The following is a 57,671-nucleotide window of genomic DNA, read 5'->3' as shown; positions in this document are numbered from 1 at the left end:
CGTGGACTGGATAATCGTCGGGCGCATGCCCTACAAAAACCTGCTCGGCTACGACATTCAGGGGATGATCAACTCCACGCAGACCGTGCTCAATGAGCCGGCGTTCGACCTCTTTATAGGCGGTCATGCCGACATGGGTAGCCGTGAAGATGTCGTCTTCTATCTCGGCTACCTGCAGGCGCTCTACGCTGCCGTGCGTGATGGCATGCTCCAAGGCAAAGACCTCGAAACACTGCAGACCGAAATTAAACTGCCCGACTACGCCAACCTTCGCATGTATGACGAATGGCTCCCAGATAACATTGCCGGCGTCTACACCACGCTGCGTGATGTATCATATTTCAACTTCCGCCCGGATATCGACGCAGCGTTTTAAATGACGACGAAGCTCAAGCACCCGCAGTCTTTAGTCGGGCAAGCGGTGCCTATGCCGGCTTCGTAATTGGCTTGAGGCCCGGCGCAAGCACCGCACCAGGATAGCTATTGATTATATTCAACTGCCATGTACCAAAATACCTGCCCATCTTCCCGCGGTAGAATGTACGTGTAGCGCGCGTAATTTTCATCCACGGAACTCGTGCTGAGCGGAGTGATTTCAGCCTCGGTAAAGCTGTCGAGGTCATACGAGATCATGAGCCGATACTCCAGCGAAGCAGTGTCCTCCCGCTGAATCACGACGGCGGTGTATTCCTGACCCCCAATGGGCGACATAAACGTGCCACTCACCGGCAGCCCGCTAGAATCAGCGCCCGTATCAGACAATGCGGCGGCATCGTGAACGCCAGGATTCAGGTTAAAGGCGAGTTCCCCAATGTTCGGCAGCCCGTCCCCATCCGGGTCCGCCATTGGCAGCAAGTCGCTGCCGCTCAAGCCGAAGGACGCTGCGTAAGCCTCAATATCAGAAATGGACACCAGTCGGCTCCAGACCGCACTGTTGCCCTTACCACTGACTTGGAAAATATCGTCCAATCCATCGTCATCGAAATCCGCCGCCACGAGAGCGGGCACCGCGCGTGCTTCGATGGTTTGGTCGAGCGAGTATGCGCCCGAGCCATCGTTGACGTAAATCCAATCTGCCTCGGGCTCTTGCGGGCCATTGCCGATCCAGATATCCGGCGCGCCGTCACCATTTTTGTCGATAAAGCGCACGGCTCTGGTGCCGCCATTCCCGAGGCTCGCGGCACTTTGACTGAAGATGCCGCTGCCGTCATTGAGCCACAAGACATTGGACTGATTCAAGTTCCCGCAGACGACATCCAAGTCGCCATCGTCATCGACGTCGGCGGCATCGGCCGCAAAGGTGCGATTACTGCCGAGCGATTGCCCTGAGTTGGTGAAGTTGCCATCACCATCATTGAGCCATAGCTGGTTACCTGCATTGGTGATGGTCAGGAAGATGTCCGGATCGTCGTCGCCATCGAAATCCTCGACGATAATCGCGGTGGTATAAGAGCTGCCCAGCGTGTCCACTCGGGAAAAGTTGCCCGAGCCGTCATTGAAGAAAATATGGTTCTGCCCGGCATACACCCCGTATGCCTGACTGCCGCAAACGATGTCCAGATCGTCATCACCATCCAGATCGGCCACGGCGACAGACTCGGTAGGGCTATCCGCAAACAGCGTGGCCTCCAGTGTGAAGTTGCCGCTGCCATCATTGAACCAAAGGCGGGTTTGGTAGTCGGTGCTGGCAGAGTGCTCGCTGTTCGTGACAACGAGGTCCTCATCGCCATCGTTATCAAAATCGCCGAAGGCAAGCGCCCCGTTGTTGTTGCCCGATCCATTCGCAAGCCCCTCGCCGTAAAATGAAAACTGGCCGGCGCCATCATTAAGTAAGATCCATGTGATGCCACCACTGCAACCGAGTGCGATGTCGATGTCTCCATCGTCATCGATATCGGCGGCAGCGGCAGAGCTGCCAGCGGCGCCACCGATTAGCTCGCCGCTGTCGATCAAGCCAGTCGATGAGGAACCGAACCAGACTTTACTGGGCCCCAGGTTACCGACGAAGAAAACATCGGGGTTGCTATCACCATTCAGGTTTCCGGCCGCCAAACCCGAGATTCGGGTATGGCCCAAGCCAAGGCCGCTGTCCGTAAAATTACCGCTGCCATCATTGTACAACAGGCGGGAAATCTCGCCGATGTTATTGCCTTCGATCGCGTCAAGATCGCCATCGTCATCGACATCACTTAAAACGACCGACAAGGTATAGTCAGTTCCGAGGCTCTGGCCGGAGTCGGTGAATACGCCCTCCCCGTCATTGAGCCACACCGTGTTGGTGTAGGTGAAGTTTACACTGCCGTTGGCAAAGAAAATATCCAAGTCGTCATCGCCATCCAGGTCCGCCATGGCCACCCCGTGCGTCGAACTGACGCCAAAGCTCTGGCTACTAGCCGTGAATACGCCACTGCCGTCGTTGAGCATCAGCTTGCTGCTGCCGATATTTGCGAGCAGAATGTCGACGTCGCCATCGCCATCCACGTCACCCACTGCCACATCACTGGTGGACGCCGAACCCAAAGTATGTGCACTCTCCGTGAATACGCCATCGCCATCGTTTAAAAAGATACGACTGGCATCCGCCGTTAAAACCGTACTTCCAGTGACAACGGCGTCCAAATCGTCGTCGTCATCGACATCCACCATCGCGAGCGCACTCCATTGCTGATCCAAGCCAATGCTCTGTCCGCTGTCGGTAAAGACGCCGGCGCCATCATTCAGCCACACTTGACATGGCTCGTTCAAGCAGGCCAAAAAGATGTCCAGGTCGCCATCGTCATCCAAGTCTGCGAGGGCAACACTCTTGCCTTGCGGTATTGCATCCGGGTTCGCTCCCAGCGACAAGTTTCCACTGCCGTCATTGAGGAGGATGGCCGTGTCCGAGTCCAACCCGCAAAGCAGGACGTCCACGTCTCCATCTCCGTCGATATCACCCATGGCAGCGTCTTGCCGACTGGTTCCGGCAAGCGGTTGCTCCCAGATCATTTCAAAATCAGATGCTTGGAGCGCACTGATCGCTCCAAAGAGTATAAAGCAGTGTAGTTTCATTCTTTTAGTCCCTAACGATAGATTCTAAAGTAGCTAACCATCATATGCCTTTGGGCCTTTTCGACAAACCCGAAAGCCTCCAATGGCGTTAACAATTCGTTAAAAAGCACAGTGCAAAGGGATGGCCTTAGCCCAGAGAACGGCAGACCCCTTAGATATGAGACGGGCGACAATTCCAAGCTCCCCCACTCGCCTCGCTTGGGGCGAGTGAGGTGCTGAAACAGGTGTTGCACGGAACTGAAAGGTCGGCGCGAGCCGGCCAATCCTATCAGGCCATTTGTAGCTGCCTGACCAATGGTGCGAGCCCCAGTGACTCCGCCCGGCTAAGCGGAGTGGTGTTCTCTTCGCAGGGCGCATTAGGCTGAGCTCCCGCCGAGAGAAGGCGTTCCGCAATCTGGCTTTTTACGGCGGCCGACGCAAAACCGCCCACCGCGAACCACAGAGGCGTGTTGCCAAATTGATTCGGGGCATCCGCAGGGCAACCAGCGGCCAGCAGCGCGTCGACTACTTCCAGTCGACCCGCAACGCAGGCGACGGACAACGGGCAAAGATCATCCACCGGAACACGCTGCTGTAAGAGCGCTGGTTGATCGGCGATCGCATCTTTCAATGCCTCCAGTGAGCTCGATCGAATCAGGCTAAAGATGCTTTCCTCGGCGCCTGCGGAGAGCAGCCGTTCACGGACCGCGAGGACGGCGGGGTCGTTGACAGGGCACGGGTCGTAGGCGTTGAGCAGCTCCAGCGGAGTCTCGCCCAGCGGGTTGCGTTGGTTGGGGTCGGCGCCCGCTTCGAGCAGGTAGTCGACGAGCTCCGTTGCACAATGATAGACGGCCAAGTGCATGGGCTTGCGCGGTGCAGTGCATTCATCCACCGAAAGACCGGCCTCCGTCAACAGCTTCGTAGATGCGAGGCTCTGCCCCTCAATAATCGCAGCCGGCCAGAGGTCGGCGCCGAGGCTTTCTGGATGGGCCGCCAGCAGCGCCTGCGCCGCAGCAGTATCGCCCTTGCGCAGAGCTTCTTTCAAGCGGGTTTTAACATCGAGTGGTTCGAGCAGCGCCATCACTTCTTTCTCATCCTTGAAGAGCTCCATAACGCTGACTGGGCCAACGACTTTGCCCTCCCGATTCACGGTAGCCCGGATCGATGTGTCCAGCCACTCCCCCACCCGCTTAGCCAGATAAGGCAACGCTTCGGTTTTCCAGAATGGATAGTTTTGCGCCGCGTGAAAAATGGGTGTGTGCCCGCCAACGCCGTCGATGACTTCCGCGCGGATGTTGATGTCGGCCCCCCGGTCGATCAGGACATCGAGGCACTCCATTTCGGCATACTCGGCAGCCATGTGGAGCAACGTGCCGCCCGCCAGACCAATGTTACCATAGTCCATTTGCGGGAAGGTGCGCGTCAACAGGCTACGGTCTTGATCAATGAGGCGGGCAAGCGCTTGGGCATCCCCTTTGTGAATGGCCCACATGGCAGGCGTCACCTGGTCGGCGGGCGGTATCCACGCGCTATGCTCCTCCAGCAGTTGGATACAGCGGTGCTTCTGCTCGTTGCGGGCGCGCATGTAAGTTTTCAAAACGCCCAGCATTGGGCTGGCTGGCCCGTATTTCGACGGCAACGGCGCGAAAGTGAGGTCGCAACCGTGATCTACCATAAACTGGAATCCGTCCGGCTCCTGGCATTCGCCAAAGACGAGAACGATGGGCCCGTAGTCACTGCCATACTGGCCGTCGACATCCGCGCCGTGCTCGATCATCAGTTCTGCCAAGTGAGGGGCCTTGATCACCGTTTGCACCAAGGCGAGATCCAGATCGTGCTGCGTGAACCCACCCGAAGCCAGGATGTCTCGAATGCGCGCTTCATCGCGTTCCTTGGCGGCCTTGGGCAGGGCTTCCCATTCATATTTCACGTTGGACAGCTGGTCGGAGCCCCGGAGCATGGTCTCGACCATGTGCATGAGCTGCGCCCAGCTTTTGCAGCCATATTCGTGGGCGAGCGCGTGCTGGTGCTCGGAGAGCGGTTTTTCGGGGGCCAGCTTGTGGCGGCGCTTGGCCTGCTTGCGCAGGTGTTCGGCGGAGGGCTTCACGGGAAGCCGCTTGCGTGGTGTGGACATAATAAACCCTTTCTGGTAGAACCCGGCGTCCGCTAAGACGGGCAGAAACGGTTTATGTAACTGTGTTTAAAATAAGGTGGGTTGAACCCTTCCCGCGGACAGGATGCGTCCTCAAACGCGGTTGCGATTCAGCGCGATCCATCCGGGTGGGTCAAGGGCAAAGCGGGCGTTTCGGCTCAACCGATTGCCAATCTACTCGCCCTCAATTGGCGCAATGACGGTGCGGATGCCGGCGTTGCGGTAGGCTTGGAGGTCGGCGTCACTGGCGCGGCTATCCGTTACGAGGACATGGAATTGGTTAACCTGCGCAAAGATGAACGGGCTCTTGCGGCCGAGCTTCGTCGAGTCGCAGACGATACAGACGTGCTCGGCGCGCGGGAGGAGACGCTCTTTGAGGACGGCTTGGCCGGGGTTGACCTCGCTCGCGCCGATTTCCGGATGCAGGCCATCGACGCCGAGGAACAGCCACTTGATCGCAAAGCGCTTCAGGGCATCCTCCGCCATAGCCCCCACGTAGGAACGCGAACGATCCTCGTAATTGCCGCCCGTACAAATGAGGTCGCACTGGCTGCGCCCGCCGAGCGCAACGACGACGTGGTGCGCGTTGGTCAGGACCGTTAGCGGAATCTCCGGCAGATACTCGGCGATCAGCAGCACCGTCGAGCTGGCGTCGAGGAAGATGGTGTCGTTGGGCTGGACGAGGGCCGCCGCCGCGCGCGCGACGATAATCTTCTCCTCGCGGTTGACCCATTGCCGCGCCGGCAGCGGCAAGTCGTGGTGGGCATCGGTGGCGCGAGTCGCCCCGCCGTGGGTGCGGATCACGCGGTTGGTCGACGCTAGGTGCTCCAGGTCCTTGCGAATCGTTTCCGGGGTCACATCGAGCGATTTCGCGAGGTCAAGGCTGCGGACCGATCCCTCGCGTTCGATCTGGCGAAGGATGGTTTCCTGGCGCTGTTGGGGGGACATTTTACGAAAAAAGTTTCTGTCCAACATTAGAGCCCAATTGGGAAACAAAAGCAAATCGTTTGGGCTTTCTTGGGAAATTCTACGTTTTCGCGTTTGGTCGATTCGTTTTGCAACGGATTGGCAACAGCAGGCAGGCGTCTCGTTGGGATTCGCAAGATCTACAATCACATAAGCAAATGAATATAAATGACTTGCAAAACTTATGGGTGCGTGTTTTATTGTTACTTGTTACCCTGCTTTAATCTCGAAAACCCAATCCATACCCTCATGAATGAATACCTCGCCGAATACATTGGAACGGCAATTTTGATTCTTTTCGGCAACGGCGTCGTTGCCAACGTCCTGCTCGCCAAGTCCAAGGGACAGAACGGCGGCTGGATTGTAATCACTGTCGGGTGGGCCTTTGCGGTCACCTGCGCAGTGTATGCGGTGGGCCGGATTTCCGGCGCTCATATTAACCCGGCCGTATCGGTCTCACTGGCCAGCATTGGCGCGTTTGAGTGGGCCAAAGTTCCGGGCTACATCGCTGCCCAAATCGCGGGCGGCTTCACCGGATCGGTCTTGGTTTACCTGACCTATTTCGCGCACTGGCGTGAAACCGAGGACGCCGGGCTCAAGCTGGCCTGCCACAGCACCTCGCCCGCCATTCGCAAGTTTGGCCCAGCCTTCATGACGGAGGTCATCGGCACGGCCATCCTGATGTTTGGCATCCTCTCGTTTGGCAAAATCGGCCTGGGCGGCGACGCCAGTGCGGACGCATGGGAAGCCGCCGTTGGCACCTGGTTTGGCCCCTTCCTCGTCGGCCTGCTGGTGCTTGGTATCGGCCTTTCGCTGGGCGGTCCGACGGGCTACGCGATCAACCCCGCGCGTGACCTCGGCCCCCGCATCGCCCACGCCGTCCTGCCGATCCATGGCAAGGGCAGCAGCGACTGGGCCTACTCCTGGGTGCCGATTGTGGCGCCGCTGATCGGCGGCGTGATCGGCGCACAGCTCTTTGTGGCGCTCGGCTTTTAATCATTAACCTAATCTCGACAACGCAACCCTATGAAGAACGAACAATTCATCCTCGCCTTCGACCAAGGCACGACCAGCTCACGCTCCATCATCTTCGACCAGTCTGGCACGATTCGCTCGGTGGCGCAGAAGGAGTTTCGCCAGATTTATCCCCAGTCCGGCTGGGTGGAGCACGACGCCATGGAAATCTGGTCCAGCCAAAGCGCGACCGCCGTGGAGGCGCTCTCACGCATGGACCTCACCGCCGATTCCATTGCCGCCATCGGCGTGACCAACCAACGCGAAACCACCATCGTCTGGAATCGCGAGACCGGCAAACCCGTTTACAACGCCATCGTTTGGCAGGACCGCCGCACTGCCGACTATTGTCGCGAGCTGCGCAACGCTGGCCACGAAGAGCGGGTGTCGCAACTCACCGGCCTGCGCATCGACCCGTATTTTTCCGGCACCAAGATCCGCTGGATTCTCGAAAATATTGATGGCGCACGCGACCTCGCTGAGCAGGGTAAACTGCTCTTTGGCACCGTCGACAGCTGGCTGATTTGGCAACTGACCGGCCACAAGGTCCACATGACCGATGTCACCAACGCCTGCCGCACCCTCCTCTACAATCTCGAAACCGGCGACTGGGACGACGAGCTCTTGGAGCTCTTTGACATCCCGCGTAACATGCTCCCCGAGGTGCGCTCGTGCTCCGAGGTCTATGGCAAGGTCGACGCGAAGCTTCCCCTCGGCGGCATCCCCATCGCGGGCGTCGCGGGTGACCAGCAAGCCGCGCTGTTCGGCCAGGCCTGCTTCACGCCCGGCATGGCAAAGAACACCTACGGCACGGGCTGCTTCCTGCTGATGAATACCGGCATGGAAATCCCACGTTCGAAGAACAACCTCCTCACCACCGTCGCCTGGAAAATCGGCGACCGTACCGAGTATGCGCTGGAGGGTTCAGTCTTCATCGGTGGCGCCGTGGTGCAGTGGATTCGCGACGAGTTGCAGATGGTTCGCACCGCACAAGAGCTGGATGAACTGGCGGCCACCGTGCCTGACGCCGGGGGACTGTTTCTCGTGCCCGCCTTTGCCGGCCTCGGCGCGCCACACTGGGACCCCTACGCCCGCGGCGCCGCGCTCGGCATCAGCCGTGGTACGAACCGCGCGCACATTTGCCGCGCTGCGCTGGAGGCCATTGCTTTCCAAAGCGCCGACCTGATCACCTGCATGGAGAAAGACTCCGGGCTCAACCTGAAGGAGCTCCGCGTCGATGGCGGCGCCTCCCGCAGCGACCCGCTCTTGCAGTTCCAAGCCGACCTCCTCGGCAAGCAAGTCGTTCGCCCGAAGAACACCGAAACCACCGCCATGGGCGCCGCGTATCTCGCCGGGCTCGCCGTTGGTTATTGGAAGAGCCGCGACGACATTACCAACAACTGGCTCGTGGACGAAAAATACGATTCGGAGCGCGACCCCCAAGACATGGACAGCCTGCGCCTCGGCTGGAACAAGGCCCTCGAACGCGCCAAAGCCTGGGAGGAATAAACCCGGCCCGCTTGTAACCCAACCCCCAACACCCCACCCATGAAAAAACAACTCATTACCATGGCCTGCCTGGCGACATTCGCCGGCAGCGCCTCCGCCGACGACCAGGACTTTTTCACCCGCGATCACATGCTGGGCGACTGGTATGGCGTGCGCACCGACCTCGAAGACGAAGGCGTCAGCTTCGACTTCAACAACACCTTCGATTACTACGACGACATCGCCGGAGCCCTCGCCAGTGGCGGCACGTATTTCGGCCGCGCCCGCGCCACGATCAACCTCGACCTCGACAAACTCGTGGGCTTACCGAACGCCAAAGTCTCCGTGGGCGGCGTCTCGCAATATGGCAAAAATTACAACCGCAGTCGCTTTGGTGTGTTGACAAATCCCAGCTCAATTGAAGGCGTCGACACCACGCGCTTTGCGAACATCTGGTTCGAGCAATCGCTGTTCGACAACTTCGTGACCTACCGTGTCGGCAAGGTCGACGGCGTGGGCAACTTCGGCTCGCAGCCCTACGGCGGCACCTTCATGAACGATGAGCTCGTTTACATTCCCAACCTGCTCTTCGCCGCCGGTTTGCCCTTTGACCCCGCGCAGCAACTCGGCGCCGTTGTCACGCTGCGTCCCTTCGAGGACACCAATGCCGCTGGTCTGTATTTCAAAGGTGGCGTGTTCAACACCAACAACTCCAACGCGATCATCTTCGACGACATCGGCACGGACTTTACCTGGGACGGCCCGGTCGCGATCGCTGGCGAAGTTGGCTACGATTTTGGCGACGAGTATCCGGGCTACGCCAAGGCTGGTATGCACCACAACTTCGGCACGTTTGACGAGGTCAACTCCGCCAACCGCAGCCGCGGCAACACCTTGTTTTACGCCAACGTTGGGCAAACGATTTGGAACCTCGACGAGTCGGGCGAACGTCATGTCGACGCCTCATTCTCGCTGAACTATGCGCCAAAGGAAGAGGTGAATGTTTACCACTTTGAAACGACGGCGATGATCCGCGCAATTGGCCCATTCGAAGCGCGACCGATTGACGAAGCAGGCGTGGGTCTCATCGCCGCTTGGCTCAGCGACGATTACTCAAACTCGCTCGCCGCGCCGGGCTATGATTCGTCCGGCAACGAGTTCACCGTCGAAGTCACTTACAAGGCGCGCGTCACACCGTGGTTCACCGTGCAGCCTGATTTCCAGGTGGTCGTGAACCCCAACGGCAATGCCGCGCGCGACCCCGTTTACCTCGTCGGCGTGCGCAACGTCATCGATTTCTAAGACTCGCCTCATACACGATCATTCAATCAACAACGAAAGATTCTCATGAATCGCAATAGCTCAATCAACCGCATCCGCAACGCCAGTGAGCCGTTCGATGTGGTCATCATCGGCGGCGGGGCATCCGGCCTCGGCGCCGCAGTCGACGCCGCCGCCCGCGGCCACAGCGTCGCGCTTTTTGAACAGGCCGACTTCGCCAAAGGCACGTCCAGCCGCTCGACCAAGCTCGTACACGGTGGCGTGCGTTACCTGCAACAGGGCAACGTCTCACTCGTGCTCGAAGCCTTGCGCGAACGCGGCCGCCTGACCCGCAATGCACCACACCTCGTGCACTCGCAGTCGTTCGTGATCCCGAACTACTCCTGGTGGGAGGGCCCGTTCTACGGCATCGGCATGAAAGTCTATGACCAACTGGCCGGCAAGCTGGGCCTCGCGCCATCACGCCACTTAAGCCGCGAAGAAACCATCAAGCAGATCCCGACCGTGGAGCAGAAAAATCTGATCGGCGGCGTCATTTACCACGATGGTCAGTTCGACGATTCGCGCCTGGCGGTCAACCTCGCGCAGACGGCTTCCGAGCTCGGCGCGGTCATGGCCAACTACTGTAAGTGCGTTGGCCTGATGAAGGAAAACGACGTCGTGTCCGGCGTCATCGTGAACGACATCGAAACCGGCGAACAACACGAAGTACGCGCCCGCAGTGTGATCAACGCGACCGGCGTTTTCGTCGACGACGTCCGCCGCATGGATGACGCCAAGGCATCGAACATCGTGGCTGTGAGCCAGGGCATTCACATCGTCTTGCCCAAGGAATTCCTACCCGGTAACGCCGCCATCATGATCCCGAAGACCGCCGATGGCCGTGTGCTCTTTGCCGTGCCGTGGCATGATCACGTCGTCGTCGGCACCACCGATACGCCGCTGGACAGTCACTCGCTCGAACCGCGCGCCCTGCAAGAAGAACGCGACTTCGTGATGAGCCATGCGCGCAAATACCTGGCCAAGGACCCAACGGATTCCGACGTGCTCAGCATCTTCGCTGGCCTGCGCCCGCTGGTCAAAGCTGGCGACGGTTCCGACACCGCCGCTCTGTCACGCGACCACACGATCATGGTCAGCGGCAGCGGTTTGATCACCCTGACCGGCGGCAAGTGGACGACCTACCGCAAGATGGCCGAGGACGTAATCGACCATGCTGAAACCTTAGGCGGCTTTGAAAGCAAGCCTTGCCAAACCAAGGAGCTGCAAATCCACGGCTGGACCCAAGCAACGATCAAGGAAAGCAACCTGAAACCCTATGGCGCCGATGCACAACCGATCCGCGAGCTGATGAATGCTGACGTTACTTTGCAGGACAAAGTTCACCCGGCGCTCAACGTCACCAAGGCCGAAGTCGTCTGGCACGCGCGGCACGAAATGGCGCGCACGGTGGAGGACGTCCTCGCCCGGCGTACGCGTTCGCTCCTGCTCAATGCCAAGGCCTCCATCGAAGCAGCGCCCGTCGTTGCCGAGATTCTGGCCGGGGAGTTGCACCAAACGCCCGAGTGGCAGGCGGCGCAAATCTCCGAATACCAGGAGCTAGCCAAGGGTTACGTATTTGCGAACTAACTGTTAGCAAGCGCGCAGTAATCAGGCACTCCAGCATGCATCGAGATGAATAAAAAAATGGCCGCAGTCCAAAGACTGCGGCCACAGCATCATGCTAAATTAGTGTCCGGTCATATTGGCTTCGATCTGCTTTTGGACCTTTTCCAGATTGAAGGCCCCCGGCGTCTGGCTCGGTGGATAGTCCACCATGCTGGTCAGGAATTTTGCGCCCATCCCCTGCATCGGCACCAACACATAAGCATGATCGAGCAACCAGTCGTAGTAGGTGTTCGCGTTGTGCTGCGCTTTCTCGAAGGGATCGCGGCGTAGGTTGAAAATCAGCGGCACGCGCAGTTCGACCCAAGGCTCCATCCAAACACCAAACTTCTCACCACGATTTTCGAGGAACACGGCCTTCCATGCATCGTAACGCATAGCCACGACAGCGCCGTCGTCATTCACGTAAATGAAGTCCTTGCGCGGCGACTCGTCCACCTGCCCTTCCAGGTAAGGCAGCATGTTATAGCCGTCGATGTGGTTACGGTAGTGACGGCCGTTGAGGTCAACGCCATCCAACAACTCCTGCTTGATGTCGGGGTTACCCGCAACTGCGGCAAAGGTCGGCAACCAGTCTTCATGAGAGACGATGCCATTGAGCCATTCACCGGCGGGAAACTTGCCCGGCCAACGCACAAAGCAAGGCACGCGGTAGGCGCCTTCCCAGTTCGAATTCTTCTCGCCACGAAACGGCGTGGTGCCAGCGTCAGGCCAAGTATTGTAGTGCGGACCGTTATCGGTGGAATACATGACAATGGTGTCGTCAGCAATGCCCAACTCATCGAGGACGGCCAGCAGTTCGCCCACGTTCAGGTCATGCTCGACCATGCCGTCGGAATACTCGTCCTGACCGGAAATGCCGCGATGCTCCTCCTTCACGTGCGTGCGGAAGTGCATGCGCGTGCCATTCCACCAGCAGAACCACGGCTCGCCAGCGGCGGTCTTCCGCTTGATGAATTCCTTGGCCAACGCGAGGGTTTCCTCGTCAATGGTCTCCATACGCTTCTTGGTCAGCGGGCCGGTGTCCTCAATAGTCTGGCCGCCCTTACCGTCGGCCTTGGACTTAATGACGCCGCGCGGCCCAAACTTTTCGATAAAGGTCTGACCGTCAGCCAGAACCATGTCCGCCGGATAGTCTTCATTTTCGGGCTCTTCCTCGGCGTTCAGGTGGTAAAGATTGCCGCAAAACTCGTCAAAGCCGTGCATCGTCGGCAGGTGCTCATCCAGGTCGCCCTGGTGATTTTTGCCAAACTGCCCCGTTGAGTAGCCTTGGCTTTTCAGGACGGTGGCCATGGTGCAATCGGTCTTCTGCCAGCCTTCTTTGGCGCCCGGCAGACCGACCTTGGTCATCCCGGTGCGCACGGGCACCGAGCCACTGATGAACGCCGCGCGACCGGCAGTGCAGGATTGCTGGCCATAATAATCAGTGAAGGCGATACCCTCGCTGGCGATGCGATCGATGTTTGGCGTCTGATAGCCCATCAGCCCGTGGCTGTTGTAGCTGATATTCGTGATGCCAATGTCGTCGCCCCAGATAACGAGAATGTTCGGTTTTTTCGCCTCTTGGGCGGATGCGCTGAGCGCAGTCAAACTGGCGCCAAGCGCCAGCAGCAGGGATTTCAGTTGTGTCATAAATAGGAGTGATTAGACAAACAGCGCCGTTGAGCAGCATTAAGAAACAATAATCAATGGCGTTGGTTTCGTCATAACATATATAGATAATCAGCAATTTGGCTATCCTTAATTCCAGTGCACATTGGCTGATTTTTTCCGTGTATTCCGCTGAAGAGCATAAAATTCGGCCAACGCCTTCCAACCGGCCATAGCAAGGAGAGACTGCCCATTCAACAACTACCGCGACGCATTTCATGTTGCATTTACCGAGGGGATTCGGCAGGGTTAAGTATTCAGCAAATGCCAGTTTCCCGGAACTTGCTTCGCGAACTGCATTCTAAGGAGCCATGCCGTCAAAAGTGCCAAATCGTCTGCGCCACGTCGCCATCATCATGGATGGCAACGGCCGCTGGGCGCGCCAACGCGGACTGCCGCGTATTGAGGGGCACCGTCGCGGCGTGGAAAATGTCCGCCAGATTATCCGCGTCGCAAAAGACCTCGAGCTTGAGCATTTGACCCTGTTTGCCTTCTCCGTGGAGAACTGGCAGCGCCCGCCGGACGAGATTGCCTCGCTGATGGACCTGCTAGAGCTCTTCTTGAAGCGCAACCTCAAGGATTTGCTGAAGAACGAAGTCCGCCTGAACGTCATTGGCCGCCCTGAGGAACTGCCCGAGCGCGTGCAAAAGCCGCTGCAGAAGGCGCTCGACGAGACCGCCCACTTCACCGAACGCCAGCTCAACGTGGCGCTCAACTACGGCTCCCGCACCGAGGTGCTCGACGCCGTGCGCGCCTACGCCGAAGCCGTCGTGGCGGGCAAAGAAGAGCCCGGCAACCTCGACTGGCCACACTTCGAGAAATATCTTTACACCTCTGGCGTGCCCGACCCCGACCTGCTGATCCGCACCTCGGGCGAAAGCCGCATTTCCAATTTTCTGCTCATGCAATGCGCCTACTCGGAACTCTACTTTAGCCCGGTTTTCTGGCCGGAATTCGGCCGCGAACACTTTATCGAGGCCGTCGAGTCTTATCAGCAACGCGAACGCCGCTTCGGCAAGACCGGCGAACAGGTGCAACAGCCCTCGGACCACGCAGTCGCTAATTCGTGAAAGCACGTATCCTGAGCACGGTTGGGCTGTGGCTGGGCATCATCCTGGTTCTGGTCATCTTCAAGAATTTCGGCGGGCTCATCCTGCTCGCCGCGATAACGGCCCTCGCCCAATACGAGCTCTACAATCTGCTCGAAGTCGGCGGCAAGGCCCGCCCCCTCAAGATTCTGGGCCTCGTGCTCGGCGCCTGCGTGATCCTCGCCTCGTATTTCCTGCCCGTCAGCGGAGCCATGGAAGCGCCAGCCATCGCGCTGATCATCCTGTCGCTCTCGCTCCTGTCGGCGCCCAAGATTGGGCAGACCTTCATGCCCACCCTCTTCGGCTTGGCCTTCCTGCCATTCCTGATGCAGTTCTACGGCTTGATGCTCGCCGAATGGGGCTCGCTGATCCTGCCCGTCTGGGTGATCGCGGTCGCGAAGTTCTCCGACGTCGGCGGCCTGCTGGTCGGCAAGAAGTTCGGCAAAAACAAGCTCGCTCCGTCCATTAGCCCCGGAAAGACCGTCGAGGGCGCCATCGGCGGCGTGCTGGCCTCGGCGCTGGTCGGCATCATCTTATCGATTGCCTTCAAGAGCATGATCCCGTTCGAGATGCCGATCTTCAAAACGATTTTCATCGGCGCAGCCATTGGCGCAGTGGCGATCATCAGCGACCTGCTGGAATCCCAGCTCAAGCGCTGGGCCGGCGTTAAGGACTCCGGCGCCGTGATCCCCGGCATCGGCGGCGCCTTCGACCTGATCGACAGCCTCGTCCTCTGCGGCCCACTGGCGTTTTTGCTGTTTAAATACGTGTATTAGAAAATGGGCACCGACCATCGAATGTCTTTCACCTTCGACCGCCTTATCGATCAAATTATCGAGGGTCGAAAAACGGCAACGACCGAAATCATTGAAGAACAAGGCTATCTGGACGAGTGGGACACCGGTTTAGGCATTGGCTACATATACACAGTCTATGATTCCCAACGAGTGCCCCGTTGCAAAATAAAGGTACTGAAGGCCGAACTCTGCCGCTGGAACGACATCCCTGAATGGCTATGGCGTGGTGAAACGAATGATAATGCTGAGGAATTTCATGAAGATCATTGGGAGTTCTTCAATGAGCCAGATGACGACTATGAATTCATTGGCGTTGAATTTGAATTGGTTGAAATTCTCGACCAAGCATAACCAGAAAAAACCGTTGCCACGGGGCGCTGACTACTGATCCTCTGAAATCGCATGTCTGCTAAGAATATCGTATTACTCGGGGCCACGGGGTCCATCGGCGAAAGCACGCGACGCGTTGTCGCCAAGCACCCGGACAAGCTGAACATCGTCGGTATCGCCGGCCGCAGCCGCTGGAAGGAGCTCGCCGCCATTGCCCACGAGTTCGACGTCAAGCACGTCGCGATATTCGATGAAGCCAACTGTCGCGCCGCCGAGCAAAGCGGGCTCTACCCCGCGGGCACGAAATTCTACCCGGGCCTCGACGGCCTGATCGAGCTCTCCTGCCTCGCCGAGGCGGACATGCTTGTCACCGCGATCGTCGGCACGCTCTCGCTCAAGCCCACCTTAGCCGCCATCGAATGCGGCAAGGACATCGCCCTCGCCAGCAAGGAAATCCTCGTCATGGCGGGCAAGGTCGTGATGGCCGCCGCCCAGGCCAAAGGCGTCCGCATTCTGCCGATGGACAGCGAGCACAACGCCATTTTCCAATGCCTCCAGGGCGAGCGCGACATCGACGTCGCCAAGCTGATTTTGACCGCCTCGGGCGGGCCGTTCCGCAACTACACCGCCGAGCAAATGAAGTCGGTCACCAAGGCCGACGCCCTCAAGCACCCGAACTGGGACATGGGCCCGAAGATCACTATCGACTCCTCCACCATGGCCAACAAAGGCTTGGAAGTCATCGAGGCGCATTGGCTCTTCGGCAAGGGCCGCGACCAGATCCAGGTCGTCGTGCACCCGCAAAGCATTGTCCACTCGATGGTACAGTATGTCGACGGCTCGATCCTCGCGCACCTAAGCCCGCCGTCGATGACCTTTGCGATCCAGCACGTGCTGCTCTACCCAGAGCGCGCCGAAGGCGTCGAACCCGCGGTCGACTTCAGCAAGATGCTCACCCTCGATTTCCGCCCACCGAATTACGAGCTCTTCCCCTGCCTGCGCCTGGCCATGGAAGCCATGGACACCGAAGGCGTTGCCCCGGCAGTCTTCAATGCGAGCAACGAGATCGCGGTCGACGCCTTTCTAATGGACCAAATCGGCTACTGCGACATCCCGCGCATCATCGAACATACGTTGGCCGCCGTTCCTGGTTGCGACCCTCAGGGACTCGACGAAATCCTCCACGCCGACGCCGAAGCCCGTCGCATCGCCGCCAGCATCATTTCTGCCCGTTCCGCCATCGCAGCGCCGTAAGCAATCTGCGAAGCACGCTTTTACAACGCATCAGGCCGCGAGGGTGGCGCCAGCGAAGCTTGCTTCATGATTCCTCCTGCTTAAAGGGGAGCCTTATGCCTCTTTTTCCAAAAGCCTTGTGCTGTGTTAGCAAAGCATCCGCTCGGTTGTTGCTCCAACATAGCCTCGGTTGTTTTCACCAAGACGCCCAAGCCTTTTTAACGCTTGCCCCAAACAGGCTCCAGCAGACTCCGCCCACGACTCCGTGTTACCGCCGACGTGCGGCGGCTTGCTTTGCTCGGCATTCGAAGCAATGAGCGCCTAGCGCGCTAACGCTCGACCTCGAGGCGATAAAATACCGGCGCGGCTCCGGTCAACGCAGCCGTCGTGGATCGACCGGTGGCGTCATCACTGAAAGTGAGGTCTGTCACGGGCTGCCAGCTGTCGGGGTCGCTCAGGTCCGTGGTGCGCCAAAGGGTGAAATCGAGGGCCGCGCTGTGTGGCGCATAATGCAGTTGCAGAGTGTTGCCCGTTGAGTCGACGCGGAACTCCAGGTGGTCCGAATCCTTGAGGGGGTCGGTTCCCAGCGCCTGTTCAATCAGGTCCGGCCAGCCGTCTCCATCGGTGTCCTCCAACTCGAGCTCGACAGTTTTATAGTCATTCCACATGGGCGAGCTGAACCCCTCTGCGTCTTCATAATAGACGACCACCATGTCGGGATTTTGCAGGAGAAAATTGCCCTCGCCGAAAGTGGCGGGCAAGTCGCCTTCAAACACCCATTCGGTCAGCCAGGTCCCAATAAAGGCCGCATCTCTGATTATGTCCACGCTAGCTGGAACGACAAACCGGGTCATGTCATCACACAGCGCAAATGCCTGTAAGCCGATTTCGATGATCGTGTTTGGCAGGGTGATGCCGGTGATATAGCGTTGGACTTCGAAGGCGTGATCGCCGATGACAGTGACCGGAAACCCATCCAACTCAGAAGGGATTATGATCTCGCCTACCGCGTCGTCCGAGCAGTTTTTGATGATCACATGGGCCGGATCACCAGTGCGCAAATAACTAAGCGTGGCATTCGTCCCGGGGACTTCATATGCGCCCCAGTAATCCTCTTGTCGCTGCCGATAGCCCTTCCATAGTTGCGAGCCTTCATCCGTCTCAAACCCAGTGGCGCCAGTGTAATAATAAACTGCGAAAGAACTATTGCAGTCGGCAAAAACATCCACGCCAAAGCTAGCCGGAGCATTGCCCTCGAAAGTCACTGTGAGTAGCTCATCACTCCCTTGAAACGCGCTATCGCCGATCTCCACCACAGACCGGGGCAACGTAATCGTCTCCACCGCATCACAGTCGTAGAATGCGCGATAGCCGATGCTTTCCAGCCCCTCATTAAGCTCCACCTCCAGCAAGTAGTTGCAGTCGATAAATGTGTTGTCTTCGATTCGGGTCAGCCCCGACGGAAGGCGCAGCGACGTGATTGCATATCGATACCCGGCAAAGGCGTAGGACGTGATGCCAGTCACCGGGTAGCCGCCCAGGGTGTCCGGGATATGCAACGGGGTAAAATCCGTAAAGGTCGCCCCGGTGATTGTCGCCTCCTGAGCCGTGGCGTCCACCACGTAGTGCAACGTCACGTTTGAATCAGGGATCTTGTAGTTATCTGCGACCAAAGCTGCGGTAAAAACGCCGTTGATCCACAACAGCATTTGCGCAATCCGGTAACTTCTCTTCATGGCGAATTTGAGCATAGGTAAATTCAAGTTGTCTCTGTGATTTCTGGTGTCTGGCTGGCCCTCAAGAGAGCGGGATCAGTTAGTGTTCAGCGCCGGGCGCGATAAGCGCCATCGCGGCAAAGCGAAAAACTGCCTGGGTGATTCAGCGTTCCCAAAAAGCGCTAGCTGCGCTCTTTTTGCCATTGAGACACCCCTGACATCTCGTTCTCATATCATTCTGATTCGCGAACCGTGCGACCTATTCCCATAAAGGTCAATATGGCCATAAGCTTCGCATAAATAGAGTCTAACGTAGGTGAACAATCAACTTGCGCAACGATTAAATGCCCCTGCCTAAGTCAAGTCGCGAACTGTTCTCAACCTGCGCCTATCCTAAGCGCGGCTCGTCAACGACAGGGAGTTAGCGCTTGAGGCCGGTGCTTCGTCACCGCTGCCCATTGCCTCTCCAGCGTAGAAGCGGCTTCTAGCCGCTTTGACTATTCCAACTGAAACGAAAGCGGCAGGATGCCGCTTCTACGACGGGCGGCGACGACAGAGCGTCGCCCTCCTGCTTTGGACGAGGTTGTTATTTGCCCAATGGGCAAATCGATGGATGCAACGGCACGTTGCCTACTGCGCCTTGCGCAGCACCACCTCCCCCGCATCGGGGATGGCGTAGACCATCGCGTATTGCGCGCCTTCGTGCTCGATGATCCAAGCTTTCGTCGCCTGGCCGTTTTGTTGGGCGGCAGCGGCAGTCCAGCCGTCGACGCGGAACTTTACCGTTAGCGGAATATTGAAAATGCTGTCATCCATGTCGTCAGTTACGCTGAAGCGGATTTCGTTGGCGGCGGCGGAGGCAACGTCGAGCTCGGCGGTTTCGCGTTCCTGCGCGTAGCGAGCAACGACGGTGAACGGCGCGATCCAAAGCTCGTCTTCACGGTCCTTGATCATTTGCAGGCCGGCTTCGGCCGTTGCCCGCTTTTCGTCCTTGAGCAAGCCGTGGTAAAGCGCGACGCCCCAGCCGCGGTAGTAGCTGTATTTCCAGGGACGCTTGGGGTCGAACATTTGGTCGAAGCGCTTCTCGGTCGCCTCGGGCTGATGGAAACCGACGGCGCCAAAGCTGCGGGTGTTCAGGTAGTCGATCAGGTGTGGCGGCGTCGAGCCCCCCTGGGTGCCGCGCGCGGCGATCATGGTTTCACCAATGACTTCTTCGAAAATCAGCGGCTCGTCCTTCGTCCCAGTGGCGCCGCAGGGGTAGGCAAAGCTCAGGATGCGATGGCCGATGTTGTCCTCCAGATACTTTTTGGAGAGCCCAATGTGCTCACGGTAGGCGTCTTGGCTAAGGTCGTTGGTTTGCTGGCAGGAGCCGTGGAGCTCGATTTCGTGGCCCTGATCGTAGAGGACTTTCCATTGCTCGGGCGTGCCGTTGTAGCCGAGGTTGTTGCCGGGCTGCTGGTTGAAAATGTCATACATGCCGGGATAGACGATGAGGAACCAGGTAAATTTCCAGCCGAACTTTTCGCTCATTTGCTGCCAGAACTCGACGTCCGGGTAATTGTTGTCATCGATGGTGATGGACATCGCGCCAAGCTTGCCGTCGCCCCACAGGCAGACCACGCCCTCGCCGGGCTCAGCCGGCCACTGCGGCTGCGTTTCCTCGACCGAGGCGTAACGTACGCCACTTGCAGGCAGCGGCAGGTTCAATTTTTGTTCGGCGAGCAGGTGGACTGCCGTGGCAAGCAAAAGGGCAAATACAACGCTTGATAATCGCATTATGCGACTAAAATCCATACCATGTGGGAAATCAATCCAGATCGCATATACTCAGGCGATTCCTAAATGTATTTAAACTGATTCGTCTAGATGAAAAGTGCTCCAGTAAGATGCCGAAAACCTTGCCCCAACCAATCAGACCGCGCTAGCTAGTGGGCATGGTCATGAGACGCCTCCCCTCTATTTTCCTCACGCTCACCTGCCTGATGCCAGTATTGGCCAACGCAATGAAAACCCAACTCGTGCAAAATCTTAAAGCTGGAAAGCCGCAAGCCGTCGTTTGCTACGACGCCAGCCTCACCCACAAAGGGCAATGGGTGAAGGACCTCTACGCCGCACTGCAGCCTCGGTTTCCCGGGCAGGCCACCGCTCAAGGCTATACCGCCAACGTCACCCCGATCATCCTGGAAGGAATCGGCTTACCTGCCATCACCACGCCATGAAGACAATCGCGCCGGAAGTCGCAGCCGCCTTTGACGCATTCCCACAGGATGTGCGGTGTAAGCTGATGCAGCTACGCAGTTTGATACTCGAAACGGGCGAGAATCTCTCTGCAATTGGCACAGTAGACGAGTCCCTCAAATGGGGCGAGCCCAGCTACACAACGATTGCGGGAAGCACCGTAAGGCTCGGTTGGAAAAAGGCAAAGCCGGAGACGGTTTACGTTTACTTCCACTGCCAAACCAAGCTCGTTGCTACCTTCCGCGAGCTCTACCCAACGGCGCTCCAGTTTGAAGGAAACCGCGCAATCCCGTTGGGCCTCAAAGCTGAACTCCCCGAAACAGCGCTTCGACACTGCATCGAGCTCGCCCTCACCTATCATCAACGGAAACACCTGCCCATGCTAGGCGCCAGCCCAATGGTGTGAACTAGGAATCGGATTAACCGACTACCTGGTATACCTTAAAGCTTCGCCACGGCGGCGCGCATGAGCTTCTGAACTTCGGCCGGGTTGGCCTTGCCCCGGGTCGCTTTCATGACCGGGCCAATGAGCGAGTTCAGCGCCTTGTCGTTGCCGTCCTTAAACTGGCTGATCGCCTTCTCGTGCTTCGGATCGACTACGATTTCGGCAATGATCTTTTCCAGCTCGCCGCTATCGTTGTCGGCCTTGAGGCCTTTCTCTTCGACGATCACGGCGGGCATCTTGCCGCTGCTCATCATCTCCGGCCAAACTTCCTTGTTCGCGATCTGCTTGGTCAGCACGCCCTCTTCGGTCAGCACCACCAACTCCGCCACGTGGGCCGGGGTGATCGGCACCGCGCTGAGCGGTTGGCGGCCCTCGCCTTCGGCGGCGGAGAGGTCGCGGATCAGCTCATTGACGACGAGGTTGGCGACGGCCTTCGCTTCGCCCTTGCCCTTAGTCAGCGCGAGCGCTTCTTCAAAGAATTCCGCCAACTCGCGGTCCGGGCAGAGCACGGAGGTGATGGTGTAAGGCAGGTCCAGCTTTTCCATGTAGCGGCGCTGGCGATCGAACGGCATTTCCGGCAAGCCGGCGCGAATCTTCTCCACCTGTTCGGCGGGGATGGTCACGGGCATGAGGTCCGGGTCCGGGAAGTAGCGGTAGTCGTGGCTCTCTTCCTTCATGCGCATGGACTCGGTTTCCTGCTTGTCCGGGTCCCAGCGGCGCGTTTCCTGGACGATCTCTTCGTAGCCGGTGGTCTTGGCGCGGATTTGGCGCTTGATCTCATAAACGACCGCGTTGCGGACGCCGGAGATCGTGTTCATGTTCTTAAGCTCGACCTTAGTGCCCAGCGTGTTGCTGCCCTTGGGGCGGATGGAAATGTTGGCGTCGCAGCGCATCTGGCCCTTTTCCATGTCGCAGTCGGACAGGCCGGCGGTGACGATCATGTTGCGCAGCGCGGTCATGAACGCGAAAACTTCGTCGGCCGAATACAGGTTGGGCTCGGTGACGATTTCGCACAGCGGCGCGCCAGCGCGGTTGTAGTCCACGAGGCTATCGTTGGCGGAGTGCGTGAGCTTGCCAACGTCTTCTTCCAGGTGAATGCGGGTCAGCTCGACCATGCGGTGGTCGCCCATGACGTTGCGGGAGGCGCCGAGCATCTCGATCTCGACTTCGCCGCCGATGCAGATCGGCTGGTCAAACTGCGAGAGCTGGTAGTTCTTCGGGCTGTCCGGGTAGAAATAGTTTTTGCGGTCCCACTTGCAGGTCTCGGCAATTTTGCAGCCGAGGATCAGGCCCATCTGCACGGTCTTGTGGACAGCTTCCTTGTTCATGACTGGCAGCGTGCCCGGCAGGCCCATGATGACGGGGTTCGTCAGCGTGTTGGGCTCGTGACCATACTCGTAGCCGACGCGCGTAAACATCTTCGAGCGCGTTTTCAGCTGCACGTGCACTTCCAGACCTATGACCGGTTCGTATTCCATGGGCGTAAATTCAAAACGTTCTATTCAAAAGGCAAAGCGAAATTCAGCAGATTCCCTGGAGAGCCTCCGAAGAAACAGACTTACAGCGAACTTCCGGCGTCTCATTTTTTCATAAGCGATTGTTGTTCAATGTCATAAAACGATTCAAGCGGACACAAGCTCAAGTCCCTCGAAAAATGGATGCGGGGTATTTAACCGCACTAAGCCGCCTTGCAAGGCAGGCCGATCTATTCCATACCCGCTTGAGCAATCGCTGTCTCGCGGAGCCCTGCCAAAGGACCGTTGTTGTCCATTTTGCGGCCAGTGAGCGCGATCAGCCAGATCAGCGGCTTCACCCAGATCGGAAACGCCAGCTTCCGCATGTCTAGCTGCTGCTTGACGCGGGTCGTTTGCCCATCGCGAATTGCCTCCAGTGCGTATGACTCTACCGCGTAGCCCTTGATCTCCTCTGACTGGTGTCGGAAAACGATGCGTTGCATTGGCTCAAACTCAACTACCTCGACCTCGCTCTTGCTTTCGCGGGTGAGCTTGAACGTTGCCTCAAACCGGTCCCCCAGCTCCAGGGGTCGCCCCAGCCCTGGAGAATGCAAGCACTTCGGATTCCACAGCTCCATGTATTCCGCATAGCGCAGCATCTCCCAAATGGGTTCTGGCGGCAGCTCAATGTCGATGCGGTCTCGAAAGATCATGGCGGAAATGTGTGTTTCGGCTTGAAAGCGCGTCTGTTGAGACATTGTAGATATTTTTCCCGCTCGCAACTGCGAAGCACGTCCCTTAATCAATCCCACCATGCCGTTTTACGAGTTCTATTGCCCGGAGAACCACACCATCTACACCTTCTACGCCCGTAGCCTCAAGCACGCCGGCAAAACGCCCCGCTGCCCAGCCAACCCCGACTGGCCAATGCAGAAGCAGGTATCGCAGTTTTCCTTTGTGAAGACCTTTGGCGTAGAAGGCGATCCCGCGCTCGACGACTCCAAATACGACGACCCACGCTATGAGCAGGCGATCAATGAGCTGGAGCGTGAGTTTCAGGGCATGGACGAAAATAACGTCGACCCACAGCAGCTTGGGCACCTCATGCGGCGTGTGGGTGAAGTAACCGGCGAGGCCCTGCCCCCTGCCCTGCGCGAAATGGCGGCGCGCCTTGAACGCGGCGAAGACCCGGATAAGCTCGAAGAAATGTATGGTGACGACCTCGACGCCGACCCGATGGCTGTCGTTGAAGGCCGCAACGCTAAAAAACTGCTCAACCGTCTGAAAGGCCCCCGCAAAGACGAAACTGTCTACGAAATCGAGGATTATCTATAAATTGTGCTCTCGTGCGTGGTTCGTCGTTCTTGGTTAGTCAAACCGATGCAACACCATTCCACTCAATTAAGCCAAGAACTAGGACACAACTTTCCCAATGAATACCTACGCCAAGCTTACCGCCGCTCTCAAAAACACCGCCCTGTTGGACGCGACATCCGGCATTTTGGGCTGGGACGAGCAAGTTAACCTGCCCCCTGGCTCGGCGGACATGCGCGCCCAGCAAAACTCCGCCTTGGCGGAGGTGATTCACCGTGAGTTCACCCGCCCCGAAATCGGCCAATGGCTGACCGAACTCGAAGACGCTGAACTGGAAGCCGATGCCGCCTGCGTCATCCGCGAAACCCGCCGTGAATACGATCGCGCAGCCAAGCTCCCAACCGATTTCGTCCGCCGAAAAACCGAGGCCGCCAGCGCCGGTTACCACGCCTGGACTGAGGCACGCAAGAAAAGCGATTTCACCGCCTTTGCGCCGATGCTCCAAACCCAGCTTCAGCTCGCGCGCGAAGAGGCTCAATACCTCGGTTGCGAAGGCAACGCCTACGACTACTGGATTGACCGCTTCGATCCCGGTATGTCTTCCACCGTGTTCGCTAACCTCTTCAGTGAAATGCGCACGCCGCTTCGTGACTTGGCCGAAGCCGTGCTCGCCGCACCGCGCCAAGCCGACGTTTCAATCTTCAAGGGCTTCGATGTCGAAGCACAGGAGAAATTTCTCCGCAGCGTGCTGGAACGCATTGGTTTCGATTTCCAATATGGCCGCCTCGACACCGCAATTCACCCCTTCTGCGGTGGAACGAGTTGGGACACGCGCCTAACCACACGCTACTTCCCAGACAACCCGTTGGACTCGCTGTTCAGTTCAATCCACGAAGCCGGGCACGGCATGTATGAGCAAGGTCTCCGTTTGGGCAATCCCGACTCATTTGGTCTACCGCTGGGAGAAGCCGTCGGCATGGGCGTCCACGAATCACAAAGCCGTCTGTGGGAAAACCAGGTGGCGCGCAGTGAAGCCTTTTGGATTTTCTACGAACCCATTTATCGCGTGGCCTTTGCAGATCAGCTCAAGGATATATCCTCCGATGAGCTACGTCTGGCGATCAACGCTGTGCAACGTCAGCCCATCCGAGTCGACGCCGACGAGGTGACTTACAACCTTCATGTCATCCTGCGTTTCGAAATCGAACGCGCGCTCTTTGCAGGGGATCTTGACGTGGCTGGCGTGCCCGAAGCCTGGAATAAGCTGAGCGAAGAACTCCTGGGCCTCACCCCCAAAAGCTTCGCTGAAGGTTGCCTTCAGGACGTGCATTGGTCCGAAGGTTTCTTTGGCTATTTCCCCAGCTATGCCCTAGGCAATGTTATGGCGGCACAGCTGTGGAATGCCGTCAATGAAGAGATGCCCAGCTTGCAAACGGAGATCGCCAACGGTGATTTCAGTAAGTTGCTTGCCTGGCTACGTGAAAGAATCCACCGCCACGGCAAGCGTTTCGGCACCCGGGAACTCATTCGCCAGGCAATCGGCGAGGAAATTTCCCCCGCTCCGCTCATGACTTACCTGCGCGAAAGATATGGCGCATTGTACGGGGTTTAACCATATCCCACGTACGAGGCGAGCAAGCACCGTGCTCCAAATCTATCACCATCACCAAACGGGCAAATTACTACTAGCATAATGACATGAAATTCATCCGTATAGCAGCTGGCATATACTTGTTGGTGATGATCGTCTTTGTCTGGGGATACCTATCTGGTAGAAACTCTTTTTTTCCGGGTATTTTCATTGAAGACGCTGTCGAAGAGATCGACGCTTTTATAGACGGAGGTAAAGACAGCGATAAGAGCTTGGTTGACCTAATTACGATGCATCCGCTGGTCAGGAAATCCGACTTCCCCTACCAAGGCTTCAATCAGGTTGACCGCAGCTTTACTGACACAGGTTATTTGCTTGTTCCACGCTACGAACCCAATGCGGACCAGAGCATTGTTGAACTGATTCGCTTGGCTGACTTTAGTGTCGTGCACACTTGGGTTCCACCTGTGGAGGACATCATTGAAATGGCCGGTCGTGACATCTATAATGGCAGCCGAGAACGCTATTATGCCCAGCATCCGCTGATGCTGTCAGACGGCAGCATCGTATTCAATTCAGGTTGGGGACCATTAGTCAGAATCGATCGCGACAGCAAAATACTCTGGATGACTAATTTTGACGTTCATCATTCTATCGAATTGGACATCAATGGGAATATAGTCGTCCCACTCATGTCCTATTACTTTATTAAGTACGAGGACGGAACCCAACACAAGATCAGGAATGACAAGTTTGGCGTACTCAACCAAGAAGGAGAAGTATTAGAAAGGTATGATGTTGAAGAAATACTGCTTACAAACGGTTTCCGAGGCATCTACTTGGGCATAGGCAATCTCCAATCCGATCGTATGCACCTCAACGATGTGCAGCCGATTCTTAAAAACAATGGCAGTGCGCAAGTGGGAGACTTCGCATTAAGCCTACGCAATCTATCAACTGTCCTGCTATACCGCCCGTCAGAAAATCGCATCATTTGGCTCAAAACGGGTCCCTGGCTCTACCAACATGACGTCGATCAATTAGAGGATGGGAGCTTCTCGATTTTCGGCAACGACATCTTTAGGCGAGAGTCGAAGGTATTACCAGCCAACAACATTAGCCAAGTCTACATATACACTCCCGAAACAGATCAAGTTTCCATTCCATACGATATGACCATCAAGCAAGCCAAGATGCAAAGCAATACCGAAGGCCGGTCAACCATCTTGGAAAATGGCGACGTTTTCATCGAGGAAACCAACAAAAACAGACTTATGCGCCTCGGCAAAGATCAGGTGCGCTGGTACTACGCGAACATGATCAGTGAAGACACGAGTGGTTCCATCCACTGGAGTCGATATCTCCCCGGCGACTCCCCCTCGCTGTTATGGCTGGAGGAGTAACAGAACATGCCCGCCACCTATATAGGGCGCCTTGCCCCAACCCCAACCGGCTGCCTCCATCTTGGCCACGCGCGCACTTTTCATACTGCCTGGAAACGCGCGCGTCAGGCCAATGGCGTGCTAATCTACCGCGATGAAGATATCGATACTTTGCGTTGCAAAGCTGAGTTCTCAAAAGCCGCAATGGAAGACCTGCGTTGGCTAGGACTAGACTGGGATGCAGGCCCCGACATAGGCGGCATCGATGCGCCCTATCAACAAAGCCAGCGCACCGCACTTTATCTCGATGCGTGGCGTCGCCTGAAAGACGGTGGCTGGATCTATCCCAGCAAACATTCACGGCGAGAGTTGCGCGAAGCCAGCGAATCCGGCCTCGCCCGCCAATCCCCCGTCAATGAAGACGAGCAAGACAGCGAAGCAATTTTTCCTGAGTCCTGGCGCCCAGAGAAAGGCGCCGGTCACGACGCGGCCGAGCCCGGAGATTCCAACTGGCGTTTCCGCGTGCCCGACGGCGAAGCCATCACCTTCGAAGACGGCTACTTTGCAACGCAAAGCTTCACGACTGGTGAAGACTTTGGCGACTTTCTCGTGTGGCGCCGCGATGGCGTACCGGCCTACGAGTTGGCGGTCGTTGTGGACGACATTGCGATGGGCATCACCGAGGTCGTCCGCGGGGCGGACTTGCTCCGCTCCACCGCGCGGCAGTTACTCATCTACCGTGCACTGGGCGCGAAGCCGCCGGCGTTTTACCACTGCCCGCTGGTTCGCGATGAGAGCGGCCAGCGCCTCGCCAAGCGCAGTGATAGCCTCAGCCTCCAATCTCTACGTAAAAGCGGCAAGACGGCCTCCGAGCTGCTCGCATAAAAAAAGGCGACTCAACTTGAGCCGCCCTTAGAAAACTTTGCGATGCTGCTTAACGATTCGCTTCGGCGATTTGCTGCGCGCGCATGGAAAGCTCCGATGCAAGAAACGCGTGCTCCTGCGTCATGGCGTTCTCCGTGCGGTTCAGGCTATCGAGGATCAGTTGTCCAAAGAATGGGAAACCGACTTCGCCAGTGACGCGCAACTCCTGGTCGCCCTCTTGATCGCAGAGAATGATGATGTTGCCTTCGTTCGAGCGGCCGTTGTCGAAATACTTGCGAATTTCGATGCTGCCCTTCGTGCCGGTGATGAAGCTGCGACCATCACCCCAGCCACGCGCGCCTTTCGGCGAGAACCAGTTAACGCGCGAGAAGCAGGAAACGCCATTGTCGAGCTTGAGCACCGCTTCACCGATGTCTTCCAAACCTGGAGTATCCGCGTTGTGCAGATTGTCCACGCGAGCATGCACAACTTCGCCACTCTTCTGGCGTGTGTAGTGCAGGAATTGGTCGAACTGGTGCGAAGCGATGTCCGTGAGGATGCCACCGTATTGCTCCTTGTCGAAGAACCACTCTGGGCGGCTGGGCTTGTTGAGGCTGTGCGGGCCGAAGATTTCCATGTGAACGATGTCGCCGATAGCGCCGTCCTGGATCAATTGGTCAACATACCAGGCCGACTCCACGTGCACGCGCTCAGAGTAGTAAACCATGTATTTCTGGCCGGTGCGCGCCGCGACTTCGCGGGCCGTAGCCAACTGCTCAAGCGTGGTGAAGGGGCACTTGTCCGTGAGGTAATCCTTACCGGCTTCCATGACCTTGCAGCCCAGCGGACCACGCAAGTTCGGGATCGCAGCGGCGGCAACCATGTGGACCGAATCGTCTTCAAGAATCGTGTCGAGTGAGTCGACGACCTTGGCTTCCGGGTGGTCCTTCAGGAAAACATCGATCTTCCCTTGGTTCACTGCCGGGTTCGGCTCATAGATGTATTTCAGCACAGCGCCTGCCTCGGTGAGGCCATTGACCTGGCCCATGATGTGGCCGTGGTCCAGGTGCGTCGCAGCGATGACATACTCACCCTTTTCGACGACCGGCTTGGGCTTAGCCGCCGTCGGGGCGTAATTCATTCCGTCTTTTGACATGATGCTTTGCGTTACAAAGTTAGTTACCGTAGGTGCCAGCGAGATTAGCTGGACCGGTCTCTTTCACCTCTTTCACGTGAGTCGACTCAGCGATGAGCTTCTTCAAGTGCGCTTCGTAGGCTGCGCCATCGAGCGGCAACTTGAGCGTCGTGTCAGTGAAGCTCGAGTAGAGCATGCTGTTGGCCAACTCAACGGAGTTGATGCCTTCTGCAGCCGGAGCAATCAGCTCGGCGCCATTGAGGATCGCGTCGACGAAATTCTTCATGATGCCAACATGCTGCTCCCCAAAGCCCTGCGTCGGAATGGAGATATCCCATGTGCCAGGCTTGGAGAAACCGTCTTTGGCTTCGTTGCAATATTCAGAAGTTTGCTTCTCGTTGCGAATCCACTTAATGCCCTCGCCTTCGATGATCACCTTGCCCTGTTCGGCGGCAACTTCCAGACGGTTCGTGCCGGGAGCTTCGCCTGTGGTGGTGATGAAAACGCCCGTGGCGCCGCTTTCATACTTGAGGAAAGTCGTCACATCGTCTTCCACTTCAATGTCGTGGAAACGGCCAATCTGACAGTATGCTCGGACTTCCGTTGGCATCCCAAAGAGCCACTGCAAAAGGTCCAACTGATGCGGGCACTGGTTGAGCAGCACACCGCCGCCTTCGCCGCCCCAGGTCGCGCGCCAACCGCCGGAAGCGTAATAATGCGCAGTCCGGAACCAGTCCGTGATGATCCAGTTAATGCGGTTGATCTTGCCCAGCTGCCCAGAAGTGATCAGCTCGCGCAGCTTGATGTAGCGCGGGTCCGTGCGTTGGTTAAACATCGCCGCAAAGACGACGTCCTTGTTCGTGTGTGCGGTAATGAGGCGCTCGCAATCGGCCTTGTGCACCGAGATCGGCTTTTCAACCAAAGTGTGAATACCGGCTTCCAACGCGGCGATGCCGAGCGTGGTGTGCGGGTAGTGAGGCGTTGCGATGATCACGGCGTCAATTTCGCCGCTCTTGATCATCTCTTCACCGCAGGAAAAATGCTTTTGATCCTTGTAGGATTCGAGACGTTTTTCATCGTGATCGCAAACCGCGCTCAACTTGGCGCCGGGAACTTTGCCTTCGATGATGTTTTTGGCATGGGTCGTACCCATGTTTCCGAGGCCGATGATGCCAATTCTGACTTCTTTCATGGTTTAAGGGGAGGATTAGGATTATGCTGTTTTTTTAGGAGGGAATGTTAAAACCAAAGAAATTCGCTGCATTGTTGTAGCAGATGTCTTTCACCATCGGCGCGTAGAGGTCCCAATCGTTCGGGATCAGGCCTTGCTCGACATCATTACCGATGAGATTGCACAGGATGCGGCGGAAGTATTCGTGGCGCGGGTAACTGAGGAAGCTGCGGGAATCAGTGAGCATACCGACAAACTTGCTCAGCAGGCCGAGGTTGGACAACGTGTTCATCTGCAGCTCCATGGCTTCCTTCTGGTCGAGGAACCACCAGCCACTGCCGAACTGAATCTTACCCGCGATGGAGCCGTCCTGGAAGTTGCCAATCATCGTGCCCATCAGGTAATTGTCCGACGGGTTGAGATTGTAGATAACGATCTTCGGCAACGTATCGTCCATGTCGAGGCGATCGAGGTAACGGCTTAGCGCAACTCCCTGCGGGTAATCGCCAATGGAGTCGAAACCGGTGTCCGGCCCGATCTTGTTGAAGAGGCGCGTGTTGTTGTTGCGCATCGCGCCCACGTGCAATTGCTTGGTCCAGCCCTTCTCGGCATCGAGTTGGCCGAAGTAAACCATGAGGTTACTGGCGAACTCTTCAGCCTGCTCCGGCACAACCGCATTGCCACTACGCGCGTGGTCAAAGATTGATGCCGCGCGCTCGTCGCTGACGAACTTATCGAAGCACTTTTCCAAACCGTGGTCGGACAAACGGCCGCCCAGTGAGTGGAAAAAATCATGACGCTGTTTGAGCGCATCCTTGAGGCCCGAGAAGCTGCCGGTATCGATGCCGGAAACTTCCGCTAGCTTGTCGCACCACGCATTGAAGTTCGCAGTGTCCGCAATCTTCAGCGCCTTGTCGGGGCGGAAGGTCGGATACATGCCGGTGGTTACGTTCGGGTCCTTCGCGGCCGCTACGTGGTGCTCCAGCGTGTCGGTCGGGTCGTCCGTGGTGCAGACCACCTTCACATCGAACTTCTTCAAGATGCCGTTAGCGGAGAAGTCATCCTGGGCGAGCAAGGCGTTGGCCTTCTCCCAGATCGCAGGCGCAGTCTTTTCGCTGATGAGGTCATCGATGCCGAAGTAACGCACGAGCTCCAGGTGGCTCCAGTGGTAGAGCGGATTGCGCAGTGTGGCGGGCACCGTTTTACACCAAGCCATAAACTTGTCGTAATCATCGGCATCGCCGGTGATCAACTTTTCGTCGACGCCATTCGTGCGCAGCGCACGCCACTTATAGTGGTCACCGCCGAGCCAGATGTCCGCGATATTGCGGAAGCGGCGATCCTGTGCGACGTCTTCCGGCGGCAGGTGGCAGTGATAGTCGATGATCGGGTTGTCCTTTGCAACCTCGTGATACAAGCGCTTGGCGGTATCAGTCTGCAGGATAAAGTCGTCGTGGATAAAGCTCATAATAAAGTTCGAATAGTTCGTAGGGTTTGAAAAGTTCGAAGGTTGTTCGGTCTCAGCTCAACTTTCGAACCTACGAACCTTCCAACTTTTCGAACTTAAATACTAGATCGTCATTGCCGCGTAACCGCCGTCGACGAGCAGTTCGTGCCCGGTGATGAACGAACCGGCCTCGGAAGCGAGCAGCAGCGTGGCGCCGATCAGCTCCTTGGCTTCGCCGAAGCGCTTCATCGGCGTGTGGCCCATGATCTGCCCGACGCGCTCAGGCGTAAGCACCTTCTTGTTTTGCTCGGCGGGGAAGAAGCCCGGCACCAGCGTGTTGACGCGGATATTTTGCGGCGCCCATTCGCGAGCAAGGTTCTGCGAAAGGTTGTGCACAGCGGCCTTGGAAGCCGAGTAAGTAAACACGCGCGAAAGTGGCTTAACGCCCGACATCGAGCCAACGTTGATCATGCTGCCGCCCTGCCCGCGCTCTACGAAATAGCGACCAAACACTTGGCACGCGAAGAACACGGCTTTCGTGTTCACGTCCATGATGCGGTCGTATTCTTCCTCTTGGATTTCGAGGAACGGCGTGGGGCTGTTGACGCCAGCGCCGTTGACGACGATGTCCACCTGCCCGCTCTTCTTGAGCACACGATCCAGCAAATCTTCGAGTGCTTCCTTCGAACCAACGTCGCACTTTTCAAAGTAGCTCGTGCCGTGAAAAGCATGTATCTTTTGCAGACGAGCTTGCGCCTTTTCTTCGTTACGACCAACCAGCACAACGGTTGCGCCCGCACCGGCCAAACCTTCGGCCATTGCCCCACAGAGTTCACCCGTGCCGCCAATGACGACGGCTACTTTGCCCTGCAAAGTAAATAGTTCGTTGAGGTATTCAGACATGATAAATAAGTTCGAAAGTTTATTAGTTCAAAAGTTTGAAAGTTCAGAGGCGCGAATGCAGTTTTAATGGCTTAACTTTCGAACCTTCAAACATACGAACCTACAAACTTTCAGAGTCGTTCGCTAGCGGTCGACTCTGGCGCCGCCGCCGCCCACGATCTTAGCCACTTCCTTCTTGCTGGCCATCGTGGTGTCGCCGGGAGTCGTCATCGCCAGAGCGCCATGTGCGGCGCCGTAGTCGACGGCTTGCTGCGGGCACCCACTGTCGAGGAAGCCGTAGATCAGGCCGCTGGCAAAGCTGTCGCCGCCGCCTACGCGGTCCATGATTTCGAGCGCCGGATATGGCTTCGATTCGTAGAACTCGCCGTCGTGCCAGGCAATGGCGCCCCAGTCGTTGATGGTGGCGGTCTTCACTGCGCGCAGCGTCGTGGCTGTGGCCTTGAAGTTCGGGAACTCCTTAACCGCAGTCTTGATCATGTTCTTGAACGCATCGATTTCGATGTGGGAAATATTTTCGTCCACGCCTTCAACTTCGAAGCCAAGGCAGGCGGTGAAGTCTTCTTCGTTGCCGATCATCACGTCGACATACTTGGCGATCTCGCGGTTCACTTCCTGGCAACGTGCGTGGCCGCCGATAGCCTTCCACAGCGACGGGCGGTAGTTGAGGTCGTAAGAAACGATGGTGCCGTATTTCTTGGCGGCCTTCACGGCTTCGATCACCGTCTCCGGGCAAGTGTCGCTGAGGGCAGCGAAGATGCCGCCGGTGTGGAACCAGCGTGCGCCAAGCTTACCGAAAATGTGATCCCAGTCGACGTCGCCGGGCTTCATTTGGCTGGCGGCGGTGAGGCCACGGTCCGGGCAACCAACCGCGCCGCGAATGCCGAAACCGCGCTCGGTAAAGTTCAGACCGTTGCGCACTTCGCGACCGATGCCGTCGTAGTCCTTCCACTGGATGAAGTCGGTGTCGACGCCGCCCTGCAGGATGAAGTCTTCAATCAGGCGACCCACGGGGTTATCCGCAAACGCCGTGACGACAGCGGTCTTCAGGCCAAAGCAACGGCGCAGGCCGCGGGCCACGTTGTATTCGCCGCCGCCTTCCCAAGCGGTGAATTGACGGGCGGTGTGGATGCGACCTTCGCCCGGGTCGAGGCGGAGCATCACTTCGCCGAGTGAGATTTCATCGTAAACGCATTCAGAGGCAGGACGGAGTTCTATGGCCATGGTAGTTAGTGGGTATACTTGGAGGATTAATTTTTCATTTGAGAGATGAACGTCTCGGCTTCCTCGATCGCGGTGTTCATTTCGTCGATGAGGGCTGCGACGTCACGCTCGACCGTGGTCACCTCGTTCTTGAGCGAGGCAATGGCGCGAGCGTTTAAATTGTGTTTCAGGAAAAGCACTTGGTCACCGAAAGCGACGAGCACGGGGTCCATCTTGGCCTCGGCTCGCTTCATGGCGGCGATCAAGCGCTCGTATTCGCGCCGGGTTTGGCGGAGCTGCGTTTCACTGGCGCGGCGGAGGTCGTCGCGGGAATAGTCGCCCAGTTCGCTCTCCCATTCCCGGAACAGCGACTCGGCCACGTCTTCCACGGCGGCAATGCGATCACGGACTGCTTCGGCGCGGTCTTCGCAATCTTCGTATTGCCCCTTGAGTTTGTCGTAGCGCTTTTCCAGCTCGCCGCCGTCCACCGTTACGGTGGCGCGGAATGCTTCGAGCGCGTCTTCAAACTCTTCCTTGGCTTCCTCCTGGCTTTCCTGCGCGGCTTCCACGCGGTCAACCAGCAGCTCGCGCTTGTGGATGCCCACCTGCTCGAGCGCGCCATAATACATATTCGAGCAACCTGCGGACAGCAGGGCTGCGGCAACAAACAATATGGATGCGAAACGGTTCATGACTTAGCTTATTCAGCTACCTTGAAATCCGCAACCTTCCATTGTTCCGCGCCGCATTCGTCGGCGAGTTCGTTAAAGCCATTAATTTCCGCTTCGGAGAACAGCAGGCCACCGTTCTTGGCGGTGCGGGCTGCGGCGCCGGCTTCGATCTGGCCGGGCAGGATGCAGCTCTCGTTGCCGTGGCCGAGAATGTCGTCCAGCACGGCCTTGATGTTTTCCTTGGATGAGCGGCCCAGTGCGAAATCGCCAGCAACGGCGTCCGGGTGGATCACTTGGAAATAGAAAGCCGGCGTGTGCTTTTCTTCGGGTTGTTGATCCCAGCGCGAACGCAAAGTCGGCAAACTGCCGCCGATGAAGGCGCCCATGATTTCGTTGATCAAAGAGAGGCCATAGCCCTTGTGCGCGCCAAACGTGGTCAGCGCGGCAACGGCCTTCGCGTCGGTGGTCGGCTTGCCATTGGCGTCGACCGCAGCGCCTTCTGGCAGCGGCTGGCCTTCGCGGAGGAACTGCTGCACGCGGCCCATGGCGATAACGCTCGTTGCCCAGTCGATCACGATCGGGAAGCCCACAGCGTCGACCGTCGGGAAGCCCCACGAATGCGGGTTGGTGCCGAGGGTCGGCGTCTTGCCCTTGAAGGGAACGACTTCCGCCAGCGCGGCGGTGCAATTGGTGTAAGCGATGTAACCGCGGCGCGCGGCGTCCATCACATAACCGCCGCCCCACAGGTAGTGGAAGGCGTTGTCGACGGACACTTGGCCGATGCCATATTTGTCGGCGAGCTCAATCGCGGTTTCAATCGCTTCGTAAGCCGTGGCTTGGCCGAGCTTGCGGTTGGCGTTCCACACTTGCGACGCGGCAAAGCGGCCTTCCTTCTTTTCGATCACGGCACTCGGCTTGCAGCCACCGGCGCCCGAGCCAAACAAGTGGTCGAGGTGCAGCGCCTTCAGCGCGTTGTGCGTGCGGATGCCATGCGTGCTCGCATAGGCAGAGAACTTCGCGGCGGCATCGCCTTCGGCTTCATCGAAGCCGCGGCTCAGGTAGGCTTGCTTCACCAGCGCGTTGTGCTGGCTTTCGGGAACAACATAAAAGGTTTCGCTCATAGTCGGGGACAATTACTTGATGAGGGCTGCGGGGATCGGGGCGTCGTTGACTTGCGCAAGCGGCTTTTCGCCCTTGAGCATGTTGACGATGTTTTGTGTGGCCATGGTGGCTTGGCGGACGACGCTTTCGTAAGTGCGACTGCCGATGTGCGGCGTGATGATGCAGTTCTTGGCCTTCAAAAGAACGTGGTCCGACGAAGGCGGTTCTTCGTCAAGCACGTCGGCGCCGTAACCGGCGACCTTACCACTCTCCAGCGCTGCGGCCATGTCCTTGGAGTTAACGAGTTCGCCGCGAGCGCAGTTGATGATGACCACACCGTCCTTGAGGTTCGGCAGGGACTTTGCGCTGATCATGTCGCGGGTCTCTTCAGTGAGGTTCGAGTGCAGGCTGAGGATGTCGGCCTCACGGAAAAGCTGAGTCAAACCGTCAGCACGCTTAATGTCGTGCTCCTCGGCGAACGCTTCGGGCCAGTAAAGGTCGTAACCAACCACCTGGAGGCCAAACGCCTTGGCGCGGATCGCGACTTCGCGGCCAATGCGGCCGAGGCCCACGATGCCAATTGTCTTGCCCATGATCTCGTGGCCGGTCAGGCGCTTCCAGTTGCCGGATGACACGTAGTTCACCTCGTCCACGAGGCTGCGGAACAGCGCCAGCATCAACGCGAAAGTGTGCTCGGCGACAGTGGTGTGATTAACGCCCGGCGTGAAGCCAAGGGGGATGCCCATTTCGGTGCAGGCCTTGACGTCGATCTTGTCCACGCCGATGCCGTACTTGCCAATGATCTTCAGGCGCGGCGCAGCCTTCTCCAGAACGGCGCGCGTAATGGCGTCATCACCGCAAAGAAAGGCGTCAAAATCGCCAGCCAATTCCAACATGCGCGCTTCGCTGAGCGGGCCGCGCTCGCGGACGATTTCAGCGCCGGTGCTGGCAAGGAGATCATGGTGCGGACCAGGCGTATCCTGGTAAGAGGTCGTCGTGAGGAGGATTCGGGTCATGGTTATTCAAGGTAACTACACGCATCAACTTACACGTGTAGGGTTTTGTCAATTAAAAAGGCTTGAGGATGAAATTCGCGCATTCAAAAAGTTCAGGATTTGGCAGGTCCAGCGGTCGACTCGCGGATGATCAATTTTGGTTTTATGAGCTTGCGAGATTGCTTGGCGGCGCCATCGCCAGCCTCCAACAGATCAACCATTTTTTTAGCAGCATGCGTCATTAATTTCTCAGCGCATTGGTCAATCGTTGTCAGGGTTGGCTGGATGTGTCCACCCACTTCAATGTTGTCATAGCCAACCACGGAGACATCACGCGGCGTCTCGATGCCAGCTTCGCGCAGACGGTTCATGGCGCCGATGGCCACGCGGTCATTCAGGGCAATGATTGCCGTTGGCAAGGGCTTGGCGTCAGCGAGCATCATCTCCGCCAAATCACGTCCATAGTCATAGTCGTGACGTTCGCGACCGGGCACGAAATATTGCTTAGCGGACTTGTCGATGGCGACCTTCAGACGGCGGCAATGCTTCTCAAAAGCCGGCCAGCGAAAGGCTCCATAAGGGTTGCCCGGATCGATCCCCATCACCGCAAAACGTCGATGCCCAAGGCCATGCAAGTGGTCCAGCACCAGACGCATCGAATGCGGGCGGTCGATGGATAATTCCTCACCATTCACCTTGTTTTCCGGGTCCACCCAAATGATGGGCTTGCCCTGCTTTTGGCAGGCGGTTAGGGCGTCGTCATCGGGCGTTAACTGAGAGCCGATCAGCACTACGCCTTCAGCTTGCATCGAGAGGAAATTCCGCAGCGCCGCGCGCTCGAGATTGAAGTCCCCGTTGGTCAACTCAATCAAGGCGTGGTAGCCCAACTCGCGCAGCGCCTGTTGCAGCAGCGACACCTTGCGAGCGAGAATCGGCGACTCCAACTCCTGAAAACAAACACCGACGATTCCAGTGCGACCGCCGCGCAGTCCGCGCGCCAGCGTATTCGGCTGAAAGCCCACTTCGGCCATCGCCTTATGCACGCGCTCAACGGTCTCTGGCAGCACGCCGGGGTGCCCATTGAGCACTCGCGAAACGGTCCAACGCGACAGCCCTAAATGCCGGGCCAGCGCCGCTGTGGTGCCAACTGAACTGGAGGTATTTTTCGTCAACAAACAAGTAAGGTTATGGGGAAAACTAAGCGGAGAATCTGGCAATTATGCCAGAATCACCTTGACAATACGCGCCAATCCAACACGTGTAGGGTGAAACGTCAACTACAAAAAAAATCAACCTCTTCGCCCTAAACCATGACCAATGAAACCCCCGTCACCCTTGGACTCAAGAAATCTTTCGGCTTTGGCGACCGCCTTGGCCTAGCCGGGCCGGGCCACATTGCAGCCCTGCAAAAAAGCGACTTCGCGGGCATCCTTTCACAGCAATCCATCCGCGAGATGACGCGCACCAATCGCACGCCCGAGCAGGTCATGCGGGCGGCGCAGGAAGCCGTCGCCGCTGCCGATTACTCACTGCCCTGGGGCGCTGACGCCGACCACCTGAAAACCGAAGCCGACGTGCAATGGACCGCCGAAGCCGGCTTCTGCTTTTTCACGATCGACCCAAGCGAATTCGTTGTCAACGAAGCCGACACGATGGACGAAACAGCGCTGAAGGCAGGCGTCGCCAAGCTGGTGAATGACAGCGTTTTCGACGATGCAAACTGGGAGGAGGCTTACCTCAAAGGCGCGTGGGACATTGGTTCGCGCGCGCTGAAGTTCGACCAGGAATCCCTTTACCGAGCGGCCGTGAAGTATGCGCGCGCCGTCGAACACTGTGGCGTCATGGCGGGCTTCATCGCCAAACACAACCCGAAGAAGCTTTACGAAATCGAAGTCTCCGTCGACGAAACCGATGCGCCAACCTCGCACCTCGAGCACCTGTTCTTTGCACTGGAATTGCGTCGTCGTGGCGTGACCGTGGTCAGCCTGGCTCCCCGCTTCATTGGGCAGTTCGAAAAGGGCGTCGACTACAAGGGCGACATCGCGGCGTTCGAAGCCGCGCTGGAAGACCACGTGGCCATCGCCAAGGCAATGGGCCCTTACAAAATCTCCATTCACAGCGGCTCGGACAAGTTTTCAATCTACCCGAGCATCGGCCGTATTTGCGGCGACCTCCTACACGTGAAAACCGCAGGCACGAGCTACCTGGAAGCGCTTCGCGTCGTGTGCCGCCAGAGCCCTGCCCTCTTCCGGGAAATCATCGCCTACAGCGCTGGACGCTTTCCGGAAGACAAGGCCAGCTACCACATTTCAGTAACGGACGACTGGGTCGCCGGGCTCGGGGCCATTGAAGCCGATGAGGTTAAATACCTCGACGAAGACTTTGGCCGCCAACTGCTGCACGTCACGTTTGGCTCCGTGCTGACCAGGGGCAAAGCCGCCGATGGCCGCAGCTTCAAAGAGGGCATTCTTGAGTCACTCGAAGGCAACGCCGACCTCCACGCCGAACTGCTGGAGCAACACCTGGGCAAGCACCTGTCACTGCTCAACGCGGGGTAAGCTGCGGTTACTTTGCACCGCAAAGTAGGGTCGATCTCTGGCCCTACTTTTTCTGACTAACGACCCAGCTCTTGAGCACCAGACCAGTGACCAAGCCCACGATGAACACCACCCAGAACACCAGTGGCGATTCACCCTCGAAACCGTGGACCAGATTCATGCCAAAGATCGTCGCAATCGCGGTTAACGGGAAGAACACGGCGGCCAAAATATTCAGCCGGTGCTGCGCCTCGACGGCCATGTTGGCCTGAGCGACCTGCTCTTCGGCCTTGCGCGCAATGCGGAAGTCCATCGCCATCTTGGCGTCACCCAGCAGCAGCTCGAAATTCCGGCTGACCGTGTAGGCGCGGTCGCGCATTTCGAGGATGAAGCGATCATCCCGCACCTGTTCACGCGCGGCTTGCAGCGTGTTGTAGGTATTGGTCGTCGCACGCTGGAGGGGGAGCAGTTCCTCGATTAGCTTGAAGTAATCTTCCGCGTCCTTGGCTTCGTCGTAGATGGTTTCCAGCGCCTTCAACTTCTTGTCATATTCGTCAAAGAACGCCTTGAGCTGACGCTCGCCATTGTCGTGACCATTGCAAAGAATGCCTCCATCGGGCTTGCGCCAGAACACCTTGTGCGTGCGGTTGACGTCATCCGGACCCGGGGGCTCATGGAGGATGATGAGCAAATGCCCGTCCTCAAAGATCGTTCGTTGGCGGCCATAGGTGGCGTCACCCAAACGGGCCTCGATGGCGGGCGGCAATTGCCACTTGAACTGGGTGCGGGTAATCATGGGACGGGAGATTAAAGTGAACCAATTAAAAATTAAAGATTCGTTTCGCCTATTTCAATACGCGCCTCAGCAGGGGCCGGGGGGGGGGGGGGGGGCAAAACTTGCCTGCATCCGAATTTCAAAGAACAACAACCCCGCCCAATCGCCACACTGGACGTAGGAGGGAGGCCTTCGACAACGGTTCCAAATTCACGCAAGCAATGCGTGGCGGAGCAGCCATCGGCAACCGGCGCCCCGTTGTGTCGGGCGCCTAAACGTCTCTGCGGCAAAGCAGCGAGCTGGCATAATCACGGGCGGCTTTGGGCAGCCCAATGGCCGCATTAAAATCTCCGGGCGTCGCCGAGCCGCTGTTTTACACCCAGCAGCTTGGCGAATGAGCCCGTTCAACGATTCCAAAACCACACCGCAAACGAACGCGTTCGCAGCGCAGAGACTGGACTACCCGCGTGCTATGGCGGGGCGTCTGATGGATGGGGAGAGGGATTCATGGCGTTGGATTGGTTTAAAAAATCGACAGGGTTTTAGTGACAAATTGAATACTAACCCAAAAGCGCCAACCGCCAAACAAAAAGTGAACGCCCGAGCATTTTATTAGTGAGTAGCTCTGACTATTAACTCGCGTTGGGAATCAAGGAGTTAGGAGTCGCCATTGGAGATTTAGGCAATCGCCGAATGAGCCTGAGCGACCAAACCACGGCCTCACCAAGCTTGACACGATATCGGAGGCATCGATACAAAATCCAAGCAGCGACTCGCCCGATGAACACCTTTCCCATCACAATTACAGAGCTCAAAGTGCGCCACCTAACCCGCGCCCTGGGCTTCGTCATGGGGGCGCTGTTACTGGTCGCTGCGGTCTATATTTTAACGTATCTGCACCCGCTCATGGCCTCCGCCCCATCGAGCGCTGATGATTCCTTCGCTTTTTGGCTGAGACTATGCGTCATCTCAGCCCTCGGCGCTATGCTGCTGACGCCATATCGCCTGACCAGGCGTCACCAACTGACGAAAATTGCATTTGGGAGCTTGATTGGCTATTACTCCGTCATCTGCTTTCTTTCGCATACTGAGCCAAAAACCTTTACCCCCAACCCGATCAAAGCGGCTGCCATCGTGGCGATCCTGATTGCGCAACTCGTCCTCGTGCTGCGCCCGACGAAGCTAGCCCTGCCCCCTGCACCATGAGACCAAGCCATTTCCTGATTGCCCTGGGCATCGTCCTCTTCGTCACGCTTGCTGGCATTGGCTATTACGGCTATGTGAAGCTACAAATCGATGACGAACCGCTTGACTACAGCAGCCTCGATGTCGAGCTCGGGCCGCGCGATTCCGAGATCAACGGCTATAGCAAGTTGCGCGCAGTCACAGACGGCATGCAATGGGACTTTGGTCGACATGACGAAGAGGGCCTCGCGATGAGCCCGTTTTACCCCGAGGCCCATCCGTTGACCACCGATGAGCTGCGAGCGATCATCAACGCCCACTCCGGCAACATTGCCCAAATTGAAGACGCGCTAGCGATGGAGGTCTTCCAATTCGACCAGGACGCCACGCCGAATACGCTAGTTCCGGAGATCGGCCAATTCCAGGCGTTTGCCCGCAACCAGGTTTTCCATGCGCGGCTGCTCGCGCGAGAGGGAGAGCCGGACGCCGCACTGGCGCGGCTCATTACGCTGTCCCAGCAAATTCAGCGTTTTGCCGACTCCCAAGGCGGCTTGATCATCATCCTCACCGCACTCGCCGCCGCCGATATGTGCAACGACGAAATCGACTACCTTGTGGCGCACTACCCGCTCTCGGCTGACGCCCTGCGCCAAGCGCTCGTTGGCTATGCGCTACGCGGCGCCATGGAGCAAAACCTGGCGACCTGCATTAAGCTGGAGTTTCAATTCTGCGTTTATTGCATCGACCACCTCGGTGAACTGGCAGAGGAGGAAGGGAGCGACTCGACCTTTCCCTGGTTGAAAAAGAACAAGCCCAACCCGTTTGTTTTTAAGCCCAACCGCACCAAGAACGAGCTTTACACCAACTACGCGGACGCCATTGAGCAACTAGCCCTCCCCGCCAATCAACGCCATTTCGATTGGGCGGACAAAATCGAACGCGAGCATAATAAGGGCTTCCTGCAAATGCTCGTGAGCGGTAACGCCGTGGGCACGCTGCTGCAGGCGATCCTGGTTCCCGCTTACGCGAAGGTTTTTGAAAAAGCAGCCCTGGGCGATTTCCACAGCGAGGCAACCTACCTGATGCTCGCCCTGCGACTTTACAAATTGGAGCACGACGCCCTGCCGTCGACGCTCGAGGCCCTGGCTCCGGACTACATCGAAGCCGCGCCTCGTGACCCTTACGACTGGCAACCGCTACGCTACAATGCCGAGCGCGCCATCCTCTACTCGATCGGCATGGACAACGAAGACATGGGTGGCAGCGAGTCGATTTCGCGCCTGGATTACACGGAACCGGATTTCGAGCTGGAGTTCAACGACGACTACATTGCCGAGCAGGATAAATACGAACCCACATTTCATATTCGCTTTGATCTGGAGCCGCGCGACTTCTCCGCCGACGAAGAAGAACAACAACCATGAAATTCCGCCCCTACCTGATCGCCTTCGGGCTCTGCTTCCTGATGTTCATTGCGGGCTTCGCCATCTGGGCGACCCATGACGATGAGCCGCTGGACTACTCCAGCATGGACATCGAAATCGGCCCCAAGGATGCGTCCATCAACGGGTATACGCAGTTGCAGGAAATCGGCGACTCACTGGAGTTCGATCTGGATATTCTGGAATCCCGTTCGCTAAACGGAGAATATCCCGACCCTTCGCCATTTGCCGCTACTACGAGTTTTCTCACCCAAGCACAGATGCAAGCGCTGGTCGATGTGAACGCCGACAAGATGGCGCCTATCAGCAACGCATTCTCACGCGCCCAATTTCAAATCGACGAAATGCCGACCCCCGAATTTCAGATCTATGGCCCAGCCGAGTTTTTGCGTTACATTAAGGTCAGCTGTATCATGGCGCGACTGCTGGTGATCAGTGAAGAGCCAGACCAAGCACTGGAGATCATCCTTCAATTGGACAAAGAAATCAGTCGCCTATCTGATTCCGGCGGCGGTCTACTACATCTATACATATGCATTGCTTCTGCCAAGATCACCAATGAAGAGCTAACCTACCTCCTAGCCCACAGCGAGCCTTCCAAAGCCGCCTTGCACTATGCGCTGCAAAACTATCCTCTAAGAGGACAATTAATCAAAAACTACGAAAACAGCATCAAGTGGGAATTCCAATTAGCATGCAGCGCGCTTGAGCTCATCAAAGAAAAACCACAAGAAATTAAGCGCTGGATAGATGAATTGGAATACATACCAGGAGGCCTGTTAACCTTCGCTTATAAGCCACATACAACGCGTAATTTGCTCTTCGGTCACATCAGTAAAATACTTGAAAATGCAGCGCTCCCCTACTCGAAGCGAATCGACATATATCCCCAAAGACGCCCGATCTACCAAATGGTGTTAGCAGGCAACCCAGTCGGCGAAATGTCCGCTACCTTACTCTTCCCAGCATACGGCGGCCCCTGCGAGCGAGCGTTACGTGGCGACATCGAGTCCGACACTGTTTACCTGATGCTCGCGATGCGACTCTACCAAATGGATCACGGCGTGCTGCCACTCACACTGGAAGCACTCGCCCCGGAGTACATCGACGCTGTGCCGATCGATCCTTTCGACGAGCAACCGCTGCGCTACGACGCCCAGCGTGCAATCATTTACTCAGTCGGCGAGGATACCGTGGACAGTGGTGGCAGCGGATACCTCTCCAGACTGGATTACAATCATCCCGATTACGAAAACGCCGTCGACAATCAGCAAATAGCTGAAGCAGATGACAAAGACGAGCCCACATTTCATATTCGCTTTGATCTGGAGCCGCGCGACTTCTCCGCAGCCGACGAAGAAGAACAACAACCATGAAATTCCGCCCCTACCTGATCGCCTTCGGGCTGTGCTTCCTCATGTTCATTGCGGGCTTCGTCATCTGGGCGACCCATGACGATGAGCCGCTGGACTACTCCAGCATGGACATCGAAATCGGCCCCAAGGATGCGTCCATCAACGGGTATACGCGGCTGCAGGAAATCGGCGACTCGCTGGAGTTCGATCTGGGCGTGCTGGATGACTATTATAGTGACGAATACTATGACTACTCTCCGTTTGCTGCGCCAATGGAAACCCTGAACATTCAGGAGATACGCGAGATCGTAGCCGCCAATTTGGAGAATATCCGCGCCGTGGATGAAGCCTTTACGCTGGAGCAATTTTACGTCGATGATGAACCCAACGTAGATACGATCATTCCCAGCGTGGGCGATCTGCAAGACTACACCAAGGTGCGCACGATGGAGGCCCGGCTGCTCGCTATCGACGGAGATCCAGACGCCGCGTTGGCCCGCCTGCTGAATCTGGACGAACAATTGACCCGCTTTGCCCAAGGCGGCGGGGGCCTCGTTCATCTTCTAACCGCCACGGCGTGCATCGGCATTTCCAATCACGAGATGCTGTATTTGATCAGCCACTACGATCTATCTGAACAGGCGCTCCGGGACGCCATCAAGACGTACCCGCTCCGCAACGTGCTCAGCGATGAGCTGGCTACCGCCATCAAGTGGGAATTTCATTTTGCGCTCAACACCCTCAGCCTAATACAAGAGGAACCTGAAGGGCTCGGCATGCTCGATGACAACCTGGGTAGAATCCCGCCCCAACTGATCAAGCTCGTCTGCAAGCCAAACAAAACGCGCAACAGTTTTTATCAGCTTTATTCAGGTATGCTGGATGACCAAAACAAGCCCTTTGCAGATCGGAAAACGGTAAATCCCCAGAAGCCCTCTTTGTTCCGGTCAATTCTGCGCGGCAACGTAGTTGGCGAGATGCTCCCCCTGCTCCTCATTCCAGCGACCGACCGCGTAACTCAGAGCTTGGCGCAGCAAGACGCCTACAGCGCCTATATCTACCTGCTGTTCGCGTTGCGGCTTTATCAGTTGGAGCATGGCTCGCTGCCACCGACGCTCGATGCGCTGACGCCGGACATCATTCTTAATATCCCACTCGACCCGTATGACGGCCAGCCACTGCGCTACAACGCCGAGCGCGGCATTGTCTATGCAGTGGGCATCGATGGCGTGGACGACGGCGGCAACGCGTATCTTTCCTCATTCGATTATGCGCACCCGGACTACGAAGACGCGCATATCGATGATGAAATTGCCCACGTGGACAAGAACGAGCCGACGTTTCACATTCGCTTTGACCTGGAGCCGCGGACGTTTGAACGTGCGGAGTAATGGCAAAAAAACGTATTTCTGCTGGACTGCTCATGTATGACGACTCGGGGGACGAGCTGCGCGTGCTCGTGGCGCACCCGGGCGGACCGTATTTTGCAAAAAAGGATGCGGGGTATTGGTCGATCCCCAAGGGGGAGCCGGAAAAAGATGAAACCGACCTGCTCGAAGTCGCACGGCGGGAATTTGAGGAGGAAATCGGCCTCAAGCCGCCCGCCAAACTCGATCCGAAGGTGATTTTCTGGCCGTTGGACACGATTACGCAAAAAGGCGGCAAGGTGGTCCATGCCTGGGCGTTTCGCGGCCATTGGGAGGACGGTCGGACGCCCGTCAGCAACACTTTTGCCATCGAATGGCCGCCGAAATCCGGCAAACTGGTGCAGATTCCGGAAGTCGACCGCGCTGAAATGGTTCCCCTCCCCGAAGCGAAGCGCCTGCTGAAGGAGTCGCAATGGCCTTTTCTAGAGCGCCTGGCGGCGGTTTTGAAATAATTGTGGCAGTGTCGGTAATGTTGGTAAAGTGAGTAAAGTTAAGGCAAAGCGTTGGTGATGGTGGCGTCAGCTCAAACTTTACTAACACTACTCACTTTACCCACCCTACTCACACTACGAACATTTATAGTGCTGATCACTGCTTAAATCTAGGGTGGAGGCCTGTCTAAAATTCCCCCGGTGAGCTAGAAATCGCCAAGTGATAAGGACTTCTGGGCATTTCCTCCTTTACACCACGCCCGGAAAGGCGAAACTTCGGGGCTTGCCCAACTTTTCAACGACTTTAATCTCATTTAGCTTGTGACATCCGCTGACGATTTTGTTCTCCAACTCATGCAGGACCGCGGCCTAGTGGACGCGGACACCGTCGACCAGGCGTTGGCAGAAGCCGGCGCCCAAGAAGAGCCACCCGAAAACCTTGATGGCGAGGCCATCGAGATGATCGTGGCCAGTGGCGCCTGCTCTCATCAACAAATTGTTGAAGCCCTCGCCGAGGAATTCAACATGGAGACCATCGACCTGAACGACATCCGCGTCTCCCACGAGGCGCTGGAACTGGTGAAGCGCGACATGGCCGCGCGTTACCACGTGTTCCCCATTGAGGTCGATGGCAACACCCTGGAGCTCGCCACGTGCGATCCGCTCGACGTCGACTCGATCGACTCGCTCAGCCACGTGCTGAAGATGAGCGTGAACACGCGCCTGACGACCCCCGAGCAAATTGCCAAGGCAATCGAGAATTACTACGATTCGCCCGAAGCCTCCGGCCTGGAGGGCATGGACGGCCTCTATAAAGAGGTGCTCGGCGAAGACGACGTAAATGTCGAGCTGCCCACAGGCGACGAAGACAACACCGACGAAGAAGCCGCGCCGATCATTCGCTACGTGCACATGATCATCACCGAGGCGATTAAGCGCCGCGGGTCGGACATCCACATGGAGCCGCTGGAAAAGCGTTTCCGCGTCCGCTACCGCATTGACGGTCGCCTCGTGGAGGTGGAAAACCCGCCCAAGCGCCTGCAGCCCGCCATTATCTCCCGCATCAAGCTGATGGCCAACGTGTCCATCGCCGAAAAACGCGTCCCGCAGGACGGCCGTATTCAAATGCGCGCCTCGGGCAAGGAGATCGACCTGCGCGTATCGGTTTTGCCCACGGTCTATGGCGAATCAGTCGTCATGCGTATTCTCGACAAGGAAGGCCTGAACCTCGGCCTTCCGCAATTGGGCTTCTTCTCAGACGACCAAGCGAACTTCGAGCGCATCATCGCGATGCCGGACGGCGTGTTCCTCGTCACTGGTCCGACCGGTTCCGGTAAGTCCACCACGCTTTACTCCGCGCTGAATTACGTCAACCACCCGGACCGCAAGATCATCACCGTTGAAGACCCGGTCGAGTATCAGATGACGGGCATCAACCAGGTGCAGGTTCGCAAAGACGTCGGCATGACCTTCGCTGCGGCGCTCCGCTCGATGCTTCGCCAAGCGCCCAACATCATCATGGTGGGGGAAATTCGAGACTTGGAAACGGCGGAAATCGCGATCAACGCGTCGCTGACCGGTCACATGGTGTTCTCCACGCTGCACACCAACGACGCGCCGAGCGCGGTCACTCGTTTGCAGAACATCGGCGTGAAGCCGTTCCTGATTTCCGCCGCGCTCCGAGGCGCTCTGGCTCAACGTCTGGTGCGCCGCATTTGCCTGAATTGCAAGAAGCCGTATCTGCCGGAAGTCCACGAGGTCAACGCCATGGGCATCCCCGAACAGCAGCTCAGCGAGATTGAGTTCTTCCACGGGGAAGGTTGCAACAAGTGCAACAACACCGGCTGCAAAGGCCGTATGGGCATTTTCGAGTTCTTCGTCGTCACCGAGGAAGTGCAGCAAATGATTTACGAAGGCCGCAACCTCGTCGAGCTGCGCACCAAGGCGCGCGAGGCCGGGATGCGCTCCATGCGCGAAGACGGTTTCCGCAAGGTCGCCGCCGGCATGACCACCATCGAGGAAGTTCTCCACGTCACCGTGGGCGACATGAGCTAAAGAAATGCAAAATTCTAAATGCCAAATTCAAAAAAACAAACAGGCGCAAGATTCGCTGCATGAGACCTTTTGGCATTTTGAATTTAACATTTTGAATTTAACCAAAGGACGCCATGAGCTATGAAATGAACGAATTGCTCACTCTGATGTGCGACGAAGGCGCATCAGATCTTCATATTCAGGTGGGGCAGCCGCCCACGCTGCGCACTGGCGGCTCCATGGTTCCCGTCGATGGGCCCGATCTGGAGCCACAGGACACCGAGGAGCTCATGGAGGCGATCACCTCCGACGCCCACCAGCAGAAGCTGAAAACCGTTGGCGGCGCAGACTTCGGTTTTGCGTTCATGGACAAAGCGCGCTTCCGCGTGTCCGTCCTCAAAGCCAAGGGCAACTACGGCATGGTGCTTCGCCAAATCCCGAACAAACTGTTCGGTCTGCGCGAAATCGGCCTGCCCGATAAAGTGAAGGACTTGCTCACCCGCCCGCGCGGACTCATCTTGGTCACCGGCCCGACCGGCTCCGGTAAGTCCACCACCCTCGCCTCGATGATCAACTGGATCAACGAGAACCTCGACGGGCACATCATCACCATTGAAGACCCGATTGAGTATTACCACGACCACAAGCGCTGCATCGTCACCCAGCGTGAAGTCGGCGTGGACGTGCCCAGTTTTGCCGACGCCATCCGCGGCGCGCTTCGCCAAGACCCGGACATCATCCTCGTTGGGGAAATGCGCGACCTGGAAACCATCGAAGCCGCTGTTTCTGCGGCGGAAACCGGCCACCTCGTCTTCGGCACCCTGCACACCACCGGGGCCGCGCGCACGGTTGACCGTATTGTCGACGCCTTCCCCGCCGAAACGAAGGACCAGATTCGCACACAGCTCGCGTCGTCCATCATATCCGTTATTTCGCAGGTGCTCTGCCGCAAAGTCGGCGGCGGCCGCATCGCCAGCTACGAAATCATGGTGACCACGGACTCAATTTCCGCGCTGATTCGCGAAAACAAGACCTACCGCATCAATTCCGACATTCAAACGGGCGCCAATCTGGGAATGATCTCCCTGGACGCCCACTTGCTCAGCCTTTTCAACCGCGGGTTTATTACGGGCGAAACCTGCATCGAAAAATCTCAATTGCCCGATGAAATGCGCCAGAAAGTCGCCGCCATGGCGGCCAGCCACCGTTAATTTATAATCGCCCGCTTTGTTGCCCACCCATGTTTGAAGACCACAACGACACCATTTACGAGATCCTGCAGGAAAGCGATCTCATCGACGGCGCCCAGTTGGACGACCTGAACCAGGCCCACATCAATACTGGTAAGGCCCTGGCCGAGGAAGCCATCGACTCCGAGCTCGTCGAGCGCACTGAGCTGCTTCAGCTCGTGGCCGACTACCTGCAATACGAGTATCTCGAAACGCCGCCCGACCGCATCGAGCAAGAAATCGTCGAGTCCGTCAAGCCATCCGTCGCCCGCATGTACGCCGTGCTGCCGCTGCGTGTGGACGACCACTCGATCGACCTGCTCGCCAAGGACCCGTTTAATAACAGCATCATTGACGACCTCACGTTCTCGCTCGGTAAGGACGTGAACCTCGTCGTCACCGACCCGGACTTCCTCGACAACCTCATTGTCAACCACTACGGCAGCGAAGACTCCTCCATCGACGACCTGCTCGACGAGATTCGCTCCTCTGAAGCCGAAATCGACACCAGTGGCGACATTTCCGCCAGCGAGCTGACCAACATGGCGAACGAAACGCCGATCATTCGTTTCGTAAACCTCGTGCTCCAGCAGGCAATTCGTGACAAGGCGTCGGACATCCACTTTGAGCCCTTCGAAACGCAGTTCCGCATCCGTTACCGCATTGACGGCGCGCTGTATGAAATGGCCCCCCCGCCCTCCAACCTGGCGATCCCGGTCATTTCCCGCATCAAGGTGCTCTCCAGCCTAAACATCGCCGAGCGCCGCATCCCGCAGGACGGTCGTATTAAAATGACCATCGCCGGACGCCCGGTTGACCTGCGCGTATCGACCTTGCCCACGCAGTTCGGCGAATCCGTGGTTCTCCGCGTTCTGGACAAGTCCGTGGTCAACCTGGACTTGGAAAACCTCTCCATGCCGGACGACATCATGCAGTCGATCCGCGGCTTGGTCGCCCGCCCGAACGGCATTTTCATCGTCACCGGCCCAACCGGTTCCGGCAAGACGACCACGCTTTACTCCGCCCTGCGCGAGGTAAACAAGGTCGACACCAAGATTTTGACTGCCGAAGACCCCGTGGAATACGAGATCGACGGCATCATGCAGGTGGCCATTAACCACGCGGTGGGCCTGAACTTCGCCGCCACGCTGCGCTCCTTCCTGCGTCAAGACCCAGACAAGATCATGGTCGGGGAGATTCGTGACCTCGAAACCGCGCAAATCGCGGTGCAAGCCTCGCTCACAGGTCACGTGGTGCTCTCCACGCTCCACACCAATGACGCCCCCGGCGCGGTGACCCGTATGATCGACATGGGCCTGGAGCCCTTCCTGATCTCCGCATCGCTCGAAGGCGTGCTTGGTCAACGTCTTGTCCGCCGCATTTGCCCGACTTGCCGCACGGCTTACGAGCCGGACGCCGAGCTGATCGACGTCCTCGGCATCGACCCGCTCGAAATCGCCGACAAGCAATTCTACTACGGTAAGGGCTGCGCCGAATGCAGCCAGACCGGCTATCGCGGGCGCCAGGGACTTTTCGAAATGATGATGATCTCCGACAGCATTCGCGACCTCATCACCCAGAAAGCTCCGACGCTCGTGCTCAAACAGAAAGCCCTGGAGCAAGGCATGCGCACTTTGCGCGATGACGGCTTGCGCGCAATTTTTGACGGCGCAACTACCATCGAGGAAGTGTTAAAGTATACCTAGGGAGCCTAAAACGCGGAAAATCATGATTTCCGCCCGTTTTCAACGCACATTTGCATTGTCTCTTACCCACCAGCACCGCAATTTAAACGACCTCTTTACCTGACACACGCTTAAGACCCCATGGCAAAATTCAGCTACACCGCAATCGATCCATCCGGCAAACAGAAGTCCGGCGCCATTGACGCAGCATCGCAAGACGACGCTCAAAACAAGCTTTCGGGCATGGGCCTGATGGTCAGCAGCATCACCCAGCAGGCTGACTCGCCCAAGAAATCGCGCCGAGGCGCCACGAGCAGCGCCAAGTCCAGCGGCAAAAAGGGCGGCGGCATGGCATTCGGCGCCGTCATCAACCAGGAAGACCTGACCATCTTTACGCGCCAGATGGCGACCCTGCTCCAAGCCGGCCTCCCCCTTCTGCGAAGCCTTGAGGTCATGATTCGCCAGGAGAAGAACCCGCGCTTCAAAGACGTGCTCGTGCAAATCGCCGACAACGTCCGCTCCGGTAACAACCTCTCGGACGGTCTCGCGCAGCATCCCAAGATTTTCAAACCTCTCTTCGTGAATATGATTAAAGCCGGTGAGGCCGGCGGCGTGCTCGACGTCGTGCTGACTCGTTTGGCGAAGTTCATGGAAAAGGACTTGAAGACCCGCAAGAAGATCAAGTCCGCCATGATTTACCCGATCGTCATTATCTCGGTCGCGTTCATCATCGTGATGGGTCTGCTCATGTTCATCGTGCCGAAGTTCCAGGAAATTTTCGAAACGATGCTCAAGGGCAAGTCCATGCCAGCGTTGACGGAATTCGTCATCAATGCGGGTAACCTGGTGAAGCCAACTGGATTCGTCGACGGTCTCATCAAATTTGCCGCCTTCGTCGTCCTCTTCTTTGTCTTCCGCTTCCTGATCAGCACTGGCCCCGGCCAAAAAGCCAAGGATTGGCTCGCGCTCAACACGCCCAAGGTGGGCGAGCTGGTGAGCAAAGCCGCGATCTCCCGCTTTACCCGCACCTTCGGGACCCTGCTCTCTTCCGGCGTGCCGATCCTGCAGTCCTTGAACATTACGCGTGACGTCATCGGCAACAGCCGCATCGCCGCCGCGCTCAACAAGGTGCATGACCGCGTGCGTGACGGTGAAAGCCTCGCCACTCCGCTGGAGCAGCAGAAGATTTTCCCCACGATGGTCACCAGTATGATCGACGTCGGTGAAGAAACCGGTGAACTCGCCGAAATGTTGAACCGCATTGCGGACAACTACGATGAAGACGTGGACAACGCCGTGAACTCGATCACCTCCATCATCGAGCCGATCATGATTATCTTCCTCGCGGTGATCGTCGGCACCATTGTTATCGCGCTCTTCCTGCCGATTATCTCCATCATCCAAAACCTCACCTAAGCAACTCCGGTTGCCCCGAGGACAGTTTACATCGCAAGCCCGGTTCGCTTCAGGACCGGGCTTCGCTTTATCCAACCGTTGCCATGCAAAGGCGGAGACAAGGGCTTGGTTATTCGCCTGACTTGAGGATGGTCAACTCGCCGTTGTAAAGGTCGCGGTTACTGGCGTTGAACTCGACTTTCATCGCGCACTCCAGACCGAAAAGATCGAGCACTTCGTAGGACTCCACCGAGTACTGCCCTTCGGCGACTTCCTTGACCTGGAAACCAAAGAGCAAATGATGCGCGTCTTCGCGGATCTTCGGGTCATCCGAAGGCGACAGGTAAAAGGTTCGCTGCGTGGAGTTGGTCGTCCCCTCACTGAAGCACTTCACTTCGACATAGAATGTTTGGCCATCCTTGCGCGCCACGAGGTCCGGGTAGCCTGCGCTTTGACGACGCCCCGACTGCGTGCGCGGCGTATCTACGTTAAAGCCCTCGGCCTCCAGCGCCGTTCGCAAGAGCTGCTCCACGCGAAGCCCCACTTCGTTAATGCGCCCCGATGTCACCGGCTGCGCCTGCGCCGCCGCTCGCACTGACTCCGCAGCGTCACGAAGCAAGTCCTGTAGTTGCCCATTCCACGGGATGACTTGATACCCCGATATTTGTTCAATCAACACCGGAAGCGGATAAGTCGTCTCATGTTGATCAAGCAGAATGGGCGGCTCAGCAGGAGTGGGTAATTCCCCGGCATCATCGACTGCAAGCACGGCGGCAGATGATAGAAACAGAGCGCCACAAAGTGAAAATTGTTGGGTGAATCGCCGTCCCATTACGCAGATGATGCTTGAAACAAGGTAAGATTAATCAATGGTGAACGCATGCCAGATGCAAACGAGGACATCGAGCCCGTAGCTCCTACCCTAGACGTTGACGACAGCATGGAGCAAACGATTACTTTGGGGAAGTTAGCGCGGGGCATCGCCCACGACATCAATAACCTCGTCACCAGCATCCAGGGCAACGCCCAGTTGGCCGAGCGTGCGCTCAAAAACGAAAACGAACTGAAGAAATCGCTGGCCAACATCCGCCTCGCCTCCCGGCTGATCACTGAGTTGACCGGCCAGATACAGGCCTTCAGCCGAACGCACCAGATGCCAACAGCCTGCTTTGATCTGACCAAAGTAGTCAACGAAATCGTCCACCTCATCGGCTCGACGATTCAGCCCAGCATCAAGCTCAAGACCAAGGTCACCAAGGAGCCAGTCTACGTCATCGGCGCCTCCAGCCAACTGGCGCAGGCCGTGATGAACCTTTGCACGAACGCTCTTTCTGCCCTTGGCCAACAGGACCGCGGCGAGTTGATGATCAAACTCTACACAGCCGACGGCCAGGCCCACATTGGTGTTTCCGACAACGGCCATGGCATCGATCAGGACAAGTTGGACCGTATTTTCGACCCCTTTTACACCACGAAACATTTCGGCATGGGCAGTGGCCTGGGCCTCGCAGTGGTCAAAAGCGTCATCGACGCGCACAAAGGGACCATCCAAGTCAGCAGCGAAGCCAATGCAGGCGCCGCGTTTGACATCCAGCTCCCGCTCGCGCCGGACAACGCAGTTGAGGAGGCCAACGCGTCGCCAGCGATTGAGCAATTGGCCAACAATTCCCAATCCCGCAGCATTTGCATCCTGCTCGTCGACGACGAACCGACCATTCGCAGCCTTGGCGTGGACATCCTGCACACCCTTGGCTACCGTGTAACCGTGGCCTCACACGGGCGCGAGGCATACGAGATTTTTCAACGCCGACCGGAGTATTTTGACATCATCCTGAGCGATTCCCGCATGCCGGAAATGACTGGCCTGGAGCTGGCCGCCGCCGTTCGCAAACTGCGTCCGGACATTCCGTTTATTTTGATCACGGCGTTCGACGACACGAAGGATCATCCACTGGTCGACCGGCTCGCCATCACGGACATTGTGCCCAAGCCGTTCCGTATCGAACAGCTTCAGCGCAGCCTGCGCCAAGCCATGCTTGGGGCAGAGAAGTAACGCGCTATTGCTCGCTCATAAAGCGCTTCATGGCAGCCAGCGTCTCATCGCTGATGTGATGCTCCAGCCCCTCGGCATCCGCATGCGCCTGCGGCTCCGAAACCCCCAGCGCGCGCAGAAAATCGACCACCAGATTGTGTCGCGCAGCCGCCTCAGTCGCCATCTTCCGCCCCTCGGCAGTGAGCTCAATGCCGTCGCCTGAGCGATCCAGCAACCCCCGCTTTTCGAAGCGCTGCAACGCCCGCACCACCGATACGTGGGACACCCCGAAGATCTCCTGCAGGTCTGTGACGCGTGGCGTTTGACCCGCCTCCGCCAACTCATGAATCGCCTCCGCATAGTCCTGGGCCAATTCATTGGAATGCTGCTTGCGCACCCGCTGGTGACGCCGCGCAGGTGATTGATGTTTCGTGGTTCCCGACATGCCTGAAAGAAATTCAAAGAAATTCGATTGACAAGTCAACCATGTAGCACAGGCTACAAGGCATCATGTAGCACAGGCTACATTAGTATAAATGAAGCGATCCAAATCTGACTTTTAAAATTAACAGCCCTTATCCCAAGGCGAACCACCTGCTGCATCAGCGTCCATAATGAGCATTCGAAACCACATCAACGGCCTTCTCTTCGCACTGCCTCTCAGTCTCATGGCTGAGGGAGAAACGAATTTGGCCATCGATCCCGCAGAAGACCTGAACGATGAAGTGCGCACCGGCAACGAATTGCTGGACAATGATTTTCTGAATCAGGATGGCCTAACGGGCGCGTGGTTCGGCGTTCGCGATGAGCTTGGTGACGCTGGTCTCACGCCTTATGCGGAGTTCACCGGCCAATTTCTAGCCAATGCCGATGGCGGTGTGGACGCAGACTCCAGTTGGCAGGGGTTGCTCGATTTCGGACTGGAAGCCGACTTGGAAACGCTGGCTGGCTGGGAAGGCGGCGCGTTTTTCATCAATGCGTTTTATTTTCACGGCAATGATTTAAGCGGGCCGTACGTGGGTGATTTCAACGCGGTGAGCAACATCTACACCGACACCGACTTCAACATCTTCAATATTTTCCTGCAGCAATCCTTCGCCGATGAGCAGGTAATCGTCAAAGCTGGCCAAATCGCGGTCGATGACGATTTCATGGTTTCCGAGACCGCCTTGTTGTTCATCAACTCAGCCTTCGGGCCGCTCCCGGTGGAGTCCGGCAACCTCGCGGCGCCGATCTACCCGCTCGCCGCGCCCGGCGCCTTGATCCGCGTGGAGGCGCTCGAGAACGCACATTTCCAAACGGCCATCTACGCAGGTGACGCCGGCCCCAACCAATCCAACAACCACGGGTTTGACTGGCGCACGGGCGGCAGCGCTGGCTGGGCTTGGTTTGGCGAAGCAGCGCTCGACTACCAACTGCTGGGCGACGGCGTCTTCAAGCTGGGCGGCTACTACGCAACAAGCGATTTCACCGACTTCAACACCGGTGTAACCGAGTCCGGCCTGGGCGCCATGTATGCGTTGATTGACCACCAAATCATGGACCCGTCGGTCAATGCATTTGGCCTGTCAATTTTCTGCCGCGGCGGCGTTACGCCCGACGAAAACCTGGCTACCGTCGGCGCATACTTCGACGCTGGCTTTGCGTTGCAAAGTATCTGCTTTGAGGACGACGCATTCGGCCTCGCCTGCTCGCACACTTGGTTTGGCGACGATTACCTGAGCGCCACCCGCGCCGGGGGAACCCCCGTCACCAGCACGGAAACCGTCATCGAGGCGACCTACGCCGTCGCTGTCGCCGGGTGGCTCTCCATCCAGCCCGACCTGCAATATGTCATCAACCCGCATTACAGCGACCGCGACGCCCTCGTGGTCGGCGCTCGCTGCTCAGTCATCTTTTAAAACTATGAAAAAATCGATTCTCTTCGCCTGCGCCGTGATCGGCGCACTCTTAACCGCCCTCCCCGCCTCGGCGGCGCCAAAACAGTATCCGTATAAAGTCGTGACCACCGTCGGCATGATCACCGATGTCGTGCGCAATGTGGCGGGCGATAAAGCCGAGGTCGAAGGCCTGATCGGCGAAGGGATCGACCCTCACCTCTACAAACCAACCCGCAATGACCTGATCGCCCTCAAGCGAGCGGACGTGGTCTTTTACAATGGCCTCATGCTGGAGGGCAAAATGTCCGACGTGTTGACCAAGCTCGCGCGCCGTGGCCAGCCAGTCTACGCCGTCACCGAGGATATTGCCGAGTCCGATGGCTACGTTCTCTCCGATGAGTCTGAACACTATGACCCACACGTGTGGATGGACGTCCAAGGCTGGATTGCCGCCACCAAAGTCATCGCCAAAGGTCTGTCGGAATACGATCCTGCAAACGCCGCCTATTACGCTAAAAACGCTACGGCTTACATCGCCAAGCTTGAGCAACTCGACGCTTACGCACGTGAAGCGTTGGCGAGCATTCCTGAGAATCAGCGCTACCTCGTCACCGCGCACGATGCGTTTAACTACCTGGGGCGCGCTTATGGCATCGAGGTGAAGGGCATTCAGGGGCTTAGCACGGAGTCCGAAGCCGGAGTGCGCGACATAGAGCTGTTGGTCGATTTCCTCGTGCAGAACCAGATTCCAGCGGTGTTTGTCGAAACTTCGGTCAGCGATAAAAACGTGCGCGCCCTCGTCGAAGGCGCCGCGGCCAAAGGCCACACGCTCAAGATCGGCGGCTCCTTGTATTCCGACGCCATGGGCCCGGCGGGGACTTACGAAGGCACCTACATTGGCATGATCGACCACAACTCCACCATCATCGCCAACGCCCTCGGCGGCGAGGCGCCGACCAAAGGCCTGAATGGCAAACTGAGCGCCCCCAATTGAATGGGAGTGAAAAATGCTGTAAACTAAGGAGTCATCACCATGCCCGACCTGATCTTTCATAAGAAGCCGAAGAATACGCCCCCGCTGCGCGAGGACGACCATTCGCCACGGGCGCCGCTCTCCATCCACGACCTCACGGTGGCCTACCACCGCAAACCCGTCCTGTGGGACGTCGATCTCGACATTCCCGAAGGCAAGTTAGTAGGCATAGTCGGCCCCAACGGCGCAGGCAAAAGCACGCTCATCAAAGCCTGCCTCGACCTCGTGCCCAAAGCCAGCGGCCTGGTTCAAATTTACGGGCAGCCCTACAAGCGCCAACGGAGCGTGGTCGGCTATGTGCCGCAGCGTGAAAGCGTGGACTGGGACTTCCCCGTCAGCGCGCTGGATGTCGTCGCGATGGGCCTTTACCGCGATATCGGCTGGTTTAAAACCGTGCGCAAAAAGCACAAAGACATCGCCCGCGCCGCCCTCGAGCGCGTAGGCGTTTCCCACTTGGCCGACCGGCAGATCAACCAACTTTCGGGCGGGCAGCAGCAGCGTGTATTCCTCGCCCGGGCCCTCGCGCAGGACGCGACCCTGTATTTCATGGACGAGCCGTTTGCCGCCGTCGACGCCGCCACCGAACGCGCCATCGTCACCCTGCTCAAGGAGCTGCAGGGCCAGGGCAAAACCACCCTCGTCGTGCACCACGACCTGGCGACCGTCACCCAATATTTTGACTACGTCATCCTGCTCAACATGCGTGTAGTCGCCGCAGGCCCCACCTCCGAAGTCTTCACTGCGGAAAACCTCCACCGCACCTACGGCGGCAAGCTGACGCTGCTGGCCGAGGCAGGCCACGCGTTGAGCCAGATCAAGCGCGGATGAGCCCCCTCCCCCTAGAGCACTTTTCATCTAGATTGGCCGATCAGGCCGCAGTGATTTTTCGTGTCCAGCAAGGCGGCTTGAGCGTC

49 protein-coding genes (1 of these 49 running past the window's edge) are annotated in these 57,671 nt (G+C 57.5%); 29 read left to right on the top strand and 20 right to left on the bottom strand.

What is annotated here, in order from left to right; translation table 11 throughout:
• On the top strand, positions 1–376 hold the 3' portion of the coding sequence (locus tag RBB63_RS19735) for an MBL fold metallo-hydrolase (protein ID WP_309386856.1). The gene continues 497 nt to the left of window position 1, outside the view; the window shows 376 of its 873 coding nt (coding positions 498–873); the start codon falls outside the window, past its left edge; the stop codon is at positions 374–376.
• A gap of 104 nt (positions 377–480) precedes the next feature.
• Here RBB63_RS19735 and RBB63_RS19730 read toward each other — a convergent pair whose 3' ends face one another.
• The 3 genes from RBB63_RS19730 to RBB63_RS19720 form a co-directional block, all read right to left on the bottom strand.
• Positions 481–3,048 (bottom strand): FG-GAP-like repeat-containing protein, encoded by a 2,568-nt coding sequence (locus RBB63_RS19730; protein WP_309386855.1) that lies wholly within the window; start codon positions 3,046–3,048, stop codon positions 481–483.
• 268 nt (positions 3,049–3,316) lie between these two features.
• Positions 3,317–5,161 (bottom strand): ankyrin repeat domain-containing protein, encoded by a 1,845-nt coding sequence (locus tag RBB63_RS19725; protein ID WP_309386853.1) that lies wholly within the window; start codon positions 5,159–5,161, stop codon positions 3,317–3,319.
• 192 nt (positions 5,162–5,353) lie between these two features.
• Positions 5,354–6,295, bottom strand: a complete 942-nt coding sequence (locus RBB63_RS19720) for a DeoR/GlpR family DNA-binding transcription regulator (protein ID WP_309386851.1) — start codon at positions 6,293–6,295, stop codon at positions 5,354–5,356.
• A gap of 99 nt (positions 6,296–6,394) precedes the next feature.
• Here RBB63_RS19720 and RBB63_RS19715 point away from each other — a divergent pair, with 99 nt between their 5' ends.
• The 4 genes from RBB63_RS19715 to RBB63_RS19700 are packed head-to-tail and all read left to right on the top strand — an operon-like array spanning position 6,395 to position 11,557.
• A complete protein-coding gene (locus tag RBB63_RS19715; RefSeq protein WP_309386850.1) occupies positions 6,395–7,141 on the top strand; it encodes an MIP/aquaporin family protein in 747 nt (248 codons plus the stop codon).
• A 30-nt stretch (positions 7,142–7,171) separates the two neighbouring features.
• Positions 7,172–8,668 (top strand): glycerol kinase GlpK, encoded by a 1,497-nt coding sequence (glpK, locus tag RBB63_RS19710; RefSeq protein WP_309386848.1) that lies wholly within the window; start codon positions 7,172–7,174, stop codon positions 8,666–8,668.
• A gap of 39 nt (positions 8,669–8,707) precedes the next feature.
• Positions 8,708–9,949: a carbohydrate porin gene (locus RBB63_RS19705; RefSeq protein WP_309386846.1), complete on the top strand. Its 1,242-nt coding sequence runs from the start codon at positions 8,708–8,710 to the stop codon at positions 9,947–9,949.
• A gap of 45 nt (positions 9,950–9,994) precedes the next feature.
• Entirely contained in the window at positions 9,995–11,557 is a 1,563-nt protein-coding gene (locus tag RBB63_RS19700; RefSeq protein ID WP_309386844.1) for a glycerol-3-phosphate dehydrogenase/oxidase, read from the top strand.
• A gap of 99 nt (positions 11,558–11,656) precedes the next feature.
• Here the strand turns inward: RBB63_RS19700 and RBB63_RS19695 are convergent, their stop codons facing one another.
• Positions 11,657–13,225, bottom strand: coding sequence for an arylsulfatase (locus tag RBB63_RS19695; RefSeq protein ID WP_309386843.1), 1,569 nt, complete (start codon positions 13,223–13,225; stop codon positions 11,657–11,659).
• A 329-nt stretch (positions 13,226–13,554) separates the two neighbouring features.
• Between RBB63_RS19695 and uppS the strand changes: the two genes are divergently transcribed.
• From uppS to dxr, 4 genes are read left to right on the top strand one after another with little or no spacing between them, the layout of a single operon-like run.
• Positions 13,555–14,313, top strand: a complete 759-nt coding sequence (gene uppS / locus RBB63_RS19690; RefSeq protein WP_309386842.1) for an undecaprenyl pyrophosphate synthase — start codon at positions 13,555–13,557, stop codon at positions 14,311–14,313.
• A complete protein-coding gene (locus tag RBB63_RS19685) occupies positions 14,310–15,107 on the top strand; it encodes a phosphatidate cytidylyltransferase (protein WP_309386840.1) in 798 nt (265 codons plus the stop codon). Before uppS ends, RBB63_RS19685 begins: the two co-directional genes overlap by 4 nt.
• Positions 15,108–15,128: 21 nt before the next feature.
• The gene (locus RBB63_RS19680; RefSeq protein WP_309386838.1) at positions 15,129–15,479 is read left to right on the top strand and encodes an ASCH domain-containing protein; all 351 of its coding nucleotides are present in this window, start codon (positions 15,129–15,131) and stop codon (positions 15,477–15,479) included.
• Positions 15,480–15,530: 51 nt separating this feature from the next.
• Positions 15,531–16,712: a 1-deoxy-D-xylulose-5-phosphate reductoisomerase gene (dxr, locus tag RBB63_RS19675; protein WP_309386837.1), complete on the top strand. Its 1,182-nt coding sequence runs from the start codon at positions 15,531–15,533 to the stop codon at positions 16,710–16,712.
• A gap of 308 nt (positions 16,713–17,020) precedes the next feature.
• On the opposite strand, the gene RBB63_RS19670 is transcribed toward dxr, so the two are convergent.
• Positions 17,021–18,427 carry a leucine-rich repeat protein gene (locus tag RBB63_RS19670; RefSeq protein WP_309386836.1) on the bottom strand — a complete coding sequence of 469 codons (1,407 nt, stop codon included), beginning with the start codon at positions 18,425–18,427 and terminating at the stop codon, positions 17,021–17,023.
• Positions 18,428–19,036: 609 nt separating this feature from the next.
• Entirely contained in the window at positions 19,037–20,182 is a 1,146-nt protein-coding gene (locus RBB63_RS19665; protein WP_309386834.1) for a polysaccharide deacetylase family protein, read from the bottom strand.
• 164 nt (positions 20,183–20,346) lie between these two features.
• Here RBB63_RS19665 and RBB63_RS19660 point away from each other — a divergent pair, with 164 nt between their 5' ends.
• Together RBB63_RS19660 and RBB63_RS19655 are read left to right on the top strand one after the other, a co-directional pair.
• Positions 20,347–20,625, top strand: a complete 279-nt coding sequence (locus tag RBB63_RS19660) for a hypothetical protein (RefSeq protein WP_309386833.1) — start codon at positions 20,347–20,349, stop codon at positions 20,623–20,625.
• 5 nt (positions 20,626–20,630) lie between these two features.
• On the top strand, positions 20,631–21,050 hold the full coding sequence (locus tag RBB63_RS19655; protein ID WP_425503921.1) for a DUF1801 domain-containing protein: 420 nt from the start codon (positions 20,631–20,633) through the stop codon (positions 21,048–21,050).
• A 35-nt stretch (positions 21,051–21,085) separates the two neighbouring features.
• On the opposite strand, the gene gatB is transcribed toward RBB63_RS19655, so the two are convergent.
• Entirely contained in the window at positions 21,086–22,567 is a 1,482-nt protein-coding gene (gene gatB / locus RBB63_RS19650; protein WP_309386831.1) for an Asp-tRNA(Asn)/Glu-tRNA(Gln) amidotransferase subunit GatB, read from the bottom strand.
• A gap of 227 nt (positions 22,568–22,794) precedes the next feature.
• Positions 22,795–23,301, bottom strand: coding sequence for an SRPBCC family protein (locus tag RBB63_RS19645; RefSeq protein WP_309386830.1), 507 nt, complete (start codon positions 23,299–23,301; stop codon positions 22,795–22,797).
• Positions 23,302–23,356: 55 nt separating this feature from the next.
• On the opposite strand from RBB63_RS19645, the gene RBB63_RS19640 reads away from it, so the two are divergent.
• From RBB63_RS19640 to RBB63_RS19625, 4 genes are all read left to right on the top strand, one after another.
• Positions 23,357–23,878: a hypothetical protein gene (locus tag RBB63_RS19640; RefSeq protein ID WP_309386828.1), complete on the top strand. Its 522-nt coding sequence runs from the start codon at positions 23,357–23,359 to the stop codon at positions 23,876–23,878.
• A gap of 97 nt (positions 23,879–23,975) precedes the next feature.
• A complete protein-coding gene (locus tag RBB63_RS19635) occupies positions 23,976–25,469 on the top strand; it encodes a carboxypeptidase M32 (RefSeq protein WP_309386827.1) in 1,494 nt (497 codons plus the stop codon).
• Between the two features lie 86 nt (positions 25,470–25,555).
• A complete protein-coding gene (locus RBB63_RS19630; protein ID WP_309386825.1) occupies positions 25,556–26,851 on the top strand; it encodes an arylsulfotransferase family protein in 1,296 nt (431 codons plus the stop codon).
• Between the two features lie 6 nt (positions 26,852–26,857).
• Positions 26,858–27,715: a glutamate--tRNA ligase family protein gene (locus RBB63_RS19625; protein ID WP_309386824.1), complete on the top strand. Its 858-nt coding sequence runs from the start codon at positions 26,858–26,860 to the stop codon at positions 27,713–27,715.
• A 49-nt stretch (positions 27,716–27,764) separates the two neighbouring features.
• On the opposite strand, the gene RBB63_RS19620 is transcribed toward RBB63_RS19625, so the two are convergent.
• From RBB63_RS19620 to RBB63_RS19580, 9 genes are all read right to left on the bottom strand, one after another.
• Positions 27,765–28,850, bottom strand: a complete 1,086-nt coding sequence (locus tag RBB63_RS19620; RefSeq protein ID WP_309386823.1) for a Gfo/Idh/MocA family protein — start codon at positions 28,848–28,850, stop codon at positions 27,765–27,767.
• 19 nt (positions 28,851–28,869) lie between these two features.
• Positions 28,870–30,021 carry a Gfo/Idh/MocA family protein gene (locus tag RBB63_RS19615; protein WP_309386822.1) on the bottom strand — a complete coding sequence of 384 codons (1,152 nt, stop codon included), beginning with the start codon at positions 30,019–30,021 and terminating at the stop codon, positions 28,870–28,872.
• A gap of 34 nt (positions 30,022–30,055) precedes the next feature.
• Positions 30,056–31,468, bottom strand: a complete 1,413-nt coding sequence (gene uxaC, locus RBB63_RS19610; protein WP_309386820.1) for a glucuronate isomerase — start codon at positions 31,466–31,468, stop codon at positions 30,056–30,058.
• A 102-nt stretch (positions 31,469–31,570) separates the two neighbouring features.
• Positions 31,571–32,350, bottom strand: coding sequence for an SDR family NAD(P)-dependent oxidoreductase (locus tag RBB63_RS19605; RefSeq protein ID WP_309386818.1), 780 nt, complete (start codon positions 32,348–32,350; stop codon positions 31,571–31,573).
• Between the two features lie 123 nt (positions 32,351–32,473).
• Complete coding sequence (locus tag RBB63_RS19600; RefSeq protein ID WP_309386816.1) at positions 32,474–33,571, bottom strand: PfkB family carbohydrate kinase; 1,098 nt, start codon at positions 33,569–33,571, stop codon at positions 32,474–32,476.
• 26 nt (positions 33,572–33,597) lie between these two features.
• The gene (locus RBB63_RS19595; RefSeq protein WP_309386814.1) at positions 33,598–34,242 is read right to left on the bottom strand and encodes a DUF2959 domain-containing protein; all 645 of its coding nucleotides are present in this window, start codon (positions 34,240–34,242) and stop codon (positions 33,598–33,600) included.
• Positions 34,243–34,250: 8 nt separating this feature from the next.
• Positions 34,251–35,342, bottom strand: coding sequence for an Ldh family oxidoreductase (locus RBB63_RS19590; protein WP_309386813.1), 1,092 nt, complete (start codon positions 35,340–35,342; stop codon positions 34,251–34,253).
• 12 nt (positions 35,343–35,354) lie between these two features.
• Positions 35,355–36,338 carry a phosphoglycerate dehydrogenase gene (locus RBB63_RS19585; protein WP_309386811.1) on the bottom strand — a complete coding sequence of 328 codons (984 nt, stop codon included), beginning with the start codon at positions 36,336–36,338 and terminating at the stop codon, positions 35,355–35,357.
• 92 nt (positions 36,339–36,430) lie between these two features.
• Positions 36,431–37,492 carry a LacI family DNA-binding transcriptional regulator gene (locus tag RBB63_RS19580; RefSeq protein WP_309386810.1) on the bottom strand — a complete coding sequence of 354 codons (1,062 nt, stop codon included), beginning with the start codon at positions 37,490–37,492 and terminating at the stop codon, positions 36,431–36,433.
• A 135-nt stretch (positions 37,493–37,627) separates the two neighbouring features.
• Between RBB63_RS19580 and RBB63_RS19575 the strand changes: the two genes are divergently transcribed.
• A complete protein-coding gene (locus tag RBB63_RS19575) occupies positions 37,628–38,875 on the top strand; it encodes a tagaturonate epimerase family protein (RefSeq protein WP_309386808.1) in 1,248 nt (415 codons plus the stop codon).
• A 43-nt stretch (positions 38,876–38,918) separates the two neighbouring features.
• Here RBB63_RS19575 and RBB63_RS19570 read toward each other — a convergent pair whose 3' ends face one another.
• The gene (locus RBB63_RS19570) at positions 38,919–39,650 is read right to left on the bottom strand and encodes a CorA family divalent cation transporter (RefSeq protein ID WP_309386807.1); all 732 of its coding nucleotides are present in this window, start codon (positions 39,648–39,650) and stop codon (positions 38,919–38,921) included.
• 759 nt (positions 39,651–40,409) lie between these two features.
• Between RBB63_RS19570 and RBB63_RS19565 the strand changes: the two genes are divergently transcribed.
• The 9 genes from RBB63_RS19565 to RBB63_RS19525 all read left to right on the top strand — a co-directional run bounded on the left by RBB63_RS19565 (position 40,410) and on the right by RBB63_RS19525 (position 51,833).
• On the top strand, positions 40,410–40,835 hold the full coding sequence (locus tag RBB63_RS19565) for a hypothetical protein (protein WP_309386805.1): 426 nt from the start codon (positions 40,410–40,412) through the stop codon (positions 40,833–40,835).
• Positions 40,832–42,238, top strand: coding sequence for a hypothetical protein (locus RBB63_RS19560; RefSeq protein WP_309386804.1), 1,407 nt, complete (start codon positions 40,832–40,834; stop codon positions 42,236–42,238). The genes RBB63_RS19565 and RBB63_RS19560 overlap by 4 nt, the downstream gene beginning before the upstream one ends.
• Entirely contained in the window at positions 42,235–43,632 is a 1,398-nt protein-coding gene (locus tag RBB63_RS19555; RefSeq protein WP_309386802.1) for a hypothetical protein, read from the top strand. Before RBB63_RS19560 ends, RBB63_RS19555 begins: the two co-directional genes overlap by 4 nt.
• Positions 43,629–45,002 carry a hypothetical protein gene (locus RBB63_RS19550; RefSeq protein ID WP_309386801.1) on the top strand — a complete coding sequence of 458 codons (1,374 nt, stop codon included), beginning with the start codon at positions 43,629–43,631 and terminating at the stop codon, positions 45,000–45,002. The genes RBB63_RS19555 and RBB63_RS19550 overlap by 4 nt, the downstream gene beginning before the upstream one ends.
• A complete protein-coding gene (locus RBB63_RS19545) occupies positions 45,002–45,490 on the top strand; it encodes an NUDIX hydrolase (RefSeq protein ID WP_309386799.1) in 489 nt (162 codons plus the stop codon). The genes RBB63_RS19550 and RBB63_RS19545 overlap by 1 nt, the downstream gene beginning before the upstream one ends.
• 300 nt (positions 45,491–45,790) lie before the next feature.
• Complete coding sequence (locus RBB63_RS19540; protein WP_309386797.1) at positions 45,791–47,524, top strand: GspE/PulE family protein; 1,734 nt, start codon at positions 45,791–45,793, stop codon at positions 47,522–47,524.
• A gap of 113 nt (positions 47,525–47,637) precedes the next feature.
• The gene (locus RBB63_RS19535; protein ID WP_309386796.1) at positions 47,638–48,714 is read left to right on the top strand and encodes a type IV pilus twitching motility protein PilT; all 1,077 of its coding nucleotides are present in this window, start codon (positions 47,638–47,640) and stop codon (positions 48,712–48,714) included.
• Between the two features lie 29 nt (positions 48,715–48,743).
• Positions 48,744–50,438, top strand: coding sequence for a GspE/PulE family protein (locus RBB63_RS19530; RefSeq protein WP_309386795.1), 1,695 nt, complete (start codon positions 48,744–48,746; stop codon positions 50,436–50,438).
• A gap of 120 nt (positions 50,439–50,558) precedes the next feature.
• A complete protein-coding gene (locus tag RBB63_RS19525) occupies positions 50,559–51,833 on the top strand; it encodes a type II secretion system F family protein (RefSeq protein WP_309386794.1) in 1,275 nt (424 codons plus the stop codon).
• 109 nt (positions 51,834–51,942) lie between these two features.
• On the opposite strand, the gene RBB63_RS19520 is transcribed toward RBB63_RS19525, so the two are convergent.
• Positions 51,943–52,644: a protein NO VEIN domain-containing protein gene (locus RBB63_RS19520; RefSeq protein ID WP_309386792.1), complete on the bottom strand. Its 702-nt coding sequence runs from the start codon at positions 52,642–52,644 to the stop codon at positions 51,943–51,945.
• 48 nt (positions 52,645–52,692) lie between these two features.
• Between RBB63_RS19520 and RBB63_RS19515 the strand changes: the two genes are divergently transcribed.
• Positions 52,693–53,865 carry a hybrid sensor histidine kinase/response regulator gene (locus RBB63_RS19515; protein WP_309386791.1) on the top strand — a complete coding sequence of 391 codons (1,173 nt, stop codon included), beginning with the start codon at positions 52,693–52,695 and terminating at the stop codon, positions 53,863–53,865.
• A gap of 4 nt (positions 53,866–53,869) precedes the next feature.
• Here the strand turns inward: RBB63_RS19515 and RBB63_RS19510 are convergent, their stop codons facing one another.
• A complete protein-coding gene (locus RBB63_RS19510; protein WP_309386790.1) occupies positions 53,870–54,289 on the bottom strand; it encodes an iron dependent repressor, metal binding and dimerization domain protein in 420 nt (139 codons plus the stop codon).
• Between the two features lie 169 nt (positions 54,290–54,458).
• On the opposite strand from RBB63_RS19510, the gene RBB63_RS19505 reads away from it, so the two are divergent.
• From RBB63_RS19505 to RBB63_RS19495, 3 genes are read left to right on the top strand one after another with little or no spacing between them, the layout of a single operon-like run.
• Positions 54,459–55,745: a carbohydrate porin gene (locus tag RBB63_RS19505; RefSeq protein ID WP_309386789.1), complete on the top strand. Its 1,287-nt coding sequence runs from the start codon at positions 54,459–54,461 to the stop codon at positions 55,743–55,745.
• A gap of 4 nt (positions 55,746–55,749) precedes the next feature.
• Complete coding sequence (locus RBB63_RS19500; protein ID WP_309386788.1) at positions 55,750–56,718, top strand: metal ABC transporter solute-binding protein, Zn/Mn family; 969 nt, start codon at positions 55,750–55,752, stop codon at positions 56,716–56,718.
• A 39-nt stretch (positions 56,719–56,757) separates the two neighbouring features.
• A complete protein-coding gene (locus RBB63_RS19495) occupies positions 56,758–57,585 on the top strand; it encodes a metal ABC transporter ATP-binding protein (protein ID WP_309386786.1) in 828 nt (275 codons plus the stop codon).
• Positions 57,586–57,671 lie beyond the last annotated feature (86 nt).

The sequence above is a fragment of the Cerasicoccus frondis genome (assembly GCA_031296915.1).
Classification (GTDB): Bacteria; Verrucomicrobiota; Verrucomicrobiia; order Opitutales; family Cerasicoccaceae; genus Cerasicoccus; species Cerasicoccus frondis.
The sequence above is the reverse complement of the archived record's forward strand: the minus strand, read 5'-3'. Positions and strand labels throughout refer to the sequence as shown.

Coding starts and splice junctions, on each gene's coding strand:
- RBB63_RS19730 (WP_309386855.1), bottom strand. CDS start 3,048: ATGAAACTACACTGCTTTATACTCTTTGGAGCGATCAGTGCGCTCCAA.
- RBB63_RS19725 (WP_309386853.1), bottom strand. CDS start 5,161: ATGTCCACACCACGCAAGCGGCTTCCCGTGAAGCCCTCCGCCGAACAC.
- RBB63_RS19715 (WP_309386850.1), top strand. CDS start 6,395: ATGAATGAATACCTCGCCGAATACATTGGAACGGCAATTTTGATTCTT.
- glpK (WP_309386848.1), top strand. CDS start 7,172: ATGAAGAACGAACAATTCATCCTCGCCTTCGACCAAGGCACGACCAGC.
- RBB63_RS19705 (WP_309386846.1), top strand. CDS start 8,708: ATGAAAAAACAACTCATTACCATGGCCTGCCTGGCGACATTCGCCGGC.
- RBB63_RS19700 (WP_309386844.1), top strand. CDS start 9,995: ATGAATCGCAATAGCTCAATCAACCGCATCCGCAACGCCAGTGAGCCG.
- RBB63_RS19695 (WP_309386843.1), bottom strand. CDS start 13,225: ATGACACAACTGAAATCCCTGCTGCTGGCGCTTGGCGCCAGTTTGACT.
- uppS (WP_309386842.1), top strand. CDS start 13,555: ATGCCGTCAAAAGTGCCAAATCGTCTGCGCCACGTCGCCATCATCATG.
- RBB63_RS19680 (WP_309386838.1), top strand. CDS start 15,129: ATGTCTTTCACCTTCGACCGCCTTATCGATCAAATTATCGAGGGTCGA.
- dxr (WP_309386837.1), top strand. CDS start 15,531: ATGTCTGCTAAGAATATCGTATTACTCGGGGCCACGGGGTCCATCGGC.
- RBB63_RS19670 (WP_309386836.1), bottom strand. CDS start 18,427: ATGAAGAGAAGTTACCGGATTGCGCAAATGCTGTTGTGGATCAACGGC.
- RBB63_RS19665 (WP_309386834.1), bottom strand. CDS start 20,182: ATGCGATTATCAAGCGTTGTATTTGCCCTTTTGCTTGCCACGGCAGTC.
- RBB63_RS19660 (WP_309386833.1), top strand. CDS start 20,347: ATGAGACGCCTCCCCTCTATTTTCCTCACGCTCACCTGCCTGATGCCA.
- gatB (WP_309386831.1), bottom strand. CDS start 22,567: ATGGAATACGAACCGGTCATAGGTCTGGAAGTGCACGTGCAGCTGAAA.
- RBB63_RS19645 (WP_309386830.1), bottom strand. CDS start 23,301: ATGTCTCAACAGACGCGCTTTCAAGCCGAAACACACATTTCCGCCATG.
- RBB63_RS19640 (WP_309386828.1), top strand. CDS start 23,357: ATGCCGTTTTACGAGTTCTATTGCCCGGAGAACCACACCATCTACACC.
- RBB63_RS19635 (WP_309386827.1), top strand. CDS start 23,976: ATGAATACCTACGCCAAGCTTACCGCCGCTCTCAAAAACACCGCCCTG.
- RBB63_RS19630 (WP_309386825.1), top strand. CDS start 25,556: ATGAAATTCATCCGTATAGCAGCTGGCATATACTTGTTGGTGATGATC.
- RBB63_RS19625 (WP_309386824.1), top strand. CDS start 26,858: ATGCCCGCCACCTATATAGGGCGCCTTGCCCCAACCCCAACCGGCTGC.
- RBB63_RS19620 (WP_309386823.1), bottom strand. CDS start 28,850: ATGTCAAAAGACGGAATGAATTACGCCCCGACGGCGGCTAAGCCCAAG.
- RBB63_RS19615 (WP_309386822.1), bottom strand. CDS start 30,021: ATGAAAGAAGTCAGAATTGGCATCATCGGCCTCGGAAACATGGGTACG.
- uxaC (WP_309386820.1), bottom strand. CDS start 31,468: ATGAGCTTTATCCACGACGACTTTATCCTGCAGACTGATACCGCCAAG.
- RBB63_RS19605 (WP_309386818.1), bottom strand. CDS start 32,350: ATGTCTGAATACCTCAACGAACTATTTACTTTGCAGGGCAAAGTAGCC.
- RBB63_RS19600 (WP_309386816.1), bottom strand. CDS start 33,571: ATGGCCATAGAACTCCGTCCTGCCTCTGAATGCGTTTACGATGAAATC.
- RBB63_RS19595 (WP_309386814.1), bottom strand. CDS start 34,242: ATGAACCGTTTCGCATCCATATTGTTTGTTGCCGCAGCCCTGCTGTCC.
- RBB63_RS19590 (WP_309386813.1), bottom strand. CDS start 35,342: ATGAGCGAAACCTTTTATGTTGTTCCCGAAAGCCAGCACAACGCGCTG.
- RBB63_RS19585 (WP_309386811.1), bottom strand. CDS start 36,338: ATGACCCGAATCCTCCTCACGACGACCTCTTACCAGGATACGCCTGGT.
- RBB63_RS19575 (WP_309386808.1), top strand. CDS start 37,628: ATGACCAATGAAACCCCCGTCACCCTTGGACTCAAGAAATCTTTCGGC.
- RBB63_RS19570 (WP_309386807.1), bottom strand. CDS start 39,650: ATGATTACCCGCACCCAGTTCAAGTGGCAATTGCCGCCCGCCATCGAG.
- RBB63_RS19565 (WP_309386805.1), top strand. CDS start 40,410: ATGAACACCTTTCCCATCACAATTACAGAGCTCAAAGTGCGCCACCTA.
- RBB63_RS19560 (WP_309386804.1), top strand. CDS start 40,832: ATGAGACCAAGCCATTTCCTGATTGCCCTGGGCATCGTCCTCTTCGTC.
- RBB63_RS19555 (WP_309386802.1), top strand. CDS start 42,235: ATGAAATTCCGCCCCTACCTGATCGCCTTCGGGCTCTGCTTCCTGATG.
- RBB63_RS19550 (WP_309386801.1), top strand. CDS start 43,629: ATGAAATTCCGCCCCTACCTGATCGCCTTCGGGCTGTGCTTCCTCATG.
- RBB63_RS19545 (WP_309386799.1), top strand. CDS start 45,002: ATGGCAAAAAAACGTATTTCTGCTGGACTGCTCATGTATGACGACTCG.
- RBB63_RS19535 (WP_309386796.1), top strand. CDS start 47,638: ATGAGCTATGAAATGAACGAATTGCTCACTCTGATGTGCGACGAAGGC.
- RBB63_RS19530 (WP_309386795.1), top strand. CDS start 48,744: ATGTTTGAAGACCACAACGACACCATTTACGAGATCCTGCAGGAAAGC.
- RBB63_RS19525 (WP_309386794.1), top strand. CDS start 50,559: ATGGCAAAATTCAGCTACACCGCAATCGATCCATCCGGCAAACAGAAG.
- RBB63_RS19520 (WP_309386792.1), bottom strand. CDS start 52,644: ATGGGACGGCGATTCACCCAACAATTTTCACTTTGTGGCGCTCTGTTT.
- RBB63_RS19515 (WP_309386791.1), top strand. CDS start 52,693: ATGCCAGATGCAAACGAGGACATCGAGCCCGTAGCTCCTACCCTAGAC.
- RBB63_RS19510 (WP_309386790.1), bottom strand. CDS start 54,289: ATGTCGGGAACCACGAAACATCAATCACCTGCGCGGCGTCACCAGCGG.
- RBB63_RS19505 (WP_309386789.1), top strand. CDS start 54,459: ATGAGCATTCGAAACCACATCAACGGCCTTCTCTTCGCACTGCCTCTC.
- RBB63_RS19500 (WP_309386788.1), top strand. CDS start 55,750: ATGAAAAAATCGATTCTCTTCGCCTGCGCCGTGATCGGCGCACTCTTA.
- RBB63_RS19495 (WP_309386786.1), top strand. CDS start 56,758: ATGCCCGACCTGATCTTTCATAAGAAGCCGAAGAATACGCCCCCGCTG.